General features: G+C 55.9%; 53 protein-coding genes, 1 tRNA gene, 2 pseudogenes and 2 riboswitches (1 of these 58 running past the window's edge). Of the genes and pseudogenes, 18 read left to right on the top strand and 38 right to left on the bottom strand.

Going from position 1 to position 57,671, the window contains the following annotated elements; all coding sequences use genetic code 11:
- From FHS19_RS24510 to FHS19_RS24495, 5 genes are all read right to left on the bottom strand, one after another.
- Positions 1-68, bottom strand: the 5' portion of a protein-coding gene (locus tag FHS19_RS24510) for a glycoside hydrolase family 31 protein (protein ID WP_312887323.1). Its footprint begins 1,852 nt before the window's first position; only the first 68 of its 1,920 coding nucleotides appear in the window; its start codon is at positions 66-68; its stop codon lies off the left edge, out of view.
- A 16-nt stretch (positions 69-84) separates the two neighbouring features.
- Positions 85-600: an alpha-glucosidase domain-containing protein gene (locus FHS19_RS35540; protein ID WP_312887322.1), complete on the bottom strand. Its 516-nt coding sequence runs from the start codon at positions 598-600 to the stop codon at positions 85-87.
- 85 nt (positions 601-685) lie between these two features.
- Complete coding sequence (locus FHS19_RS24505) at positions 686-1,963, bottom strand: ABC transporter substrate-binding protein (protein WP_183584391.1); 1,278 nt, start codon at positions 1,961-1,963, stop codon at positions 686-688.
- A gap of 172 nt (positions 1,964-2,135) precedes the next feature.
- Positions 2,136-2,972, bottom strand: a complete 837-nt coding sequence (locus FHS19_RS24500; RefSeq protein WP_183584390.1) for a carbohydrate ABC transporter permease — start codon at positions 2,970-2,972, stop codon at positions 2,136-2,138.
- Positions 2,972-3,853 (bottom strand): carbohydrate ABC transporter permease, encoded by an 882-nt coding sequence (locus FHS19_RS24495; protein WP_183584389.1) that lies wholly within the window; start codon positions 3,851-3,853, stop codon positions 2,972-2,974. The genes FHS19_RS24500 and FHS19_RS24495 overlap by 1 nt, the downstream gene beginning before the upstream one ends.
- A gap of 139 nt (positions 3,854-3,992) precedes the next feature.
- On the opposite strand from FHS19_RS24495, the gene FHS19_RS24490 reads away from it, so the two are divergent.
- Both FHS19_RS24490 and FHS19_RS24485 read left to right on the top strand, forming a co-directional pair.
- Positions 3,993-5,855, top strand: a complete 1,863-nt coding sequence (locus FHS19_RS24490) for a cache domain-containing sensor histidine kinase (protein ID WP_183584388.1) — start codon at positions 3,993-3,995, stop codon at positions 5,853-5,855.
- A gap of 5 nt (positions 5,856-5,860) precedes the next feature.
- Positions 5,861-7,489, top strand: a complete 1,629-nt coding sequence (locus tag FHS19_RS24485) for a response regulator (RefSeq protein WP_183584387.1) — start codon at positions 5,861-5,863, stop codon at positions 7,487-7,489.
- A 12-nt stretch (positions 7,490-7,501) separates the two neighbouring features.
- On the opposite strand, the gene FHS19_RS24480 is transcribed toward FHS19_RS24485, so the two are convergent.
- The 3 genes from FHS19_RS24480 to FHS19_RS24470 form a co-directional block, all read right to left on the bottom strand.
- The gene (locus tag FHS19_RS24480; RefSeq protein ID WP_183584386.1) at positions 7,502-8,773 is read right to left on the bottom strand and encodes an ABC transporter substrate-binding protein; all 1,272 of its coding nucleotides are present in this window, start codon (positions 8,771-8,773) and stop codon (positions 7,502-7,504) included.
- 52 nt (positions 8,774-8,825) lie between these two features.
- Positions 8,826-9,611, bottom strand: coding sequence for a carbohydrate ABC transporter permease (locus FHS19_RS24475; protein WP_246426816.1), 786 nt, complete (start codon positions 9,609-9,611; stop codon positions 8,826-8,828).
- 110 nt (positions 9,612-9,721) lie between these two features.
- Entirely contained in the window at positions 9,722-10,603 is an 882-nt protein-coding gene (locus tag FHS19_RS24470; protein WP_183584385.1) for a carbohydrate ABC transporter permease, read from the bottom strand.
- A 161-nt stretch (positions 10,604-10,764) separates the two neighbouring features.
- Between FHS19_RS24470 and FHS19_RS24465 the strand changes: the two genes are divergently transcribed.
- On the top strand, positions 10,765-11,526 hold the full coding sequence (locus FHS19_RS24465) for a TspO/MBR family protein (RefSeq protein WP_183584384.1): 762 nt from the start codon (positions 10,765-10,767) through the stop codon (positions 11,524-11,526).
- Positions 11,527-11,680: 154 nt separating this feature from the next.
- Here FHS19_RS24465 and FHS19_RS24460 read toward each other — a convergent pair whose 3' ends face one another.
- The 3 genes from FHS19_RS24460 to FHS19_RS24450 form a co-directional block, all read right to left on the bottom strand.
- Positions 11,681-12,061: a RidA family protein gene (locus tag FHS19_RS24460; protein ID WP_183584383.1), complete on the bottom strand. Its 381-nt coding sequence runs from the start codon at positions 12,059-12,061 to the stop codon at positions 11,681-11,683.
- Positions 12,062-12,242: 181 nt separating this feature from the next.
- On the bottom strand, positions 12,243-13,748 hold the full coding sequence (locus tag FHS19_RS24455; protein ID WP_183584382.1) for a sensor histidine kinase: 1,506 nt from the start codon (positions 13,746-13,748) through the stop codon (positions 12,243-12,245).
- Positions 13,749-14,042: 294 nt separating this feature from the next.
- Positions 14,043-14,246, bottom strand: coding sequence for a CsbD family protein (locus FHS19_RS24450; RefSeq protein WP_105445664.1), 204 nt, complete (start codon positions 14,244-14,246; stop codon positions 14,043-14,045).
- A gap of 300 nt (positions 14,247-14,546) precedes the next feature.
- On the opposite strand from FHS19_RS24450, the gene FHS19_RS24445 reads away from it, so the two are divergent.
- The 5 genes from FHS19_RS24445 (at position 14,547) to FHS19_RS24425 (ending at position 18,851) form a co-directional block, all read left to right on the top strand.
- Entirely contained in the window at positions 14,547-14,954 is a 408-nt protein-coding gene (locus FHS19_RS24445) for a GntR family transcriptional regulator (protein WP_183584381.1), read from the top strand.
- Positions 14,951-15,664 (top strand): ABC transporter ATP-binding protein, encoded by a 714-nt coding sequence (locus tag FHS19_RS24440; RefSeq protein WP_183584380.1) that lies wholly within the window; start codon positions 14,951-14,953, stop codon positions 15,662-15,664. Before FHS19_RS24445 ends, FHS19_RS24440 begins: the two co-directional genes overlap by 4 nt.
- Complete coding sequence (locus FHS19_RS24435) at positions 15,664-16,434, top strand: ABC transporter permease subunit (RefSeq protein WP_183584379.1); 771 nt, start codon at positions 15,664-15,666, stop codon at positions 16,432-16,434. Before FHS19_RS24440 ends, FHS19_RS24435 begins: the two co-directional genes overlap by 1 nt.
- Before the next feature lie 215 nt (positions 16,435-16,649).
- Positions 16,650-17,624 carry an ABC transporter ATP-binding protein gene (locus tag FHS19_RS24430; protein WP_246426787.1) on the top strand — a complete coding sequence of 325 codons (975 nt, stop codon included), beginning with the start codon at positions 16,650-16,652 and terminating at the stop codon, positions 17,622-17,624.
- Positions 17,625-17,705: 81 nt separating this feature from the next.
- Positions 17,706-18,851, top strand: a complete 1,146-nt coding sequence (locus FHS19_RS24425) for an ABC transporter permease (protein WP_183584378.1) — start codon at positions 17,706-17,708, stop codon at positions 18,849-18,851.
- A gap of 100 nt (positions 18,852-18,951) precedes the next feature.
- Here the strand turns inward: FHS19_RS24425 and FHS19_RS24420 are convergent, their stop codons facing one another.
- Positions 18,952-20,496 carry an HD domain-containing phosphohydrolase gene (locus tag FHS19_RS24420; RefSeq protein ID WP_183584377.1) on the bottom strand — a complete coding sequence of 515 codons (1,545 nt, stop codon included), beginning with the start codon at positions 20,494-20,496 and terminating at the stop codon, positions 18,952-18,954.
- A gap of 601 nt (positions 20,497-21,097) precedes the next feature.
- Positions 21,098-22,090, bottom strand: coding sequence for a polysaccharide deacetylase family protein (locus FHS19_RS24415; protein ID WP_183584376.1), 993 nt, complete (start codon positions 22,088-22,090; stop codon positions 21,098-21,100).
- A gap of 92 nt (positions 22,091-22,182) precedes the next feature.
- Here FHS19_RS24415 and FHS19_RS24410 point away from each other — a divergent pair, with 92 nt between their 5' ends.
- Positions 22,183-22,521 (top strand): L,D-transpeptidase, encoded by a 339-nt coding sequence (locus FHS19_RS24410; protein WP_183584375.1) that lies wholly within the window; start codon positions 22,183-22,185, stop codon positions 22,519-22,521.
- A gap of 14 nt (positions 22,522-22,535) precedes the next feature.
- Here FHS19_RS24410 and FHS19_RS24405 read toward each other — a convergent pair whose 3' ends face one another.
- Positions 22,536-23,252 carry a glycoside hydrolase family 73 protein gene (locus tag FHS19_RS24405; RefSeq protein ID WP_183584374.1) on the bottom strand — a complete coding sequence of 239 codons (717 nt, stop codon included), beginning with the start codon at positions 23,250-23,252 and terminating at the stop codon, positions 22,536-22,538.
- Positions 23,253-23,441: 189 nt separating this feature from the next.
- On the opposite strand from FHS19_RS24405, the gene FHS19_RS24400 reads away from it, so the two are divergent.
- Complete coding sequence (locus FHS19_RS24400) at positions 23,442-23,993, top strand: GNAT family N-acetyltransferase (protein WP_183584373.1); 552 nt, start codon at positions 23,442-23,444, stop codon at positions 23,991-23,993.
- 81 nt (positions 23,994-24,074) lie between these two features.
- On the opposite strand, the gene FHS19_RS24395 is transcribed toward FHS19_RS24400, so the two are convergent.
- Together FHS19_RS24395 and FHS19_RS24390 are read right to left on the bottom strand one after the other, a co-directional pair.
- A complete protein-coding gene (locus FHS19_RS24395) occupies positions 24,075-25,535 on the bottom strand; it encodes a SulP family inorganic anion transporter (protein WP_376771967.1) in 1,461 nt (486 codons plus the stop codon).
- 361 nt (positions 25,536-25,896) lie between these two features.
- Entirely contained in the window at positions 25,897-25,989 is a 93-nt protein-coding gene (locus FHS19_RS24390) for a sporulation protein YjcZ (RefSeq protein ID WP_084203986.1), read from the bottom strand.
- A gap of 273 nt (positions 25,990-26,262) precedes the next feature.
- Here FHS19_RS24390 and FHS19_RS24385 point away from each other — a divergent pair, with 273 nt between their 5' ends.
- A complete protein-coding gene (locus FHS19_RS24385) occupies positions 26,263-26,952 on the top strand; it encodes a class I SAM-dependent methyltransferase (protein WP_183584371.1) in 690 nt (229 codons plus the stop codon).
- A 35-nt stretch (positions 26,953-26,987) separates the two neighbouring features.
- Here FHS19_RS24385 and FHS19_RS35785 read toward each other — a convergent pair.
- Positions 26,988-27,098, bottom strand: a pseudogene (locus tag FHS19_RS35785) (TetR/AcrR family transcriptional regulator); the annotation flags it as partial.
- 94 nt (positions 27,099-27,192) lie between these two features.
- Positions 27,193-27,399, bottom strand: a pseudogene (locus tag FHS19_RS35780) (TetR/AcrR family transcriptional regulator C-terminal domain-containing protein); the annotation flags it as partial.
- A gap of 101 nt (positions 27,400-27,500) precedes the next feature.
- Here FHS19_RS35780 and FHS19_RS24375 point away from each other — a divergent pair.
- Positions 27,501-28,127 carry a DUF6022 family protein gene (locus tag FHS19_RS24375; protein ID WP_183584614.1) on the top strand — a complete coding sequence of 209 codons (627 nt, stop codon included), beginning with the start codon at positions 27,501-27,503 and terminating at the stop codon, positions 28,125-28,127.
- A 76-nt stretch (positions 28,128-28,203) separates the two neighbouring features.
- Here FHS19_RS24375 and FHS19_RS24370 read toward each other — a convergent pair whose 3' ends face one another.
- From FHS19_RS24370 to FHS19_RS24325, 10 genes are all read right to left on the bottom strand, one after another.
- Positions 28,204-28,851 (bottom strand): pyroglutamyl-peptidase I, encoded by a 648-nt coding sequence (locus FHS19_RS24370; RefSeq protein WP_183584369.1) that lies wholly within the window; start codon positions 28,849-28,851, stop codon positions 28,204-28,206.
- Between the two features lie 185 nt (positions 28,852-29,036).
- Complete coding sequence (locus FHS19_RS24365; RefSeq protein ID WP_094599702.1) at positions 29,037-29,264, bottom strand: phage holin; 228 nt, start codon at positions 29,262-29,264, stop codon at positions 29,037-29,039.
- An 87-nt stretch (positions 29,265-29,351) separates the two neighbouring features.
- Positions 29,352-29,822 (bottom strand): 2-thiouracil desulfurase family protein, encoded by a 471-nt coding sequence (locus FHS19_RS24360; protein ID WP_183584368.1) that lies wholly within the window; start codon positions 29,820-29,822, stop codon positions 29,352-29,354.
- Between the two features lie 218 nt (positions 29,823-30,040).
- Complete coding sequence (locus FHS19_RS24355; RefSeq protein ID WP_183584594.1) at positions 30,041-30,487, bottom strand: spore coat protein; 447 nt, start codon at positions 30,485-30,487, stop codon at positions 30,041-30,043.
- Between the two features lie 131 nt (positions 30,488-30,618).
- Positions 30,619-31,962 carry a voltage-gated chloride channel family protein gene (locus FHS19_RS24350; protein ID WP_204797581.1) on the bottom strand — a complete coding sequence of 448 codons (1,344 nt, stop codon included), beginning with the start codon at positions 31,960-31,962 and terminating at the stop codon, positions 30,619-30,621.
- Between the two features lie 123 nt (positions 31,963-32,085).
- A riboswitch (Fluoride riboswitch) is annotated at positions 32,086-32,146 on the bottom strand.
- A 137-nt stretch (positions 32,147-32,283) separates the two neighbouring features.
- A complete protein-coding gene (locus FHS19_RS24345) occupies positions 32,284-32,706 on the bottom strand; it encodes a CBS domain-containing protein (protein ID WP_183584367.1) in 423 nt (140 codons plus the stop codon).
- Between the two features lie 114 nt (positions 32,707-32,820).
- Positions 32,821-33,675, bottom strand: a complete 855-nt coding sequence (locus tag FHS19_RS24340) for a manganese catalase family protein (protein WP_183584366.1) — start codon at positions 33,673-33,675, stop codon at positions 32,821-32,823.
- Positions 33,676-33,859: 184 nt separating this feature from the next.
- Entirely contained in the window at positions 33,860-33,970 is a 111-nt protein-coding gene (locus FHS19_RS24335; protein ID WP_076172829.1) for a sporulation protein YjcZ, read from the bottom strand.
- A gap of 240 nt (positions 33,971-34,210) precedes the next feature.
- Positions 34,211-34,282: transfer RNA gene (locus FHS19_RS24330), tRNA-Thr, on the bottom strand.
- A gap of 82 nt (positions 34,283-34,364) precedes the next feature.
- A complete protein-coding gene (locus FHS19_RS24325; protein WP_076172827.1) occupies positions 34,365-34,667 on the bottom strand; it encodes an MTH1187 family thiamine-binding protein in 303 nt (100 codons plus the stop codon).
- A 288-nt stretch (positions 34,668-34,955) separates the two neighbouring features.
- A riboswitch (cobalamin riboswitch) is annotated at positions 34,956-35,178 on the top strand.
- A 234-nt stretch (positions 35,179-35,412) separates the two neighbouring features.
- Between FHS19_RS24325 and FHS19_RS24320 the strand changes: the two genes are divergently transcribed.
- The 3 genes from FHS19_RS24320 to FHS19_RS24310 all read left to right on the top strand — a co-directional run bounded on the left by FHS19_RS24320 (position 35,413) and on the right by FHS19_RS24310 (position 40,128).
- Positions 35,413-37,746 (top strand): ribonucleoside-diphosphate reductase subunit alpha, encoded by a 2,334-nt coding sequence (locus tag FHS19_RS24320; protein WP_183584365.1) that lies wholly within the window; start codon positions 35,413-35,415, stop codon positions 37,744-37,746.
- A 518-nt stretch (positions 37,747-38,264) separates the two neighbouring features.
- Positions 38,265-39,296, top strand: coding sequence for a ribonucleotide-diphosphate reductase subunit beta (locus tag FHS19_RS24315; RefSeq protein ID WP_183584364.1), 1,032 nt, complete (start codon positions 38,265-38,267; stop codon positions 39,294-39,296).
- A gap of 133 nt (positions 39,297-39,429) precedes the next feature.
- Positions 39,430-40,128, top strand: a complete 699-nt coding sequence (locus tag FHS19_RS24310; RefSeq protein WP_183584363.1) for a M50 family metallopeptidase — start codon at positions 39,430-39,432, stop codon at positions 40,126-40,128.
- 118 nt (positions 40,129-40,246) lie between these two features.
- Here FHS19_RS24310 and FHS19_RS24305 read toward each other — a convergent pair whose 3' ends face one another.
- Positions 40,247-40,411, bottom strand: coding sequence for a DUF1328 domain-containing protein (locus FHS19_RS24305; protein WP_076172824.1), 165 nt, complete (start codon positions 40,409-40,411; stop codon positions 40,247-40,249).
- A 154-nt stretch (positions 40,412-40,565) separates the two neighbouring features.
- Here FHS19_RS24305 and FHS19_RS24300 point away from each other — a divergent pair, with 154 nt between their 5' ends.
- The 3 genes from FHS19_RS24300 (at position 40,566) to FHS19_RS24290 (ending at position 43,351) form a co-directional block, all read left to right on the top strand.
- A complete protein-coding gene (locus tag FHS19_RS24300) occupies positions 40,566-41,036 on the top strand; it encodes a MarR family winged helix-turn-helix transcriptional regulator (protein ID WP_183584362.1) in 471 nt (156 codons plus the stop codon).
- A gap of 336 nt (positions 41,037-41,372) precedes the next feature.
- On the top strand, positions 41,373-42,677 hold the full coding sequence (serS, locus tag FHS19_RS24295; protein ID WP_183584361.1) for a serine--tRNA ligase: 1,305 nt from the start codon (positions 41,373-41,375) through the stop codon (positions 42,675-42,677).
- Between the two features lie 167 nt (positions 42,678-42,844).
- Complete coding sequence (locus FHS19_RS24290; protein ID WP_183584360.1) at positions 42,845-43,351, top strand: DUF1572 family protein; 507 nt, start codon at positions 42,845-42,847, stop codon at positions 43,349-43,351.
- Between the two features lie 114 nt (positions 43,352-43,465).
- Here FHS19_RS24290 and FHS19_RS24285 read toward each other — a convergent pair whose 3' ends face one another.
- The 9 genes from FHS19_RS24285 to FHS19_RS24245 form a co-directional block, all read right to left on the bottom strand.
- Positions 43,466-44,479, bottom strand: a complete 1,014-nt coding sequence (locus FHS19_RS24285) for a HoxN/HupN/NixA family nickel/cobalt transporter (protein WP_183584359.1) — start codon at positions 44,477-44,479, stop codon at positions 43,466-43,468.
- Between the two features lie 304 nt (positions 44,480-44,783).
- Entirely contained in the window at positions 44,784-47,324 is a 2,541-nt protein-coding gene (locus FHS19_RS24280; protein WP_183584358.1) for a LamG-like jellyroll fold domain-containing protein, read from the bottom strand.
- Positions 47,325-47,757: 433 nt separating this feature from the next.
- Positions 47,758-48,897, bottom strand: a complete 1,140-nt coding sequence (locus FHS19_RS24275) for a glycoside hydrolase family 88 protein (protein WP_376771966.1) — start codon at positions 48,895-48,897, stop codon at positions 47,758-47,760.
- A 2-nt stretch (positions 48,898-48,899) separates the two neighbouring features.
- Complete coding sequence (locus tag FHS19_RS24270; RefSeq protein ID WP_246426786.1) at positions 48,900-50,759, bottom strand: heparinase II/III family protein; 1,860 nt, start codon at positions 50,757-50,759, stop codon at positions 48,900-48,902.
- Between the two features lie 34 nt (positions 50,760-50,793).
- Entirely contained in the window at positions 50,794-52,437 is a 1,644-nt protein-coding gene (locus tag FHS19_RS24265; RefSeq protein ID WP_183584356.1) for a response regulator transcription factor, read from the bottom strand.
- On the bottom strand, positions 52,430-54,235 hold the full coding sequence (locus tag FHS19_RS24260) for a sensor histidine kinase (RefSeq protein WP_183584355.1): 1,806 nt from the start codon (positions 54,233-54,235) through the stop codon (positions 52,430-52,432). Before FHS19_RS24260 ends, FHS19_RS24265 begins: the two co-directional genes overlap by 8 nt.
- Before the next feature lie 71 nt (positions 54,236-54,306).
- On the bottom strand, positions 54,307-55,692 hold the full coding sequence (locus FHS19_RS24255; RefSeq protein WP_183584354.1) for an ABC transporter substrate-binding protein: 1,386 nt from the start codon (positions 55,690-55,692) through the stop codon (positions 54,307-54,309).
- Positions 55,693-55,794: 102 nt separating this feature from the next.
- Positions 55,795-56,634, bottom strand: a complete 840-nt coding sequence (locus FHS19_RS24250) for a carbohydrate ABC transporter permease (RefSeq protein WP_105445697.1) — start codon at positions 56,632-56,634, stop codon at positions 55,795-55,797.
- A 20-nt stretch (positions 56,635-56,654) separates the two neighbouring features.
- A complete protein-coding gene (locus FHS19_RS24245) occupies positions 56,655-57,590 on the bottom strand; it encodes a carbohydrate ABC transporter permease (RefSeq protein ID WP_183584591.1) in 936 nt (311 codons plus the stop codon).
- Positions 57,591-57,671: the final 81 nt, after the last annotated feature.

The raw sequence follows: 57,671 nt of genomic DNA, 5'->3' as shown, positions 1-57,671 counted from the left end.
CAGCTAACGCAGCCGTGCATATGAATCAGCAGCGGAATCGATTCGTACAGCGCCTCGATCTCCGGCATATGCGGAGCATAAACGTCAGTGTTCCAGTTGGTGTACCGCTCGCGCGCGTTTATCGAGGAAGCTCGATTTCTCCCCGAGTCCGTAGAAATGGGAATCCTGCGGCATGTCGTACACGCCGGTGGCCGATCCGTCCGGGCTGAAGGTGATGCTCTTCTGCTCGGCCAGTACGTTTCCTCCCCGGTCTCTTACGGTCAGGGACAATCCCAGCTTGTCCAGCGTCACTTCCAGCGACGCCGTGCGGAACCGGACGCCTCCTTCCGTCTCCTCCAGCTCCGCCTGAACTTCGCCCCCAGCCGCAGCGGCCGGGTCGATAGCGATGGTGGTCGACATCTCCGGCTCTGTCCCGCGGAAGTATTTGATGCGCAGCATGTCGTCCGTGACGAATTCCACGGCCGCTCCCCCGCGGTCCGTTCGTACCCAGTAGGTTTTTTCTCTTTTCTCAACGCCGGTATACATGCCCAGGTTCTCCCAAGCCTCCTGCACAATGACAGGTCCGTCTTTATCCGGCCGGATTGCTTCACTGCCCTCCATATTCGGCTTCCCTCCTCTAAGATGAAGAGGCTCCCTTTCATTGGTTCAAAAGGAAGCCTCCAGGTCGTTCGAATGCTGATTAATCTTATTTCTTCAAATTATCCCACGTATTTTGGAAGTCCTCGAGCAGCTTGGCCTTGTCGGTCTTGCCAGCGATGTACGCCTGCATGCTTGCGCCGAACTCGTTCCATGCTCCTTCCGGGAATCTCGCAAACTGCCAGCTCAGCAGCTTGTTCTCTTTGCTGTAATTCAGCACTTCCGCGCCGAGCGCGCCCAGATCCTCTTCGGTAGCGTTAATGCTCTTGAAGGCAGGAATGAATTTGAATTCTTTGGTGATGTAGTTTTTGCCCTCGTCGGATGTGACGAGCCAATTCAGGAATTCCTTCGCGTCATCCTTCACCTTGGAGTTTTTGTTGATAACCCAGTTGTTCGGCACGCCGACGAGCAGCTTGTCGTTCTCCGCCGCATTGTCGTTGATCGGCATTGGCAGGATACCAATGTTCATGTTCGGCGTGATGCCGTCGATCTGCACCTGCGTCCAGTTACCCTGCTGCGTCATAGCCGCCTGTCCGTTCGCAAACATCGTCATTTCCGTGTTGTAGTCGGTCGTCAGCGGATTTTTGTTGCTGTATTTCAGCGTCAGGTCAAACAGGTTCATGAACTGTTCCATTTGCTCGTTGCCGGCAAACTTGGCCGTTCCGTTGTTGAGGCCTTCAATGAAAGCGCCCGGATCCTTCTGATGCGCAAAAGCCACGTTCAGGGAGTGCTGGCCGAGAATCCAGCCTTCCTGGTATCCGTTGACGAAGGGGGTGATGCCCGCGTCTTGAAGCTTTTTGGCGGCGGCCTCAAGCTCGGTTAACGTCTTGGGAACGTCGGTAATGCCCGCCTTTTTGAATAAGTCTTTATTGTAGACAAAGCCGTAGCCTTCCAGATTCATCGGCATGCCGTACACTTTGCCGTCCTTGGAGATTTGGTCCTTGGCAACATCCACCATATCGCCGACCCATTTTTCGCCCGACAGGTCCTCCAGCTTGGCCTGCCACGTATCCAGATCGGTATAACCGCCTACGTTGAAAATATCCGGCTCCTCGCCCGAAGCGAATTTCGCCTTCAGCGCCGCTCCGTAATCCGAACCGCCGCCCACGGTCTGAATGTCGAGCTTGACGCCAGGATGGCTGGCTTCATAGTCGGCTTTCAGCTTGTTCAGCGCCTCGGCGATCTCTACCTTGAATTGGAAAATGTGAATCGTCTTGGTGCCGCCGCTCGCGCCTTCGGCGCTTTTATCTGTTTTGGAACCGCAGCCGGCCAGTACGACAGAAAGGGCCAGCACGGAAGCCAGCGCCATTTTGGTCCGTTTTTTCATGATTAAGAATCCTCCCTTTTCTTCTTGCGTATCAAGCGGAATGCTTCATTAAACTGTTCTCTTGTTGAAATCGCTTACTCCCTCATTATAGGAAACGGCCTGTCCCCCCGGCACTTACGATATTGATCAAACAGGGGGAAGGGATTGACCTGTTGTTCGCCGTTGCAGGGCTTTAGCCTTTCACCGCCCCCTGCGTAATACCTTCGACGATATATTTTTGCATGGCCAGGAAAAAGACGATGACCGGCAGAATGCCTAGAACAAGCGCCGGCAGGGCCAGGTCCCACTGCTTCGTGAACTGTCCGAAAAAGGCGAAGGTCGCGATCGGAATCGTCCGCAGATCCGGGCTTTGCAGCACCAGCGACGGCAGCAGGTAATCGTTCCAGATCCAGAGCGTGTTCAAAATGATGACGGTGACGAACATCGGCTTCATCAGCGGAACGACGATCCGGAAGAACGTCCCGTAAATATTCGTTCCGTCCACCGTGGCGGCTTCTTCGATTTCCAGCGGAATCGATTTGACGAAACCGTGGAACAGGAACACCGTCATCGGCACCCCGAAGCCGAGGTAGCAGGCGATGAGTCCGGGAATGCTGTTCATCAGGCCCAGCGTGCTGGTGACTTTGACCAGCGGAATCATGATGGATTGAAACGGAATGACCATCGCGGCCACGAAAATCATAAACAGGAAGCGGTTGAACCGCGAATTGTGCCGCACCATCCGGTACGAAGCCATGGCGCTGAACAGCGCCAGCAGCACGTTGCTGATCACAGTAATGACCAGCGAGTTCCACAGCGCCGACGGGAAGTTGGTCAGGTCCCAGGCCCGGCTGTAATTGTGCCACTCAAAGGTTTTCGGCCAGCTGGCGGAGTTCGTCAGCAGGTCGCCGAATGTTTTCACCGAGTTAACGAACAAAAAGTAGAACGGGACCAGGAAGAGCAGCGCAACCAGCACCATGATGATTTCGGTAACGAGCGTCCCCCAGCGGTATTGTTTGGATGCTTCCATCACGATTCGACCTCCTTGCTTTTCGTGATCTTAACCTGAAGGCTGGTTATGACGGCAACCACGACGAAGAAGATGATCGCTTTGGCGGTTCCGAGCCCGTAACGGTTGTTCTGGAATGCTTCATTATAAATGTTGAGCGCTACCGACTCCGTGGAGCGGAATGGTCCGCCCTTCGTCAGCGACAGGTTCAGGTCGAACATCTTGAACGACCAGGAAATGGCCAGGAACAGACAGACGGTAACGGCCGGCATCACCAGCGGCACAATGACCGATTTCAGGATTTGCAGCTTGCTGGCCCCGTCGATTTCAGCGGCCTCAAGGATATCTTTAGGGATATTATTGATCGAAGAAATATAAATGACCATCAGGTAGCCCGCAGTCTGCCAGACGAACACGATGACGATGCCCCAGAAGGCCGTCGTTTCGTCCCCCAGCCAAGGCAGGTTGAAGAAGTGCCAGCCGGTGGCGCTGCCGAGCGCCGAGAAACCCTTTACAAAGATAAACTGCCAAATAAATCCAAGCAACAGCCCGCCGATGACGTTCGGCATAAAGAATATCGTCCGCAGCACATTGCGCGACTTCAAAGGCTTGGTCAGAAAATAGGCCAGAAAAAATCCGAGCACATTGGTTACAATAATGCCGATGACGGTGAACCTTACCGTAAACCAGAAAGCCTTCCCAAAATCGGGATCATTGGTTATGATTTGTTTGAAATTGTCGAATCCGACCCAGGTGACGTCGCCGGATACCCCGTTCCAGTCGGTAAAGGAATAATATAAGCCCAGCAGGAACGGAACGACAATGATGATGAGAAAAAAAATCGTGGATGGCCCCACGAATATCAGCTGCTGGAGCAGCCCGGATGACTTTTGCCGATTCATCCTGATCTCCCCTTTTCATTCGTATATGACTACTTCAGTATGAGGGAAGCGGTTCTTCAATAACACGGAGGATCGTGAACCGTTAGGGGGAAAATATTGATATGACATACCTCACGCACCCCGAAAGAGTGGTGTTTCCATGAAGTTCCGCAGCATCCGTTCGCGGCTGATTCAGTTTATGCTGCTGGCGACGACCGTCCCGCTGCTGCTCTCCATTACGATTACTTATATCCACACCAAGGAGACGATCAAAGAGCAGGCACTCGAAGAAAACCGGAACCTGATCTACCAGGGCAAGGTCAATTTGACGAACTATCTGAACAGCATCAACCAGGCTTCGCTCACCCTGTACACGGACGCCAATTTCCTGCGCAACCTGCGGAAAATCCCGGACGACTACCGGGCGGTGGCCGAGGTGTATACGTCCTTGCAAAATATTTTAAACACGGTGCACGGCATCGAGCGGATTTACCTGCACGCCACCCAGTCCGGCCAATCCACCTTGGTTACCCCTGCGATCTACCCGAAGCGGGAGTACCGGACCGAGCCCTACATTTCGACCCAAGGGTATGAAAAATATACGACGGCGATCGAGCCGACCCATAAAAGCCATGACTATGGTTTTCCCCCGTCGCCGACCTCCTACTCGGACAAAATGGTCTTCACCTTCCACCGGTCCATCACCAACGTGCCGTCGGAGAAGGTGCTGGCCCTGCTGGCGATCGACGTCAGCCTGGATTCGGTGGCGGATATTGCCGAGCAGCTGTTCAACAAGGACAAGGAGCAGCTGCTGGTCGTCGACCAGGGCGGCACGGTCGTCTATTCCGGGCGGGACAGCCAGCTCGGCACCCAGGTCACGGACAAGGAACTGCTGGAGCGAATCAAGGGAACGCAGACCGAGGGCTTTTTCGAAAGCGGCGGCGCCATGAACGTATTCGAGAAGATGCAGACGCCTTATACCGAATGGACCATTATTAAAAGAATTCCGAACAGCACGCTGTACGAGCGCGCGAGACAATTGACCCAGATTAACGCTGCTATTGCGGTCATCGCTTTGGGGGTCATCATTTTCGGCACGCTGTTCATTTCCATCCGGATCACCGATCCGATCAAGAAGCTGACCAGCTACATGAATCGGATTCAATCCGGCCAGCTCGACGTCGACATTTCCTGGAACCGGCAGGACGAGACGGGCATTATGTTCACCCGCTTCAGGCAGATGATGGATACGATCAACAACCTGATCCTGCGGGAATACCGGCTGGAGCTGGCGAACAAGACCAACCAGCTCAAAGCGCTGCAGGCCCAGATCAACCCCCATTTTCTATACAACACCCTGCAGTCGATCGGAACACTGGCGCTGCAAAATAACGTTCCGCGGATTTACGCCCTGCTCTCTTCCCTGGCCAAAATCATGCGCTACAGCATGCGCAACAACGACGTGCTGGTGACGCTGAGGGACGAGGCCGATCACGTCCGGCTCTATCTGGACTTGCAGAAGGAACGCTTCGGGGACCAGCTCGTTTACACGCTGGATCTGGCGCCGGATACGCTGGATGTGCCCATGCCGAAAATGATCCTTCAGCCGCTGATCGAAAATTACTTTAAGCACGGCATGGATCACGAAGGCCGTCAGGGCAGGGTTCGCATCGAAAGCCGGATGAAGGAAGACGGCGTACTGCAGATCGTGATTGAAAATAACGGCACCCGGATCGAGCCGGGGAAGCTTGCCATGCTGCAGGAACAGCTGGCTGGCCGGGGAAACGGCGAACCGGAGGACGAATGGGCAGGCGAAAACGGAGAAATCGGGGTGCGCAACGTCCTGCTTCGTCTGCAGCTGTATACGCATCATGACGTCGGCATGCGGATCGAAAACCTCGAGCCGCAGGGAGTCCGTATTTCCTTGGAAATGGATACAGAAGATATACATGCCGATGAAAACAAAACGGCAGAAGCCCGCACAGAGGCTGGGCCGGGGGAAGTTCATACAGAGGAGAATTGACAGCCATGAAAGTGTTAATTGTAGACGATGAGATGCATGTCCGGGAAGCCATCAAGCTGCTCGGGGAATGGGAGCGCCATGGCATTACGGACATCCTGGAAGCGGCCGACGGGAAGTCGGCGGCGGAGATGATCGAGGAGCACGCTCCCCGGATCGTGATGACGGATATGCGCATGCCGCGTATGGACGGCACGCAGCTGATGGAATGGCTGAGCGGGAGCCATCCCGAGATGAAGACGATCGTCATCAGCGGTTATGACGATTTCGATCTGGTCCGCCATGCCATCCGCCACGGCGGGATGGACTACATCCTGAAACCGGTGGACCCCGCCGCCTTGAACGAGGCGCTGGAGAAAGCGGCCGAGGCCTGCCGGGAGGAGGAGTTGAAGCGGCAGCAGAGCAGCCGCCAGAGCATCGAGATGAACCGGATGCGGCCGCATTATGCCGACAAGCTGCTGTCCGATCTGATCGGCGGGCATGGGCACCGGGAGGAGATCCTCCAGCAGCTGCGGGAGGAATACGGCCTGCCGGAGCAAATCGACCGCTGCGCCGCGGCGGTCATCAGCACGGAGCAGCTGGACGAAGAGCTGCTGGAGAAGTTTGCCCGCATGAAGCAGCTGCTCTATTTTACGCTGACGAATATCGGCAACGAGCTGCTGTCGGCCAAACGAAAAGGGTTCGCCTTCCATCATCTGGCGAACCCTGAAGAAATCGTGCTGCTCCTATGGGATGACTCCATGCCTCTGTCCTCCCTGCTGGAGAACATCCACCGCGGCATTGACGCCACCCTGCACCGCAGCGTGCATATCGGCGCCGGGTCCTTCCAGCCGTTCCCGGAGGGCCTCGCCCGCTCCTATCAGGAGGCGCACCGGGCGCTCTGGCAGCGCAGCCTTCAGGGCCCCGCCGCCTGGCTCCATTCGCAGGGCGCCGCCGGCATGGCTGCTCCGCGGCCCCTGCGCCTGAGCGCGCACGAGGAGCAGTTCCGCCTGGCTGCGCTCAGCGGCAGCACCGAGCAGATTAGCGCCGCCGTGGACGGCTGGATGCAGGCCGTCCGGCAGCTCGATCGGGTGACGCCCGAGCAGCTGGTGCAGTGGAACGCGGAGTGGGACTGGATGCTGAAGCAGTGGATGGATCAGGGCGCCGAGGCAGCGGCGCCAAGTCCTGACAAGGACGCCCTGCTGGAGCTTCCCCGCTCCCTCCCGCTCGACAAGCATGGACGGCTGTCCTATGGCCTGTGGACTTCCCAATACGAGGGGCGGCTGACCGCAGCCAGCCGAATTTTGACGCAGAAGCATTCGCGGGAGAATCATATCATCCACGACATCGCCGCATACCTGGAAAGCCATTATGCCGAGGATATTTCCCTGCAGGAAATGGCCGCGCGCTTTTTTCTCAGCCGTGAATACATCTCCAGACGCTTCAAGCAGGAATTCCATGTGAACCTTTCCGACTTTCTCGCCCGGATCCGGATTCAGAAGGCCAAGCTGCTTCTGCACAATCCGCAGCTGCGCATCTCCCAGATTGCCGAAATGGTCGGTTATCAGGATGAGAAATACTTCAGCAAGGTGTTCAAGAAGCAGGAAGGCCGAACGCCGAACGAGTTTCGGAAGGACCTCGCGGCTCAGACGCACTGAGCCCGGCGGTCGTTAGCGGACGCTCAGGTTGTCCCAGTTCTGCTGGAACTGCTCGAACATCTCCTGCTTCGTGATTTTGCCGCCGATGTATCCCTGCATGGCCGCGGCGAATTCGGGCTGCATGCCGAACGGGAACCGGAACCAGTTCCAGGTCAGCGTTTTGCCCTCATCGGTGTATTTCTGCACTTCCATGCCCAGCTGTCCCAAGTCTTCATCCGTGCCTTTAATGGACTTGAAGGCCGGAATGAATTTGAACTCCTTCGTAATGTATTTCTTGCCGGTATCGGAGGTCACCAGCCAGTTCAGAAACTCCTTGGCCTCCTCCTTGACTGGCGAATCCTTATAGATGACCCAGTTGTTCGGCACGCCGACGTACAGCTTGTCCCCCAGCTGCGGATCGTCATTGATCGGCATCGGCAGGATGCCCAGGTTCAGCTTCGGATTGATGCCGTCAATCTGCACCTGAGTCCAGTTCCCCTGCTGCATCATGGCCGCTTCCCCGCTGGCGAACATCGTGACCTGGGTGTTGTAGTCCGTCGTAAGCGGGCCTGGATTACCATATTTCAACGTCAGGTCGAACAGGTTCGACCACTGCTTCACGACTTCGTTGTCCGCGAACGTTTCCGTCTTGTCATTCAGATGCTGGATAAAAGCGCCAGGATCCTTCTGGTCGGCAAAAGCCACGTTGATGTTATGGTTGCCGAGCACGAAGTTTTCCTGATACCCGTTGGCAAAGGGGGTAATGCCGGCCGCCTTCAGCTTCTTGCACGCCTCTTCAAGCTCGCTGAGCGTGGTGGGCCGCTTGGTGATGCCCGCTTTTTCAAATAAATCCTTATTGTAGATAAAACCGTACCCTTCCAGGTTCATCGGCTGCCCGTACAGCTTGCCATCCTTGGTCATCGGCTCTTTGGCGATGTCCTTCACGTCCTTGACCCAAGGCTGATCGGACAAGTCCTCCAAATATTCCTGCCACATGTCCATTTCGGCATAACCGCCGATGTTAAAGATGTCCGGCTCTTTCGAGGCCGCGAATTTGGCCCGGAGCGAGGCGCCGTAATCACTGCCCCCGCCGACGGTCTGTATATCCAGCTTGATCCCCGGGTGGGATTGCTCATACTCCGCTTTCAATTGATTTAATGCATCCGCAATTTCCACCTTGAACTGAAAAATATGAATGGTCTTGACCCCGCCGCTGCCACTTTCACTGCCGCATCCGACCAGCAGGGCGAACGAGGCCAGCAGCACACCAAGGCGGGCTCCAACGGCATAGGCCTTTTTCTTCATGCCGCATAACCTCCTTTATGGAATAGACTTGAGCTGCCGGGACAGGCGGGGTTCAGCCCTTCACCGATCCCTGGGCGATGCCTTCGATAATGTACTTCTGCATGGCCAGGAAGAAGATGACGATCGGCGTAATGCCGAGCACCAGCGCGGGCAGGGCCAGATCCCACTGCTTCGTAAACTGGCCGAAGAACGCATAGGTCGCAATCGGGATCGTCTGCCGTCCCGGGCTTTGCAGAATGAGCGACGGCATCAGGTAATCGTTCCAGATCCACAGCGCGTTCAGGATGATGACGGTGACGATGATCGGCTGCATCAAGGGCAGGACGATGCGGAAGAAAATGCCGTATGTGGAGCAGCCGTCCACCCGGCCCGCCTCCTCGATCTCCCGCGGCACCGATTTGACGAAGCCGTGGAACAAAAACACGGACAGCGGCGCGCCAAAGCCGAGGTAGCAGATGATCAGCCCGGTTCTCGTGTCCATCAGGCCGAGGGTGCTGACCACCTTCACGAGCGGGATCATGATCGATTGAAAAGGAATGACCATCGCCGCAACAAACGCGGCAAACAGCAGCCGGTTGAACATCGTATCCCTGCGCACCATCTGGTACGCCGCCATCGAGCTGATCAGCGCCAGCAGTACGTTGCTGATGACCGCGATCAGCAGGGAATTGCCGAACACTTTCGGGAAGGCGGTGATTGTCCACGCCTGTGCATAGTTATTCCACAGAAAGGCATGGGGCCAGCCCGCAGAATTGGTCAGAATGTCGCCAAAGGACTTGACCGAATTGACGAGCAGGAAGTAGAACGGCACCAGGAAGACCAGGGCCAGCAGGATCATCAGCAGCTCAAGGATCAGCCGTCTGGCGCGATACCCGCGGTTTGTGCTTGCGCTGGCGCCGGCTCTTGGGCTTGGGCCTCGGTTTGTACCTGTGTTTGCGCTTGTGTGCATCATACCTCCACCTCCTTGCGCTTCGTGGCGCGCACTTGAAGGATCGAAATCAGGGCCACGACGATAAAGAAGATGATCGCCTTCGCCGAACCCATGCCGAAGCGGCTGATGTTAAACGCCTCATTGTAAATGTTCAGCGCGACGGATTCGGTCGACTTGAAAGGACCGCCCTTGGTGAGCGACAGGTTCAGGTCAAAGAGCTTGAACGACCAGGAAATGGCGAGGAACAGACAGACCGTCACAGCCGGCATAACCAGCGGAACGGTGACCTTCCGGAGAACCTGCCCCCTCGAGGCACCGTCGATTTGAGCGGCCTCAATGAGGCTTTTCGGCACATTGTTCAGCGAGGAAATGTAAATGACCATCAAATAGCCGGCGTTCTGCCAGACAAAGACGATGACGACCGCCCAGAAGGCCGTCGCCTCGGTGCCGAGCCAGGGCAGCTTGAAGAAGGAGAGCCCGGTGGCCGCCCCGACGGAAGAAAACCCTTTCACGAAAATAAACTGCCAGATAAATCCGAGCAGCAGCCCCCCGATGACATGCGGGACAAAAAATACGGTCCGCAGCGCATTGCGTGTCAGCAGCGACCGCGTCAACACATAGGCGAGAATAAAACCGAGCACATTGGTTAGGATGACTCCAAGTACGGTAAATTTGACGGTAAACCAGAACGAATTCAGAAACGCCGGGTCTTCCGTGAAAATATGAATGTAATTGCGGAAGCCGACCCAGCCCGCATGCCTCGACACCCCGTTCCAGTCGGTAAACGAATAATATAGTCCTAAAAGAAAGGGAACGACAACAATGACGAGGAAGCACAGGGCCGACGGTCCGACAAAAATGAGCTGCTGCTGCAGCTGAGACGATTTTTTCGAGTTCATGCCCTCACTCCTTACACTTTCATGGTTTTTCATTTAATTACCTATATCGACAAGGATTGAATCTGCATCATTTTGTTCTTTTTGGGACAAATTCGGGTATATTTGTAGGGAACAGGCCGCTTTGCGGCAAGCCGTAGACATCACTTCAGGAGGCTGGTACGATGCTTAGAAGCAATCCGTATAAATGGTGGAACTGGCTCGCGTTCGTCGCCGCGATGGTGGTCAACGCGCTGGCCAATACCGCCGTGCTTGGGGGAAAAACGACAGGGGAAATATCGGACCAATATCCAACCATGATCACGCCCGCAGGGTATGCCTTTTCCATTTGGTCCTTAATTTATGTACTGCTGCTCGGTTTTCTTCTCTATCAAAGCGGACGGGTCACCGAAACCCGGGATTCGGTCCGGTCCATCGGTCCGTGGTTTATCATCTCCTGCGTGCTGAACATGGCGTGGCTAGTCTTGTGGCAGTACGAATATATCGAGCTGTCGCTCGTCGCCATGGTGCTGCTTCTGCTCTCGCTGTTTGTCATCTATCGGCGGACACGCAGGATCTATTATCCGACATCCGGAGAGATGTGGCTCATCAAGCTTCCCTTCAGCCTGTATTTCGGCTGGCTCAGCGTAGCCGTCCTTCTGAATATCGCGATTGTGCTGAAAAAGAACGATTGGACCGGCTTCGGACTGAGCGAGCTCGTATGGGCCGTGATCTTCCTGCTCGCCGGCGCGTTTATCGCCATCCTGGTCAGTTATCCCTACCGCGACAGCATTTATCCGCTGGTCTTCGTATGGGGCTATGTCGCCATTGCCCTGGAGCAGCAGGATCAAGTGGAGCGGGCATTCATGGCCGCGCTCATCCTGGCGGTCATTCTGTTCGTCTATGCGATCTACCTGTTTTTCGCCCGAAGCCGGGATCGGGACTAAACTTAACTCCACAAAGACAGCTTCCGCTCCGGCGTATATCAAGTAATAAGCGGGAGCCCCGAAAGCATAACAAAAAAGCCGGGCTTGGCGATGGGGCGTTCCCCCGCAAAGTCCGGCCTTTCTATATGATAAGAAATGATATGTAGCTTCGAATCTATTTCACGGCGGCAATCGTCTCGATTTCCACCAAGCCGTCCTTCGGCAAGCGTGCGACCTCAACGGCACTGCGTGCAGGGTAAGGCTGGGCGAAGAAGGAGCCATAAATCTCGTTGACCGCGGCAAAATCGTTCATGTCTTTCAGGAACACGGTCGTCTTGACCACTTGATCCAGGCTGCTCCCTGCGGCTTCGAGAATCGCCTTTACGTTGTTCAGAGCCAGGCGGGCCTGCTCCTGAACGCCGCTGCCGAACTCACCGGTCGCCGGGTCGAGCCCCAATTGTCCCGATGTGAAAATAAAGTCGCCGACCTGAATGGCCTGGCTGTAAGGTCCGATCGCTCCTGGCGCGGACTCGGTCGAAATCACCTTTTTACTCATGGAAGTCACCCTTTCGTCTTCGTACTATCCTTCTCATTGTAAACAGAGGCTGGCCAAGTTGCAATACGGCACCGCGTTGCTCCAGGCGAGCGGCTGCCCTGATGGCAAGCTGCCCTCCACTCCCCTTCTCCAACGCTGGCTCCAAGGACTGCTCGGCGTACATGATCGGCGGCTGGGACGGCTACTCCAGGCCCGGAACCGTACCGGCGCGTCCCGGAAGCAGCACCTTCTGCTCCACTTCGTCGGCGGACGGGCGGATTTCCAGAGTGGCGCATTCCTCCGATTCGTTGGCCAGCGGCAAATAGAGCGAAAAGCAGCTGCCCCTCCCCACTTTGCTCTCCAGCCGGATAAAGCCTCCCAACAGATGCGCCAGGTCCCGGCTGATCGAGAGCCCGAGGCCTGTCCCGCCGTATTTCCGGCTGATGGAGCCGTCCGCCTGGGCGAACGCTTCAAAGATCCGCCGCTGCTGCGGCGGGGAGATGCCGATACCGGTATCTTGAACGTCGAACACGATCCATGAGCCCGCATGCTTTCCCTCCGGGTTATGCTCCGCACGGATGACGAAGCTCACCCGACCCTGATGGGTAAACTTGAAAGCATTGGACAGCAAATTCCTCAAAATCTGCTGCACCCGGCTCGGATCCGTCCGGAACGTTTCCGGGAGCGAGGGATCCACCTTGATGGAGAAGCCGATGTTTTCTTTTTGGGCGACCAGTTCAAAATGCATTTGCAGCAGCTGTGGAATTTCGCTGATATTCATCTCTTCATGCATGATTTCCAGCCGTCCGGCCTCCACTTTCGACAAGTCCAGAATGTCGTTGATGATGCGCAGCAGCTCATGGCCCGACTGGTGGATAATCTCACCGTACTCGGCCATCTCCTCCTTGGTGCGGCTGTCGTCGTTGTCGCTGATCAGCTCGGCAAAATTGATGATGCTGTTCAAGGGAGTGCGCAGCTCATGGGACATGTTCGCCAGAAACTCCGTTTTGTAGCGCGAGGACCTCGCCAGCTCTTTGGCCCGTTCCTCCAGCACGCGCTTGGCCTGATGCAGCTTTTCGGCCTGGGCCGATAGCAAAACGTTGCTTTGTTTGAGCTGGATCGTGCGGGCTGCTTCTAGCTGAAAGTCACGGAGGATCAAAGAAAAGACCAGACTCAGCAAGAGGGTAAGCGGAAGCGTGGCCGGCATAATCGTTTCAAAGTAATGAGCGGCAGGAATCACCCCGAGAAATGCAATATCGATACAGTTCAGTACGTTCAGCACTAAAATGGCCAGGAATCCGCGGGCGACAAGTCCGTATCCCTTATGTTTCATCCAAATGTTGAGCAGGGCCGCCGCAGCGCCCAAAATGCACAGATTAAACAATCCGGCGACCGAGGCCTCGTTCACGCCGAACGTGAGGCGCGCGAGTCCGATGCCGATACCGATGATGACCAGCGTCAATGGCTCTGCGTAAGCAACCGTCGCAATGATGAGGGGTATAATCCGGAGATCGAAAATCACATTTCCGCTAAGCTTGTATCCGAAAACCATGCTCAGCCATCCGCAAAAGATGATCAGCAGCACCGAGCAGGTGTATTTTACATGTTTAGGGGCACGGGCAAATCCATATTTGTAGACCAGGTTGGCCAAGTAGGCAGCCGCTATGAGCAGGGCTGTGTTACCAAGAAATATTTTGCAAAAATCCATGTACTCACTCCTGAAGACGGATATTAGCCGTGCTCTCTTATCATATCATGGCAGATCCATATATCCAGAATTTATAAATGGGGCCCCTTCTTGCGGGGCAATCGGTCAGATCGTTGATGTCAGGCATGGAGGATGCTGTGCTTGAGGTCATCCAGGTGGGCAGCAGCACACGCTTGGGTTATGTAGGTGAGTGGCGGTAAAACTTTTACCCGAAAGAAGCGCAGCGTTCCCCGATAGCCGGAGATCCGCTGCGCCTTTTGGTATTCCCGCATGCCATCTGCAGGACGAAGAGTACTACAGCTGACGCGAACGCGTCCAGTCATGGTACTCTTTTTCCGCGGCATCCTTGGTATGGCCATAGCGTTCCTGAAGCTTGCCGATCAGCTTGTCCTTTTCGCCGTCGATTTTATCCAAATCGTCATCCGTCAGCTCGCCCCACTGCTTTTTGGCCTCGCCTTTCAGTTGATTCCATTTTCCTTTGAATACGTTATGATCCATGAGGATCAGCTCCTCTCGGTATAAGTTGTTGTCCGGCGGAACCTATCCGCTCCGCCTGTAGTTCACTATTACCCGCAGGAAGGCGGGCTGAATCCGGAAGCCGCCCGCAACGCTACCCCCAGTTTTCATAGCCAAAGACCGATGTGAAAAAGATTTGAACCAAAATGTTGATCTCCTATTGCACTAAGTGTATTAAGTGATATAATACACTTAAATCACATAAGTGACCTGAACGTTAGCGCTTATGCCGAGAAGGAAGGCTGTGCTTCCAGACCAGCAGAGCTTTTAGGAGGGAAGGCCATGGAAGACCAACAGGTTGGCCCGCTGCGGTTCCACATCGACTTCAGCCAACCTTTATATGAACAAATTCTGGATCAGGTGCGCAGCGCCATTGCCAAAGGAGAGATTGGATTGGGAGACAAGATGCCTTCTGTACGCGAGCTGGCTCAAGAGCTTCGGGTGAACCCAAACACCGTCATGCGGGCTTATCAGGAGCTTGAACGAGACGGACTTACCGAGAAACGGCGGGGTCAAGGAACCTTCGTCACCTCTTCCCCGGAGCATGTCCGGTCGTTCCGAACGGCGCTCGCTGCCAAGTATATAGACAGCTTTATGGACCAAATGGAAAGCCTCGGACTAACCTGGAACGATATCCAGTCCTATATTGAACAAAAATACGACGCGGAAGAAGGAGGAACAACGCGATGACGGCACCGATCCTGCGATGCGAACAAGTAAGCAAGGCTTATGGGAAGAAGCAGGCGCTAAACGGGCTGAACATCACCGTTCCCGAAGGACGGATCACCGGTGTTTTGGGCCCGAATGGCTGCGGCAAATCCACGTTATTCCGGATGCTTACCGGCCTCGTCCGGCCAGACCGGGGCACCGTGGAAGTGCTCCGCTCGAAGCCCGGCTGGGAAACCAACCGCCACATCGCCTACCTCCCCGACCGGGCCCGCTGGTATCCGAACCATACGGTGCGGCAGGCTTTCGAATGGGGCCAATCCTTCCTGTCCGGCTTTTCGATGGAACAGGCCATCCGGCTGGCGGACTACATGGATGTTGAACTGGATGCGAGAATCGGCGGAATGAGCAGGGGTCAGGAGGCCCGCGTCATGCTGATTCTGTGCCTTGCCCGGGAAGTCTCCCTCATTATTCTCGACGAGCCTTTTACCGGCATCGACGTCATGTCGCGGGAGGCGATCGTAGCCGGCATCATTGACTACCTCGAGGACAGCGGGCAGTCCATCCTGATCAGCACCCACGATATTCAGGAGGTTGAAGGGTTGTTCGATTATACAGTCATGATGAAGCAGGGTCAGGCAATCTGGTCCGGCGACACTGAAAGCTTGAGGGCGGAATACGGTTCACTGCGCGATGTATTCCGTAAAATGTACGCAAAGGAGTGGCAGCATTGATGTCATCAGGCACGTTTATGGATCTCGTCCAGCATGAGTTTATGGTGCGGGGCAGCTGGAGAAAATTGAACCGCGTCCGATTATCCAGAAGCTGGTGTACCGCTTATTTCCTGATTGTTGCCGCGGCGGTGGTCATCGTCACCACCTATCTGGCGGCGCGCAACGACCTGGAGCTGAGCAGCTTCTGGTATATGACGCTGGCGTTCCCTTATTGGATCTTCTTCCTGGGATACGGCGCCATTAAAAGGGAATGGTCCAACGATACGTACGGCTGGTGGCTGACGCTTCCGATCCCGAGATTCCGTCTCATTGCCGCCAAATGGCTCGGTAACTGCCTGAAGGTATGGGCCGCAATGATCGCCATTTATATCGCCTTCTCGGCGTACGTGCTCGTCCTGGCCGGGGCGATCGATCATTACACTTACGACATGGCCGTCTCCTTTATGATTACAGGCATTAACTGGCTGACCGTCGTCGCCGGCCTGACTCCATTCATTATAGCCGCAGGCATGCTGACCATTTGCGTCATGTACAGCACCGCCAAGCCGCTGACGCCGCTGCTCTGGATTCTATTTATGGGAGGATTCAGCATCGTATACTCCAATTTGAACGAGTATTTGCTGCCTGAAAGCCGGCTGGACACCGCAGGGCCAGCCACGTTTTTCCCCTATCCTTGGGAGCTTCCGGCAATTATCATCGGCAGCTGGGCGGTAGCCTATGCCCTGATCCGGGCGGTGACTTACGTCATGGATAAAAAGCTGGATCTGTAACGAGCTCAAACGTTCTCTTCTATAAACTTAACGGGATATTCAACGTGGGCCGCCGGAAGCCTTTCATTCATCCACGCGAGCCGGCACTGCCGGCGGCCCATCATTTTGCAACCATGCCGCTTCACAAAACTTAGGCTTATGCTTCCGATGCTAGTTTTGCTGCGACGATTTTACTTTGAAGGTTTGCTTCACAAAACTTTTAGGAGGTTGTCCCTATGATTCAAACGACGACTCACAACACCGCCGAATCTAATCAAACTTCTTATAACAACGAATATATGCTAGTAGTTTCCCAGCTCCGCAAATCCTATCCGAAAAAACAAGCGCTCCAGGACGTGAGCTTTTCTCTGAAAGCCGGCACCTCATTTGGCTTCCTCGGACCGAATGGTGCGGGAAAGTCCACCACGATGAAAATTTTGACCGGCATCGTCCAGGCCGACAGCGGCTCCGTCCGGCTGCTCGGCAAGGAGGCCACCAAAAATCCGGACGCCGTATCGAAATATATAGGCTACGTGCCGCAGGAAATAACGCTGTACGATAAGCTGTCCGCCTACGACAATCTGGAGTTTTTCGGTGAGGCTTACGGCGTTCGGGGCAAAATGCTGAAGCAGCGCATTCACGAGGTGCTGACCCAGACCGGTCTGCTGGACCGGGCCAAAGAAGAAGTCGGCACGTTCTCGGGGGGGATGAAGCGCCGAATTAACATCGCCGCCGCGCTCCTCCACCGCCCCAAACTGCTGATTCTCGACGAGCCGACGGTAGGGATCGATCCGCAGTCGCGGAACCACATCTTCGAAATGATTCGCGACCTGAACCGGGAAGGCGTGACGATCATCTACTCCACCCACTACATGGAGGAAGTCGAAGCGCTGTGCGATGAAGTGGCCATTATGGATCAGGGAACGATTAAGGCGATGGGTCCGCTCGGGGAGCTGCTGGAGAATTACGGACAGAAGGCCATTTACGTGGAAATCGCGGGGGTCCATCACCTGCCGGAAGACCCGGATGTAACCGCGGTCCGTAAAGAAGGCTCCGGATATGTGCTGGAAACGGAAAATCTGCACGGTGTGATGCAGCGCCTGCTTCGCCTCGCATCCCAACACAGCTGGGACGTGAAGCAGTTGGAAATCGTCCGTCCCTCGCTGGAGAACGTATTCCTGCGGGTAACCGGTACCGCACTTCGGGACTGATTCTTTCACGAGCGACCCTCTCACTTATTAAGCTGATAAATAGTTCTTCCTGTGAAATAAATACGCAAAGGAGCCAATACCATGAGAGCCATGATGATCAAAGAATTGCGGCTGATCCGCAAAGACCGCAAAAGCTTCTTCTTCCTGCTGCTAATGCCGATCCTGTTCATCGCTATGTTCGGTACGATCTTCAACAGCGCCGGAGGCGACAGTTCCTCCGTATCCATCCGCACGATCGACCAGGATCAATCCGCCGCGTCCCAGGCCTTTGTGAAGCAAATGCAGGGGATTATGGACGTGAAGCTGGAGTCGGCATCCAGCCTGAATGACCAGGTCGACAGAATGAAGCAGGGCCAGTTCTCGGCCATGCTCGTCATTCCCGCCGGATTCGAGAAGGCCATGAAGGAAGGCAGTCCTGCGGATATCCAGCTGTACCAGGACCCCACCGCACAGACTGAGCTTGCGCCGATTCAGGCGATTCTCAGCAGCATTTCCAGCCAATACCGCGAGCAGAAGCTGACCGATGTCCTGCTGGCTAAGGGAGATTCCAAGGAGCAGGCAGAGCAGGCGCTGGCCTCCCCGATCCGGATTAAAGATGTGGCGACGACGTCCGACCATATCAGCTATATGGACTCCATGGTCCCCAGCATGACGGTCATGTTCGTTTTCTACATTATGATTACGATGGCCCGCCGCTTCTTTGACGAAAAGAAGACCGGACTTCTGTCCCGCATTCGCAGCACGCGCGTGAAGCCGCTGCAGTACCTGGTCGGGATGTGGGTGCCCTTCATACTGACGGTTATCGCCCAATGCGTCGTCCTGTTCGCCTTCGGCCACTTCGTCTATGACGTGAAGCTCGGCGACGTCGCCGCCCTTACCTTGGTCGTGCTCAGCCTCAGCATCTGCGGAACCGGCATCGGGCTCGGGTTATCGTTCCTGGTGCCCGGCGAGGGAGCCGCCATGGTCATCACCCAGGTCATTGCCATGGGCGGTGCCATGCTGGGCGGCCTGTGGGTGCCGTCCTATCTGCTTCCGCAATCCGTACAGACCATAGGGCACTTTCTGCCGCAGTACTGGGCGCTGCACTCGCTGCAGAACATTATCGCCCATGGCGCCCACCTGGGCGACGTTGCCGGACCTGCCCTCATTCTCCTGACGTTCGGAGCCGCCGGCCTCCTGGTTGCGTTCTTCCGTCTGCCAGGGTTCCTGCGCTCGGCTGCAAACTGATTCTTTATCCACGTTCAAAACAACGGTAAAAAACCTCCCGGCCTGGAAGTCTTCCTTCTCGGCCGGGAGGTTTTCTTGCTCTCCGATCTCAGGTCATCGCTTATGTATCGTCGCCTGCCGCCTTTCCCATCCTCTGGTTTCGCATATAGTCGACAAAAATGCGGGCGTATTCCGGATCCCACTGCGTCCCTCTGCCCTCTTCGAGAATGGACAGCGCCTTGGTGACGTCCATTCCTTTACGGTAAGGACGATCCGAAGTCATCGCATCAAAGGCGTCGGCTACGGCGATAATTCTCCCGAGCAGCGGGATATCCTCTCCGGCCAGTCCGTCCGGATACCCTTTCCCGTCATATCGCTCATGATGGGACCGTACGCCGGGAAGGAGCGGCGCCATGGCGTCCTTAGGCTCGATCTGCTTCAGAATCGTCTCGCCAAGCACCGGATGGGCCTTGATTTGGTCAAACTCCTCCTCCGTCAGACGCCCTTCCTTCAACAGGACGGTGTCCCGGATGCCGATTTTCCCGATGTCATGCAGCAGCGCTGACTGGCGGATCACGTTGATGTCCTCCTCCGCCATTCGGCTGAGCCGCCCGATCAGCTCCGAATATTCGGCCACCCGCAAGGAATGCCCTGCCGTATAAGCATCTCTGGCATCCAGCGCAACTGCGAGGGTCACAAAATAGCTGTCCAGCATCGCCCTGCTCTGGGCTTCACGCGACTGGAGCGCCCGGACCATCATGTTAAAGCCGGTGGCCAACCGGGAAAACTCGTCCGAATACACATTTTGGACCGTCCGCAGCCGGCCGTCCTTGACATGATTCATGGCATCGTACAGATGGGAGATCGGCCGCTCCACCTCATGGGTCAACAGCCTGGCACCCGTATACGTAAAAATGATGTCGACCAGCAAAATCAGCCCCGCCCAGCCCCAGTATCCGGTCATCTTTTCCTCGTTTAAAGTGCCCATCCGAATCTGGGCGGCCAGGGTGAACAGTAGGAGCGGTGAGGTACCGATCAGCATGGCGCTGAGCAGAAACTTCGGACGGATCGACAAAACGACATGCCCCTCCGGATTCAGTTCAATGCGGTGCGTCTCCTGGGCGAGCCGCTGAAATTCCTCCACCAGGGGCCGGACCGTCGCCGTCGTCAGGAAAAATTCGATCATCGCATGCATGCTGGCTACGAGGAAGGCGCCGACTACCGCAGCCGCAACATAAATCGGCGGGAAATGAAGAAGGCCATGATGTATCTGCCACAGTGACAAGCCGGCCGCAGGTATGGCAAGACCGAGGAAATGCGGGACCAGAATCCGGAACACCGCCAGCTGGGGCAGCTTATGTGCCTGCCGGTAGGCTGTTTCAATGATCTGTACCGTACAGGTCCGGCAGAACAGCCCTTTCCGGATCGGCTGGACGTGCCGCGTGAATACCCAGGATTCCACCGCGATCATGACCGCCATGGACCAAGCAAAGATAAACACCAACCGTTTGATCTCCTGCGGAGGAATGCTGATCGTGGTCAGAACGAGCGCGCTGCCCACGACCCATACCGCGAACAGCGATCCGAAAATATAATTCCGTACCAATTTGTTCCGAAAAGCATAATACAGGGCACCCCCCTGCAAGCGGGTAGAATCGGTATCCATAAGCCAGCCTTCCTTTTTCATCAATATAGGCCGTTCGGCGCAGCACTATTAAGAATATCGGTTATTTCATCCCGAAATGTGACATAGACTTGCGACAAAAAGCAACTTTTATCACAAATTCCTTTATCATGAAACGTTGATTTTGCACATTTATACAAGGCTGGCATTTGATATATTTCCCTATTGCATTTATAAATATCATATGATATATTATTAAGAGTATAACTTCATTTAACCCTTTTCGTTCCCCGCAAGAAAGAATAAATCTTCAACCTCGAAGACTTAATTTCCTATTTTGAAATAACCCAATGCGAAGTATGAGATTTAAGATGTCATTTCTGATTCACGCTGGCGCGGTCATCGGAGCCGCAAGGACAAAAGAGAGGCAGGGCTTTTGTTGTTTTGGAAGTCATTATTCTGTTAACGAACTAGAACAAGGAACCAGACTGCAGCCTTGAACGGCTGTCAGGGGTTAAATATATGAGGCGGCCGCAGCGCCGCCAAAGCCAAACCCCCCGGGCGAATGCCCGGGGGGTTATCCATATTATCCAGTGTATTTACAGCCTTCAGCCTTCGGCCACTTACTTCCCCCGCCGGAGGCTCAGCCGGCTTTGCTGTATCCGCGGAGCGACTCCGCATGCTTCATCGATTCAATGAGCGCAATCGGGTTATTGTCCTTACCGCCCACGTTGACCCGGTATCCCATGTACTGCCCGGGACCATCGATTCCCGGTTTAACGGTAAAGACTACCTGAATGCCGAGATTCCGGCAGATACCCAGCACCCGTTGCGTATAGCCGCCGTAAGGAAAGGCGAGAATGTCGCGGCGGTTACCGATTTCATTCCGGAGGATGTGATCCGCCCGGGTTAAATCGCCCTTCACCCGCCGGATATACTCCTGCTCCGTCTCCACGTGCCCGGTGGTTTTATTGTGTTCGGGACCCATCAGCATCGGCTCCAGCCTGTCCTGGTTTTTTCCTTCGGGTCGAACATAAGCGTAAGCATGCGAATCAAACGTATGGCTGTAGAAGTCGATGCCGCTCCGGTGCATGAGCTTCACCTGGGCCCAGGTGAGTTTCGGCAGCCCGGGATGCTTCGGATTTCCCACCGTCGATACGATCAGAAAATTCGTTGCCGGCACGTGGTACTTCTTCAGGATCGGGAACACATTTTTATAAAACGTCTCGTAGCCGTCATCGAACGTCATCAGCACGGCGTTGTCCGGAACCGGCTGATGCCGGGTGACGAAGTCGGCGTAATGCTCCATCGTAATCCAATGGAATCCGTTCGCCTTCATGGCCTGAAGCTGCTCCTCGAATACAGCGGTATCCAGACTCTTATCATTGATCGGATGCGGGGAGACGTCATGGTACATCAGGGTGATGACTTTGTTTTTATAATACACCGCACCTGGCGTCGGCCTGGTGGAAATAAAGCTGTAAGCCGGAACCCCGCCCTCTTCCTTTTTGACGTGAGGCCTTCCGGGATAACGAACCAGATGATACACATAGGGACCCTGCCTCCAGACGAAAAATGCCGCGAACAGCACAAGCGCGGAAAAGGTGCAGTAGAGGACAATTTTTTTTCTCAGCATCACGTTCCAATCCCCTTCGTTCCATAAATTCACTTGCAGAGGGATGCATTCCCCGCACTATAAACATACTCTGGAAACAAGGAGTGATGCAAATGCCAAAATACCGGATCATCGTCGACCTGTCGGACCGCACTTTATACTTGCTGGACGGCGACCAGACGGTCAAATCCTATCCCGTAGGCATCGGAAAAATGTTGACGAAAACCCCGACCGGGGAGTTTACGATCGTCAATAAGCAGGAAAATCCGGGCGGACCGTTCGGCGTGCTGTGGATGGGCCTTTCCAAGCCCCATTACGGCATTCATGGAACCAACGATCCCGCCTCCATCGGACGGGAGGTCTCCCACGGCTGCATCCGGATGTACAATGAGGATGTGCTGGATTTGTCTTCCTACGTTCCCGTGAATACAAGGGTGACCATCCGGCCGTAATGGCTGTAAGTGCGTCAGCCTTGATCCGAAGCGACCTTGATTCCCTTCTCTTTGCGGTACTGGATCACCAGCTGCCGCCAGAAATCATAACTTCCTGTTTCATCTGCAATATAAGGCTTGTAATAGTGGTAAGCCACCTTTGCCCAATCCGGGCAGGGCATGCTTAACAACGCCTGCTGCTGCTTGATCCATTCCGCCTGCTTCGCAACCGTGTTCTGCAGCTCACTGAACGCCGCCTTTTCCTCAGGGGTCATACGCTCCCCCTCCTTCCAGGCATCGTATTGGTCCAGGTTATACTGGTCAATTATCCGGATCAGCTTATCCGCGTACTCCGGGTCCGTGGCATAACCGGCGGCACCGATGGCGGCGGCGGCCGATCGCCCGTCCGTGCGGAGTGCGCCCGCATATTTGTCACGGTCCCAGGACACGCCGTTCACCAGCAGCCTCGAGTGGTCGGCCACCGATTCGGTCCAGCTGTTATACGCGCGGAAGTCGGCGGTCACCTGGCCGGCTACGCCTCGAACGTACTCGGTAGTCTGCAGGCGCATGCTCCCTGCGGTGCCCTGTCCCTTAATGCCGAACAGATTGTTGGCCTTCACCGCCAGCTCGCTCGTACCCCAGGCGGACTCGAGGGCCGCCTGGGCGATCGTAAGCGATGCGGGCACGCCCGACTGCAGCTGGTCAAATTCAGCCATCGGCGCCATGATGGCGATAAAGTTTTGCTTTTTCATAGTCCTCTCTCCTAACCCTCTGGTACATACACTGCTGACCGTTTGTTAACGGCCTGGACGGCTCACGATCCCCGCTACAGAACACGTGCGTCACGTAAAAACCCCCGGACCGCTCCGATATGAACCATTTGCCTAATTCCTCACGGCTTCTTACAATAAGAACATATGTAACGCTTGGAGGGTGGATGTATGAAGCAGGCAAATGCAGATCATTTTATCATCAATCAGGAGTGGGTCACCCCGGAAATCCGTGCCGTCCAGGCCGGTCCGGAAGATGTCGAGGCCGCCAAAGGGCTGCTGCTGCGAACGGCGCAATGGCTTCAGAGCAAAGGCTCCAGGCAGTGGCATCAGCTGCTGGCCGGCGAGGACAGGCATCATATCGACGAGGCGGTCTTGCGCGGGGACGTCTTCCTGTTCAAAAAGGAGGAGCGCCTTGCGGCCATCGTCATTCTCCAGCAGCATGCGAGCGCATGGGACCACAACCTGTGGGGCGAGGAGGGGCATGATACTTCCGTCTATCTGCACCGGCTTGCCATTGACCGCGAATTCGGGGGGACGGGACTGGGCAGCGCCATTCTGCACTGGGCCTTGACCGGAATCAGGTTCCAAGGCAAAGACCGAATCCGTCTCGACTGCATCGCCGACAACCCCAGCTTGAACCGGTTGTACAGCGGAGCCGGTTTTGCGCTGAAGGGCCAGCATGAGAGCGGGTTTAATATTTATGAGAAAACGGTGCGGTGACATTCGCTTCTTATACGGACTTCTATGCAAAAAAAGCCTTCCGGCAAGCCGGAAGGCTTTTCTCATATCATAAGGCGAGGATTAATGGGACGATACCGTGGCGACGCCGATCTTGTCAATGATACGCTGGCTCTCCGGATTCAATCCCCGGACGGCAACCTTTTTGTCCAGCGCCTCATACTTGGCCAGCACCTTGGACACGGCGTTAACGCCCGACTGATCCCAAATGTGGGAGTGGGAAAAGTCAATCGCAATCTGCTCCGGGTCTTCCTGGTAATGGAAGAGATGCACAAAATGGTTCATCGTTCCGAAGAACATCTGCCCTTTGATTTCGTACACCCTTACCCCATGCTCATCGATATGGGTCTGTGCGTGAATACGCGCCATTTTCCAGCCAAAATTCAGGGCGCTCAAAATGACTCCGGTCACCACGCCAATCGCCAGATTGGACGTGGCTACCACGATCACGACGGTCACGACCATGACGATCGTGTCGCCCAGCGGCACCTTGTTCATCGTTCTTAAAGAATGCCAGTCGAACGTGCCCACGGACACCATGATCATGACGCCGACCAGCGCCGCCATCGGCACCTGTTTGACAACATCGCCGAGCACGAGAATCAGGAACAGCAGAAAGGCGCCCGCGATAAAGGTCGACAGCCGGGAGCGGCCTCCCGACTTCACATTGATGACCGTCTGGCCGATCATGGCACAGCCCGCCATCCCGCCAAAAAAGCCGGTGAGGACGTTGGCGATGCCCTGCCCCTTGATCTCGCGGTTTTTGTTGCTGCCCGTATCGGTCAGCTCATCAACCAGGTTGGCGGTCAATAGCGTCTCGGTCATGCCGACGACGGCGAGCGCAAGCGCATAAGGCAAAATCGTCAGGAACATATGAAACGACAAGGGAACTGACGGAACATGGAATGCGGGAAGCGACTGTGTAATGGTACCCATATCGCCTACCGTACGGACATCCGCATGCGTCAGCACCGAAATGATGGTCATAACGATAATGGCCACAAGCGCCGAAGGAACCGCTTTGGTGAGCAGCGGGAACAGGTATATGATCAGCAGCGTTCCGGCGACCATCAGGTACATGATCCAGGTAGCCCCCTCAAAATTCGGCAGCTGCGCCATAAAAATGACGATCGCCAGCGCGTTGACGAAGCCGACGATGACCGATTGCGGGATAAATGTGATGAAGCGCCCGAATTTCAGGGTCCCCATGATCCACTGCAAAATACCAGTCAGCACCGTGGTCGCAAACAAATACTCGATTCCGTACTTGGCGACAATCGGTCCCATCAAAGATGCCATAGCACCGGTGGCCGCCGAAATCATCCCCGGGCGTCCGCCGAAAAACGAAATGCTGACGGCAATCACAAAGGATGCGTAAAGACCGACCATCGGATCCACTCCGGCCATAATGGAGAACGCGATGGCTTCGGGAATAAGCGCGAAGGCAACGGTTAGACCGGATAAAATATCCTTTCTGACATTGCTAAAGAAGCCTTGTTTGATCCAATTCAAAAACAAAGAAATAATCCCTCCTGTGGTTATAAAGTTGTATCGATATAGATTGAACTTTAGTCCATTCTATATAGCTAATCCAATTGCTGTCCGTTCATGAAAAGTTGCTAGGTATTCAAGCAGGCTCCCCACTCTCAGGTTCGCCGGGTCCGATGATTCACTGTTTTTCATTATAGCGTTATAACCCCCTGAACCCAAAACCCCATGTATGCGCTATCTTCCCCTGTATTCTCCCCCGTTCTTCCATTTTCTCGCCTATAATTTCTTTTTCAAGTCATATGTATATACTGCAGTATCCGCCCTTCTTATGAAATAACGAAAGCCCCCGCCGGGGCAGGAGCTTCGTTCCCCAAGGACCGTTAGGGTCCATGGATTAGTAGATAAAGGATTTGGTAATGATGACGAGCAGAATAAACAGAACCAGGATGGCTCCCGTTGAGGTAAATGGGTTTCCTACACCACTCATGCCTTCTCCCCCTCTCTCCTGTTTATACTCTATCGTATGCCGTGTTAAGTGATCCCGTTTGGACAAATATCATTCAAGTCCATTTGCCCTATGAAATACGCGCGATGTTCTCTAGATTAAAGGGAGCTCGCCGCCATAACTCTATCGGGTTTAACCATGATATAGGGAATACCTATAACTATAATACGGTTTATATATTTCCATAATGAGCGGACTGCCGCTACAATGAAGTCAATTCCAACGATTCCAATTCACGGGTAAAGGAGAATGGTGATGGACAGATCTGTGATCAAGCTTTTTGACGCCAATGCAAAGGATTACGACCGGCAGCGGAGGGGACTGATTCCCTGCTTCGACGACTTTTACGGGATGGCCCTGTCTCTGGTGGAGTGCGGAAGTTCTTCTTCATGTATTTTGGATCTGGGGGCCGGAACAGGCCTGTTCTCCAGCATGGTACTGCTCAAATACCCTGAAGCCCGGCTTACGCTGATGGATTTAAGCGACAGCATGCTGCAGGAGGCCCGCCGGCGGTTCCACGAGGCACCGAACGTTGATTATATTACCGGGGATTACAGCAGCTATCCGTTTACGCAAACTTACGATGCCGTCGTCTCTTCCCTGTCCATTCATCACTTGTCCCATCCGGAAAAAAGGCAGCTGTTCACCACGATCCATCGGCTGCTGAATGAAGGCGGCATCTTCGTCAATGCCGATCAGGTAAAGGGCCATACCGATCAGGCGGACGTATATTACCGGAGACGCTGGCTGGAAGAAATCAGGGCAAGCGGTTTGCAGGAAGAAGCCATTCAGGCGTCGATTGAACGCAGAAGCCTGGATATTAACGCTACCGCCGCCGACCAGATCCAGTGGATGGAAGAGGCAGGCTTTGAAGATGTGGACTGTATGTACAAGTATTTGGACTTCGCGGTGTTTTACGGAAAAAAATCAGGGCGGACTTCCTAGTCCCCCTGATTTTTCTGTTTGCCGGAAGCACCGTATCATTCTGAGAGCTTCTGGCGGAAGCCGTCTATCAGGACGTCCAGCCCGAATTCAAATTCCTCCTGCCATCCGGTACCGGTCGTATGGGAAGCCAGCCGGATCATATTCGGAAACTGCTCCCTTGGTAAACTGCGAAAAAACCGGGCGTACTCCTCGCTGAACTGGGCCTGGGCTTCCTCGCCGGCCGGCCATCCCTTTCAGCCGCACCTCTTCGGCCACAAAGCCGAGCACATGGTTCTTCACCATGGACGCCATCCACGGGATGTGACCGTCTGCAAATCCGGCCGATGCAAAGATTTGGTACCGTCTTTCAATCTGCAGCAGCCGGTGGTACCCCATGGCGATGCCGCCATTGAACAGGTCGACCTCATCACGGTAGCGGTGCAGTACACGCCGGAACGCATGCCCCACTGCACCAGCTGTTCCTGCCAAGGCAGGTCCGGGTCCGGCCTGTCCATTTCTTCGCTTATTTTATCCCCAACGAGCTGAAGCAGCTGTTCTTTATCCTTCACATGATAATACAGGGAGGCGGTCTTCAAGAGTATGCGGCGGAACTCAGCGGCATGTTTGCAGAATTCGGCGACCGTGCATACGGCATCTACATTCAACAGCTGATGGGTCCGATCTGCGAGGAGATTCGGAAGTCGGGATACGAGGTCCCCGCCGGATTCCGCTTGTCGGAGTCGGTAGAGAACTGGGGCCCGCCCGAGGAGCGCGAGCAATGCGTATGGTTTTTGGTCAGAGACGACACCGGCAATCCGTGCGGCACGGCAGTGCTGCAAATTTTCCATTCTCACGCCAAGTTTCATCTCCCCCATCCGCCCCGCTTTTTGGGTTTGGAGGAAACGGAGCCGGAGGCTATTCTCCAAGCGCTGTGCACCACAGGCGTCCGCCTGAGCGGGCTGCCCCAGCGTTACCGTCATTCCGCCGGCGCTGAACCGCCGGAATGGGAATACGGGACGGACGCAGGGCTGCTTGAATACGTGCAATCATACCGCGGCCACACGGCGGTGGATTTTAATTATGCGCTGTCCTCGTGGGGGCGCCACGGCTGGGAGCTTGTACAGATCGTTCCGCATCAGGACCGCCTGACCGGATTTTTCAAGCGTCCGGTGGACCGCGCCGGCGAAGGGCAATAACAGCAAAAAACACCCCCGGCGCTTGTTGTGAACAAGCATCTGGAAGTGTTCGTTTAAGGGCGGTGTGGGATACGCGTTACACCGCGGGCTGCCGCTGCTGCTTTACCGCATCGATCGTCGCATGGATGATGACGCGCAGCGCCCGCAGCATCGTTTCCTGCGGCAGCGAAGGCAGGCCCGGCTTCTGCAGCGCCATTCCCGTAGAGGCCGGAAAATGGACAAAACCCGCCAGCGTGGGCAGTTTCTGCTCACGGATATAATCCAGCACGGCATACATCGTGTTGTTGCAAATAAACGTGCCGGCCGACTCGGACACGGCAGCCGGAATCCCCTCCGCATTCATCCGGTTCACCGCTTCACGGATCGGCAGCCGCGAGAACAATCCGTCCGGTCCTGCCGGATTAATGGGCAGATCCTGCGGTCTCTCCCCTTTGTTGTCGGCGTACGCCGCTTCCGGCGCAACGTCCTTGACGTTCACGGCGATCCGCTCCGGTGTTACCGCCGTCCGGCCAGCGGCCAGGCCGCAGCAGATCACGGCGTCCGGCTGAAATTCACGCACCGCCTCAAGGAGCTTTTCGGCGCATTCGTCATAGTGAACAGGAAGCAGAATCGTCCGGACCTCGGCCTCCGTAAACGTCTCCTCCCGGATCTCGCGCACGAGCTGCTCCGTCGGATTGACCGCATTTCCGCCAAAGGGCTCAAAACCTGATACCAGTATTTTCATGAAGCTTCTCCTTCCGGCAAGTCTTTCCTTCCATCATATCAAACGAAGTGGATCGATCCTATCCAAAATCGCGCCGCCAAATGGCGGAGCAGCTTTCACACGGATTCAGTTCCAATGCGGGACACCGGAGTTTGGCAAAAAAACACCCTGCCCGGCAGCTGACAGCCGCACAGCAGGGTTCCCGTCTACAAATTATACCCGCCGCTGTTCGGCTTGGTCGGGTTGGAGATAATCCCCAGCGTCGCCAAGATTCCGAGCACCAGGTCCGCGGCCGCCACGAGCTCCTGCCGCTTCATATCCGACAGTTCAAACGCGCCTGTGAGATGGCCGATCAGCTGCACAAGCAGAAGCACCTGTGAGACCATACTGATCCAGAGCGCATAATTGCGAAACCGTTTCTTCTTAAGCATCATATGACCTCCTTTAAGGTCATATATATTCATCCGCCCTGTCAAACTTGTCCGAAATTTTCCCGGGATGGACGAAGGATGCCGTCGATTTTAGAGGAGCCCTGAGTCCAGAGCCTCCAGAAACGTTTCTTCGGACATTACCCGGATGCCCTCCCGTTCCAGCAGGGCGGTCGTCACTCCGCTGCCGGCAGCCTTCTCATTGGCGAAGGAACCGTTATAAATCATGGCGCTTCCGCAGGAGGGGCTGTACTCCTTGAGCACCACCATGGACGCACCGACTTCACGGGCTTTCTCCAGCGTCCGGTGAGCCCCCTGAATATACATGCCGCTGACGTCCCGGCCCGATTTCTCAACAACCCTGGCCCGGCCCTCCAGCACGTCTCTCCCATCACCGCCTAAGATCTCCGCAGGCTCTCTCGGAGTGACAAATCCCCCCAGCAATTCAGGACAAACCGTCACCGCCAGGTTTTGCGCCACCATCTGCTGAATTACGTCATTCAGGCTGTCCGTTCCGTTATAGCGGACCTTCAGTCCGGCCAGACAAGAGCTGACCACAATCACACCGTTCACCTCCTGAACTGTTAATCCGGTTCACGTAAACTATTTATTTGTTCCACGTAAACTATTTATACCTTTAATGAAAGTATACTTCATATGCCAGCTGCCGGGGAGGCCCGGCTTCGCGGTATCCGTTTTGGCCGAAAAACGCGGAAAGCCCGGGACTAAGCTCCCGGACTTTCCGCGATATCTCTTTTTCCCCTTGCCAGGTATTGCAGATGTTACATGCTTAACGCCTTTTTCGCATTTTCCATATCATTGGCCAAGAGCCGCTCCAGGTCGTAAGCGGGATACATCGAACGCTCCTCCATAAAATCAAAAACCTTGGCATGGAGTTTGATCGCATTGTTCAGATGCTTAACGAAAACTTCCCTTAAGGCCGGCGTTGCCGTTTCCGTAATCGCAAGGGCGTAGTTGCGAACCCAACCTTTGGCCTTGCCCAGCAGATGACCGGCATAAAAGCCCGTCATGTCTGCGGCTTCGGCTTTGCCGCCTCTCGCTGCCGGGACGGGTGCTTGCGGGTAAAACTGCAGCAGGTCCTTTATGTTTTGCTCCAGGCCCATGATAGCCTCTTTATACAGGGCATGAAGCTGCGGATCAGTCACCTTGCCGATGTCCATTTTCAGGCAAATCAGGTCGTTGGACTGTCCTGCAACCAGCTCATGCATTTCCAATGTTTCGTGCCACGCTAAGTGTTTCACTTGGGCTTTCTTTCCAGAAGACAATGCAATCCCTCCAATCGATGATGGGATAGCATATGCCCAGGGCGCCCAGTGGGGAAGATGTCTTGCCAAAAAAATTAGGCGCGCTCCCTTTTCCCCTTCTGCCGTCCCTTCTTCCCTCGGACCGAAGCCAGCGTCGCCTGTTCCGGCAGGCGCAGCAGCCCGGACTTGGACACCCCGATCCGCTGCGACACGTAGATGCCGGTATGCCCGGAAAAATAATAGCTGACGACACAGGCGATGAACATGTACACCAGGTTCCCCGAGCCGAACAGCTCGATCCCCATGATAAAACAGGCAATCGGGGTATTGGTCGCGCCGCTGAACACCGCGATAAATCCGAGGGCTGCCATAAACGGCACCGCTAGATGCAGCAGGCCCGCCAGCGTGCTGCCCAGCGTTGCGCCGATGACGAACAGCGGAGTCACCTCACCGCCTTGGAATCCGGCCCCCAGCGTAATCGAGGTGAACACGGTTTTCCAGAGAAACGCCAGCTTTGGCGCCGTCCCTTCAAAAGCATCGCTGATGAGCGGAAGCCCAAGCCCGAGGTATTCCCTTGTGCCGAACGTGTAGACGATGACAATCAGGATGCAGCCCCCGGCAAAGCTCTTGACCGCCGGATTCCGGAACCATCCGGTGAACCGCGCCTTCAGCCAATGGGTCAGCTCGCTGAATAAAATGCTGGCCAGACCGAACACCATCGACGCGAGCACGACCTTCAGCACCGTGATCAGCGTAATCGCCGGGATCGCGTTCACAGAATAATGAATATGATGAATCCCCCACGCCTTCGTGGTCAGGTCACCGATAAAGCTCGCCACAAAACAGGCAAACAGCGCTTCGTAACGGATCATCCCCACTGCGAGCACCTCCAGCCCGAAGACGGTTCCAGCGAGCGGCGTCCCAAAGACCGAGCCAAAGCCGCTGCTGATGCCGCACATTAGAATAATGGGCCGGTCGGCGGGGCTCAGTCGAAGCCTCTTGCCAATCCATTCCGACAAGCTTCCGCCCATCTGCACCGCCGTACCTTCCCGTCCGGCCGAGCCGCCGAACCAATGGGTCAGGATCGTTCCGAACAGGACGAGCGGGGCCATGCGCAGCGGAATGGCTCCGCCGCCGTCATGAATCTGTTCCAGAATCAGGTTATTTCCCTTGGATGCGTCCTTTCCGTACTTCCAGTACAAATAGCTCACCAAAGCCCCTCCAAATGGAAGCAGCCACAGAAGCCACGGGTGCTGCAGCCTTTGCTCTGTAACCGCATCCAGCGCTGCCAGAAACAAGGCCGATCCGGAGCCTGTAAGGACCCCTACCAGACTTCCGATGACCGACCACTTCACGATATAGCCAAGCAGCGCGAAATGCATGAATTTGCCTGCATACACGTATAACCTGCGTTTTCCCCTCGTTATCCATTTTCCCATTACAGCGGTTTCCCCCCAGCTATGATGTACTTCCTATTATTCCTCATTCAGGGGCAAATTACCGCTCCCCTGCCTGTCCCGGTGCCGGAATGTCTGCAAAAAAATAGACTCCTACCAGTGTCTGCACTGGTAGGAGTCATTAGCTCACGGGCGGTTAAAGGCGAACTCCATCGCCTATGTTGTTACAAATCATTGTAATGAGGGAATGGCCTGAAGTCAACAGAAAATCTGAGCGCAGACATAGACGAAAAAGCACCCGTAACGCGCTTCCGCGTTACGGGTGCTGCTGCAGCGAACAAGTTTCCCTGCCGCGCCGTCCTCTTAATGAAGAGGTTCGGAAATTTGACTGAGTGCATCACCGGCTTCGTTGATGTGGATGTTCATCGTTGCCAGGTCGCCAATTGCACAAATCCCCACCATTTCTCCGTTCTCTACAACCGGAATGCGGCGGATTTGATGGTCGGCCATCAATTTCGCGCACTCATGGGCATCGGTGTCCGGCGAGCACGAGATGACATTGCTTGTCATGCAGTCATGGCAGTGTACGCTGCCCGGGTCTTTACCTGCGGCTACGCAGTTCAGCACGATATCGCGGTCGGTAATCATACCCACCACTTTTTTGCCTTCGCAGACCGGAACCGATCCACAGTTGACATCGCGCATGATTTGCGCCGCAGCCGTGACCGAATCATGGGGTGCGCATACCTTTACGTCTTTGGTCATTACGTCGCGAACCATCGTCATTACTGTTTACCTCCTCTAGGAATGATCCCCCGTATTTTACCCAGGGGTTCCGGGATTATTCAGGCTTGGAGCGCTGCGCTAAAAACTAAAGGAATCTGGGTCAGGCTGTCCGCCTTAACGATTCATATCCGTGATCCCGGGGCTGTGCTCGTTGGCCAGCTCAGGCATCATCGGTACCGGGAAGCCCTCCGGCGGCTGAATCACCTTCAGCTCCCCGCCGTTACGGCTAGGCGTCTGTCCGCTGAATATTTCGCCGATGCGGGTGGTGTCCAGCCGGAAGTTAAATTGTGCGTTATGGAAGCCCATATCGACGTATTTGCGGCATTCCGGATACTTGTTAATGTCATAGTTAGGAACCGGGAACAGCTTGGCCCAATTGACACCGAGCGTCTCCAGCGCCTTGGCGAAGGCGTTCTGATGCGCGTTGTCGCGCACGATCAGGAAGGCCAGCGTTTCGCGGAACGTCTGGTTGGTGCTCATTTCGTAAATCCGCGATTTTTGCAGCACCCCCGTCGATTCCAGAACGAGATTATCCAGGAGGTTGCTGATCAGGTTGCCATGGTCATACACGTAGTTGCCGTTCCACGGGTTGCCGGCGGCATCGACCGGAAGTGAGCTTTGGGCTCCCATAATAAAATGATGCGGGTTGGCGTGCTTGATCGCCTCGTCCAGCGGCGCGCCGTCCGACCCGGCATTGCCGGCACCTTCCGCGCCAGAACCGGTAAGAAGCTGGTTGATCGTGTGCTGCACCAGCTCGACGTGGCTGATTTCTTCCAAAAACACGCCGCGGATCAGGTCACGGAACTGGGTGTCCTTGCCACGGAAATTGTTGCTTTGGAAAAAGAATTGCATCATCGTGCGCATTTCGCCGAAGCGTCCGCCCAGCGTTTCCTGCAACACCTTAGCGGCGCTGGGATCGGGCTTGTCCGGGACGATCATGTTAATCAGGTCTTCTTTATAAAAATACATGGGGTGGAACCTCCTAAGCTCTCAGCAATAGTATCCTCCCCATTGTGGCTTTGGGGACGGGAAATTATGTACTGGATACGGTCTATATAAAAAAAGCGCAGGATCCATAACGGATCACTGCGCTTCGCTTTGTGCTGGTCTCATGCCTCCTTATCGATCAGGCGGGCTAAGGACCGTTCAGAAATTAATATCCCCAGGTTTTCGCAATGATGACAAGCAGAATAAAGAGGACGAGAATGATGCCAACGCTTGTAGACATGCCGCCACCATAACCAACTCCAGCAACTTCGCTCATCTGATATTCCCCTTTCTTGATAGGATCAGTTTATCCTATGAAAAAAACCTTCCAGCGTTGTGGACAGAGTCAGCGGTTCAAAAGACTATTTTACTCGGCAATCTCGATAGAGCCCGCGGCGGACCTGCGGATCCTCCTGTAGAAAATCGTTAGAAACATTGGAGAAACAGCGCCCGAATCAACAAAAAAGACGCGGTCTCCGAAATCCGGAAACCCGCGTCCTGTAAGGCTTATGAAAGATGCTGGTGAAGGGAATTGAACCCCCGGCCTACGCATTACGAGTGCGTTGCTCTACCCCTGAGCTACACCAGCGTGGAAAATGAAATTTTCCGAGAAACAAAAACTATTATACAACTTCTTCTACAAAATGCAATACTTCATTTGCAGCTGGAATTTATTTCAATTTGTCGCGGACCGATTGCAGCTTCTGGGCGCTGGATGAGGCTTTGTCCCGTCTGTCGTCGATTTTGACCGAAGTGGATACGCGCTGCGCGCCGGCCAGGAACGGGGCTTCGTGCAGGGCTGCAATCGCCTGCCATACATCCGGAAGAGCCCCCTCGATGATCGTGCTCATCGACGTCAGCTCGTAGCTGATCCCCTTCTGCTCCGCCAGCACCTGCTGCATCTGTGCCACATAGGAGCTCAGGCTGGTCGTGGCCGTTCCGATCGGAATGACCGTTACCTCTGCAATTGCCATGGTCGTGCGCCTCCTTTATCCTTTTGCAAGCGGATCGAACTTTATTCCTAATTTTATTGTACCCGACCATCTGAGGAATCGCAAAAGGATGGCCGCAAAATTTTTTTATTCGCGTTTTTCCTGCAAATTCCGCCCGATTTCTGCCTTTTCACCCCCCTCAAGAGACTAATCTCCAATGGTTCACAGTAGCGCCCAGGGGGTCCATCTGGTATAATTCTCATTGCTCGTCTTTTAAGAGGAACTAGGTTTACAAACACAATATATTGGGTTAAATTAGTATGAAAGCAACCAAATATAGTGGAAACAGGTGAACACGGCATGATTTGCCAGGCGTTCATAATAGGGAAGCACGGTGTGAATCCGTCACGGTCCCGCCACTGTAACCGGAAGGCCGAGAGCTCCGAGCTTTCGGCACGATGTCGGCTAAAGCCACTGTCCGTCACGAGGACGGGAAGGCGCCGAATATCGCATTTTCGGGAGTCAGGAGACCTGCCTGTTTTGTCTCACGAAAGGCCTACGAGGAATAGGTGCGTGATGCCAGTCGATATCTATACATAGGGTGATAGATATTTTTTCCCATGCTCGTAAATAGGGCGTACGGGATATAGCGGCATTTTCGTACCTGTGCTTCAGGTTCTTCGGAAATGCCTTTTGTATGGGCAAGCACAGCAAGAGCTCCCTCTTAACAGCATCGTCCTACTTTCCGTTATACCAAATATACAAACTTTGAAAGGAGATCTGCACCATGCCGCAGCTCGTTACCAAACCGAACAACCGCCAGCTGGCTTTTGATGAAATCCGTCTCTCCGTTTATGCCGACCGAATCCTGGAGGGGCTGGAGACCCTGGACAAGGAGCGCCTCCTCCGGGGCGTGCAGAGCAAACTTCGCCGCGAGGAAGTCACCGGAGACGAGATCAGCAGCGCGTTCACGATGTCGGCGCTTGAGCTGGTCACCAAGGAGGAGCCGAACTGGAAGTTTGCCGCAGCGCGCTCGCTGCTGACCTCCCTGTACAAGAAGGCCGCTTACAACCGCCGCTACAAAGCCTATCCTGACGAGCCATACGGTGCGTTCTATCCTCTCATTACCGAGCTGGTGCAAAAAGGAATCTACCGCGAGGAGCTCCTCACCTGCTATACAAAAGAGCAAATTGAAGAATTGGGCCGCTGCATCGATTACCAATGCGACCTGCTGTTCGACTATATCGGGCTGCTAACCCTGTCCGATCGCTATCTGGCGCATGATTTTGACGGACGCGTCATGGAGCTCCCGCAGGAGCGCTACATGGTCATCGCCATGTACCTGATGCACACCGAGCCGGAGGACAAGCGCCTTGAGCTCGTGAAGGAAGCCTATTGGGCGATGAGCAATCTGTACATGACCGCCGCCACACCAACGATGTCCAACGCCGGCAAGAAGGTCGCCGGACAGCTGTCCAGCTGCTTTATCGACACGGTGGACGACTCTTTGGAAGGGATCTTCGACTCCAACACCGACGTGGCCCGTCTCAGCAAAATGGGCGGCGGCATCGGCGTCTACCTCGGCAAAGTCCGGGCGCGCGGCTCCGACATCCGCGGTCACAAGAACACCAGCTCCGGCGTCATCCCTTGGATCCGCCAGCTGAACAACACAGCGGTCAGCGTTGACCAGCTCGGCACCCGCAAAGGTGCGGTTGCCGTTTACCTGGACGTCTTCCACAAGGACATCCTGGCCTTCCTGGACCTGAAGCTGAACAACGGTGACGAGCGCATGAGAGCGCATGACGTGTTCCATGGCGTATGCCTGCCCGATCTATTCATGGAGGCGGTAGAAGCCCGCAGCGAGTGGAGCCTGTTCTGCCCGCACGAAGTGAAGAAAATCATGGGCTGGAAGGATGGCAACGGCCGTCCGGCGGGTCTTGAGGATTATTATGACGAGACAGTCGGTCAAGGATCGTTCCGCGAGAAGTACGCCGAAGCGGTTGCCCACCCGCTGCTTCCAAGAATTACGGTGCCTGCGATCGACATCATGAAGCGCATCATGAAATCGCAGCTCGAGACCGGCACGCCGTACATGTTCTACCGGGATACCGTCAACCGGGCGAACCCGAACCGTGCACACGGCATGATCTACTCGTCCAACCTGTGCACCGAAATTATGCAGAACCAGTCCGCCACCGTGGTGGAAAAAGAGGAACTCGTGACCAAAGACGGCCAAACCCGGATCGTCATTTCCAAGGTTCCCGGCGACTTTGTCGTCTGCAACCTGAACTCGATTCACCTGGCCCGTGCCGTTCCGGACGATGTGCTGGACCGCCTGGTGCCGATCCAGGTACGCATGCTGGACAACGTCATCGACATCAACAACATTGAAGTGCTGCAAGCCCAGTATACGAACAGCCAATACCGCGCGGTTGGACTCGGCACCTTCGGCCTGCATCACCTGCTCGCCCTCGAAGGCATCCGCTGGGAGTCCGACGAAGCGGTTGAATATAACGACAATCTGTACGAAAAAATCAACTACCTGCTCGTCAGATCCAGCATGGAGCTGGCCAAGGAGAAGGGCCACTATCCGAAGTTCAAAGGCTCCGACTGGGAGAACGGCGCTTACTTCACCAGCCGCGGTTATGTCGACGGCGAGCATGAAGGCAAGTTCGTTACTACCGAGCAGTGGAAAGAACTCCAGCAGGAAGTGCAGCAGAACGGCGTCCGCAACGCCTGGCTGTTCGCCATCGCGCCGAACGGCTCGACTTCGATCATTGCTGGCTCCACCGCCAGCATCGATCCGCTGTACGACCTTCTGTCTTACGAGGAAAAAACGACCTACAAGATCGCCAACCCGGCTCCGGACCTGTCCGAGAAGACGATCTGGTATTACAAAACGGCATTCCTGATCGACCAGCATTGGTCCATCAAGATGGCCGCGGCGCGTCAGCGCCACATCGACCAGGCGCAAAGCTTCAACCTGTACGTTCGTCCGGATATCCGGGCGACGGAATTCCTGGAGCTTCACCTTCACGCTTGGAAAGCCGGCATCAAAACAACGTACTACGTCCGGAGCCGTGCGCTGACGATTGAAGAGTGCGAGTCGTGCGCGTCGTAAACGTTATAATAGCCTAAAACCTTTTTCGATCCCTCCCAAACCCTCCCTTCCAAGCTTATGCTTTCGAAGTGAGCTTCCCTTCGGGAAGCTTTTAGGAGGGCCCCGAGGGCGCTGCCCTCTGGACACCCGGAATGTTGGCGGATGACCGGCGGGTGGCGGATTGTGATGTGAATATGTGCTGTGAGTCGCTTTCGTCCCCCTCTGCTCCGCAGGTTATGGGGGACACGCTTTTACGTTTGAGCGGTGCGTGTGATGGTCTCCTCGATTCTCGGAGACCACGCTCGTCGCGCGGCTTTGCTCCCTGTTTTGGCTTTGCCAAAATACGGGAGGCTCGCCACGCGTCCGACTAAAACTGCCAACTAAAACTGGAAATCACTACTGCATCAAGTGTGGCTGACTATCTGAAACCTTACGTTAAAGATCACTGGTATAGATCAACTGATATGGATTACAGCATTCTGCGGTGGATGTTGATATATATGAGCAAGTCAAAACAGAAGTACGAGGAGGAATCGAGTATGCAAATGCAAAAGATTTTTAACACCGAAGCGCCGAACCGCTCGACCCGCATCATCGAGGGAGAATGCTCAGGCATTCTGAACTGGAACGATATCCGCATGCCCCATATGTATAAATTGTATAAGGTTCTGCTGCTGAACCACTGGATCGCCGACGAAATCCCAATGGCCAAAGACGCGCAGCAGTTCGTGAACCTCGATCCGGAAGAGCAGCGCACCTTCAAGATCAACATTTCTTTGCTCGCCGTGCTGGACTCGATGCAAACGATGTTCATCGGCGACGTAAAGCGTTATTTTACCGACTCCTCGCTGGAGGCCATCTCGGCCATCATCGGTCAGCAGGAAGTCGTACACAACCAATCTTACTCCTACGTGCTGTCTTCCATCGTTTCGGAGCAGGAGCAGAAAGAAATTTTCGAATACTGGAAGCATGATCCGGTGCTGCTCGACCGCAACCGTTTCATCTCGGAAATCTACCAGGAATTCCGCGACGAGCAGAATCCGCAAACCTTCTTCAGAGCGCTCGTGGCCGACCTGATCCTGGAAGGCGTTTTCTTCTACAGCACGTTCGCCTTCTTCTACAACCTGGCCCGCGACCAGAAGATGATGGCGACCAGCCAAATGATCTCCTACATCCAGCGCGACGAGAACCAGCACTGCTACTTCTTCGGCGAAGTGTTCAAGCAGCTGCTTAAGGATTTCCCTGAGCTGAACACGAAGGAGAACATGGACTACGTCTACCGCACGATCGACCGGGCGGTAGAGCTGGAGACCAATTGGGCACACTACACGCTCAGCGAGGTCAAGGGCATCGACCTGAATGAGCTGTCCGACTACATCAAATACATCGCCAACAAACGCCTCAAAATGATGGGAATGGAAAAGGGCTACGAAGGCGTGGACTCCAACTGCATGCCGTGGATCCGTCCTTTCTCCGACGAAGCGCTTAACGCCACCAAAACGGACTTCTTCGAAGCCAAGTCCCGCAACTACGGTAAGGTCGGCGACGACAACGGATTCGACGATCTGTAAGCCGTTCGCCTATAACGTTATAGATTCGCAACAACCGGGAAGCGCAGCCGCTGCGCTTCCCTTTTTAATGGGATCGTGTATGATGGAACAAAAGATACTGATCCGCATGTTACCGTTTGGAAAGGAGCTGCCCGTGAATAAATCCTTAAAGGCTGTATTGTTTCTTGTCGTATCCGCGATTCTAACCCGGCTGATCCCGTTCTCCTCCTGGTTCCGCACCCTGGATACGATGATTCATGAGTTCGGCCATGCGGTCGTCACCCTGCTGCTCTCCGGAAGGGTTCTGCGCATCGAACTCAATGCCGATCACAGCGGGACCACCTACTCCTATTTATCCACCGGCTGGAGCTCCGTGCTCGTCTCGCTGTCGGGGTATACGATCGCTTCCATCTTCGCAGTGCTTCTGTTCTACGGGTACGCCAAACGCAGGCAGGCCGCCGGGCTGATCCTGATCACGATGCTGGCTGCCGTCAACCTGCTCTTTTTTGTCCGGAACAGCTACGGCGTTTGGTGGCTTGTCATCTTTATGGCGCTGAACATCGTGTTTTATTTGCTGGGCAGCACCGTGCGCAATCTCTATTACCTTCTGCTCGCCTTCCTTTGCTTGGAGGAATCCGTCGTCGGGCCGCTCACCCTGGCGATCACTTCCCTGACCAACCCGCGGCAGGCCGGTGACGCGGCCAACCTGGCTCATATGACCGTGCTCCCCGCCATCGCCTGGTCGGTGCTGTTTCTGCTGTTTGCGCTTTGGTGCACCACTCAAAGCCTTACCCTGTTTTGGCGGAAGCCCGCGCGAAAGCCTACTGCAAATACCAGCGTGCGGACCGGATAAAACTTACGCAGTTTCGAATTCGCTCAACCCAAAAAGGCTTGTCCCACACGTATGTGGGCGCAAGCCTTTTCTGCGTTTATAGAGCCTTCGTATGAATTGGATCAGCGGCGCCGTGGCGTCAGCTGCTCCGTCTTCTGCCAAAAATCAGCGACAGGATAAACAGGATCAGGAAGACGAAGAACAGCACCTTTGCGACGCCAACCAGCGCAGAGACGATGCCGAAGAAGCCGAAAATCGCAGCTACGATGGCAATGATCAAAAACAATATCGCGAGTCCGATCATCGTGATCACCTTTCTTTCGTTAGAATGTGGTACTTGTTTTTAACCCTGAATCGGAGATTTGAACCTTGAAAAATGCCCCAGATCCGCATATAATTTGTCCGTACTTGAACTGTTCAATATTGAACAAATTAATAGACGAAAGGTTGCCTGAACCATGGATCATCAAGAGCGCCAAGATCCGCAAATCAAGCTGGCCGCCGAAGTCGTTCAATCCTTTACCGGTATTCAGCAGCGCCTCCTGGAGTTTACGCGCAGCAACGCGGAGAGCCTGGGACTAACCGTGCTGCAGCTCGCCATCCTGAACACACTGTATACCGCGCCCGGCATGACGCTAAAGGAATTAACCGAACGCCTCTCTTCTCCCAAAAGCACCATCAGCGTTCAAGTGGAGGGCCTCGTCCAATCGGGACTGGTAGACCGCGTCATCTCCGAGACGGACCGCAGGGAGGTCAAACTGAGCCTTTCCGCAGATGGACGGGAGCGTTCCCTTCAGTCTGCGGTTAAGCCACGCTCCTACCAGGCCATGGGACATGCCCTCGAGCAGATTCCTGCTTCCGATGTTGAGAGCCTGCTCCGTATTCACCAAGAAATACAGAAGTTTCTGGAGGAGTACGCATCCAGGTAAGGGATGTACGTATATTGTGCTTTTCATCGGTTTACGCTATACTAAACCGCAAAGAACTGAACAGTGACATTACGCCGATGAACAGCATCCAACTGTGAGGCGTTTTCGACCGGAGCGGATGGCGTTTCCCGTGTGTGCACAGCATGACGGCAGCGGCTGCACCATCCCTCTCTAAGTTAACCGGCATCCGTCCGTTATCGCGGAACCAAGCGGATCGGCACTGTCTTCGGCAGGCCGGTCAAATTGGGTGGCACCGCGAGCAAGCGCTCCTCGTCCCAAGGGATGAGGGCGCTTTTTGCTTTTTTACAGGACAAAGGGACAAAGGAGACGGTAACGATGCTAAACATTCAATTCATCCGTGACCATCAGGAGCAGGTACAGCAAGTCGCGGAGCAAAAAAACATTCCCTTTCAGGTGGACGATCTGCTGGAATGGGACGAGAAGCGAAGAAGGCTGCTGCAGGAGACGGAATCGCTCAGGGCGCAGCGCAATGAGCTGACCAAGAGCATCGCGGGATGGCTGAAGCAGGGCCAGGACGAAGCTGCGGAGCAGGTTAAGGGCCAAGTTAAGGAAATTAATCGCAGCCTGGACGGCTGCGAAGCCGGTCTGCGCGAGGCAACCGGTAAATTTGAGGAACTGATGCTCCTCGCCCCCAACGTTGTCTCGGAGGATACGCCGATTGGCAGGGACGACAGCGACAATGTGGAAGTCCGCCGGATCGGGACGCCGCGGGAATTCGATTTTGAGATGAAGGACCACGTCACACTCGGCGAGCTGCACGATCTGTTCGATATTCCGCGCGGGGTCAAGACGGCGGGCAGCCGCAGCTATTATTTGAAGGGGGCCGGCCTGTTCCTTCATCTGGCCGTGCAGAAGCTGGCGATTGACCTTCTGGCCTCGCGCGGATTTACGCCGATGGACGTGCCGGTCATGGTCCGTCCCGAGGCGCTGGCGAGGTCGGGATTCTTCCCAACCGGGAAGGATCAGACCTATGAGCTGGCCGGTGAGGACAAGTGGCTCGTCGGCACTTCGGAAGTGTCGCTGGTATCGTACTACAGCGACGAAGTGATCGACGCCGCCCTCCCGATCCGGCTGGCGGGCGTGTCGAGCTGCTTCCGCCGGGAAATCGGCTCGGCGGGCCGGGACGTACGCGGCTTGTACCGCGTCCACCAATTTGCCAAGGTTGAGCAGGTCGTCCTCTGCGAAAACGATCCCGCGGCGTCGGAGGCGATGCTTCAGGAAATCACCGGGCATGCCGAAGAGATCCTGCAGCTGCTGGAGCTTCCTTACCGGGTGATGGCCGTCTGCACCGGAGACATGTCGCAGAAGACGTATAAGCAGTACGACATCGAAACCTGGATGCCGAGCCGCGGAGCTTATGGCGAAACCCATTCGTCGTCGAATCTGCTGGATTTCCAGGCCCGGCGCTCGAACATCCGCTACCGCGATGCGGAAGGCAGGCTGCAGTACTGCCACACGCTGAACAATACGGCCGTGGCTTCGCCCCGCATTCTGATCCCGCTGCTCGAAAACCATCAGCAGGAAGACGGCTCGATTTACATCCCGAGCGCCCTTCGGCCGTATATGGGCGGTATCGATAAGCTGGTGCCCCCGGCCCCGGAGCTGAGTAACCGTGGGTGAATCATTTTGATATGAGAACCGGGACTGGGGCTGGCAAAAGCGGTGAGAAACCCGGAAAACCCGAAATGCAGAGGATCATCCGCTAGGGGGATCCGCCTGCTTGCCGGGAAAGAAGAACGGCACCTATACTGGTGTAAAGAAATCATTTTCAAGCGGAGGTGGTTGGAATGAGCGCCCACGATATCGGAACCGAATATTTCCGGGTGATCAATGATAAATTCGCCGAGCTGAAGCTTTCCGCCGAAAAGGCGATCGCGCAGGTTCCGGACGATAAGCTGAATTGGTCGTTAAACGAAGACTCCAACAGCATCGCGGTTATCGTCCATCATTTAAGCGGGAACATGATTTCCCGATGGACGGACTTCCTTGAGTCCGACGGGGAAAAAGATGGCCGCGACCGGGACCGCGAGTTCGAGGGCAACGTCGCCTCGAGAGAAGAGCTGCTGGATATCTGGAACCGCGGCTGGGACGTCTTTCTGCAGGCGCTCGGCTCCCTCGGCAGCGAGGACCTGCTCCGGACCGTCTACATCCGGGAAAAGCCGCATTCGGTGCTGGAAGCGATCGAACGGCAGGTATCGCACTATTCCAGCCATATCGGCCAGATCATATACGCCGCCAAGCAGATCCAATCGGACGCTTGGGAGACGCTGACGATTCCGCGCCGAAAGAAATAGCGGAGGAACGACAGCTTCTATCGGCGAATTTTCCCCACAAAAATTGACCTGCAAAAAAAAAAAAACGGGACCAACCGGCATAATAACGCCGGGTGGATCCCGTTTTTTTATCATTTACAAGCTTTTCCCCTTCACCGCATGCCGCTCTTCGATACGGTATACCTTCCATATGATCACGGCTACGCCCCAGATGGCCAGAAACGCTACCACCAGGAAAATACCAAGGTTGCCGAAGTCGATGCCAGCGATCACATCCCAAATGCCGCCGGACAAATGGAGCTTCTCCATCGTAATCTGCACCAGCTCTACTGCACCGACCGCAAGGGCGGCCACCACCGAAATGGCCGTGACGATCAGGTTGTAGTAGACCTTCCGGACCGGGCGGTCGCCGGCCCAGGCATAGCTCTTGGTCATCATGAGGCCGTCCAGCGTATCGAACAGGCTCATGCCGGCCGCAAACAACAACGGCAGCGCAATAATGCCGAGAACTGGAACCTGCTGGTTCGCCGCCCCCGCCGACATCGTCAGCAGCGAGATCTCGGTGGCCGTGTCAAAACCGAGGCCGAACAGGAAGCCGATCGGGTAAATATGCCAGCTTTTTGTGACCAGCTTGAACCATCTGCCCAAATAACGCGTAAAGAAGCCTTTCGCTTCGAACATTTCCTCCAGCTCCGCTTCCCCGAGCCGGTCTTCCCGAATTCGACGGAACGTGCGCCAGAGCTGGGCAAACAGCATGATATTGAGCACGGCAAGGAACAGCAGGAATACCCCTGACACGGTCACCCCGATAATGCCGCCGATTTCCTGCATGCCGGACATATGTTTGGCGACAAAGCGTGCGGAGATGGCCGTCAGCACCGCCAACAGGAAGACGACCGTCGAGTGCCCCAGAGAGAAGAAGAAACCTACGCCCCGGGAGTCCCTTTTCTGCGCTACCAATTTGCGTATCGTGTTATCGACCGCGGCGATATGGTCGATATCAAAAGCATGGCGGACGCCAAAGACGTATGCCGCAATTCCCATGCCGACAAAAGCCGGATGGTCGGGCGCCACCGTAAATAAGGCGAGCAGCCCCAGGACATGGATCATGGCCACGCCCAGCATGTAACGGTTCCAAATAAACTTCATGTTTCCATCTTTCACCCTTCATTCATAGGTATGTATCCTGAGCTTGCCGTTTCCATCCTGCTGTCTAGTCCTAGTTTATCCTCAAACCTCCTAAAATGGTATCTTCCATTTGCAAAGGCTTACAAACATAAGAGGAGACTGCGAATCTCCCTTCTTCCCTGAATAGAACAGCATCCAAATGAAATAGCTTCCTAGTGTCCAGTTTGTGTTCCATTCAGGTAAATCAAAAGGGACGAAGGGAAAGAGTTTTCCTCTTTTCACTTCGTCCCTTATTATTACTGCCTATCTTGGGGCATGCTCATGCTTAAGACGGGTTCTTGGCCAAATCCGCCGCCTGCGCAGGAGTCAGTGCGCCATCGTACACGCGCAGCTCGTCGATCAGCCCTTTAAACGGCGGATCCCACCAGTTGACGCCCAGGCTAAAGCTTGCCTTCGTGCCGGTAAACCAGTCCGGGAAGTTCGCTCCCTTGAACTTCTGCACTCCGTTCACGTACACAGTCAGCGTGCCGTTTTCCACGGAAAAGGCCAGATGCGACCATTCGCCGGTCGGAATGGTCAGTCCGGTCGCCCCGTCATACCAGCTCGTGCTGCCCGACCAGACCATCGTATTGTTGGCGACGGCTCCCCGGGGTACGAGGCTCACCCAATGGTCGCTGTCCTTCGCGCCGAAGAAAGCCGTCGTATACGTCGTCAGCTCCTCCGGTTTGATCCACAGCGCAACCGAATAGGCGTTGCTTGAGATCAGTCCGTCCGGCAGCCGGATCCCGGAGGCTCCGTCGAACTTGGCGGCCTGGCCTTGTCTGCCCTCAGCGAAGGTGATGCTGCCGCCGGACTTGTCAATCCGGTCGCCGGTCACCGTACCTGCGGCAAACCGCCCCTGACCGTCCGCAAAGTTGCCCTCAAGGCCGTAATAAGCGGACAGCTTGGCGTCCTGGTACGGCAGAACGCTCACCGTAAAGGACTTCGTCAGCGTCGTGCCGCCTTTGGTGATCGTCGCAGTCAGCACCGCTTGGGCCGGCGCGCCGCCCGCCGGGCGGTGCACCTCGCCTGCGGCCGATACGACGGCTTCGTCCGAGCTCTTCCAGGTAATCGTGGTGTGCCGGGTTCCTTCCGCCGGAAGGGCCAGGTCTGACACGATCTTCGCCGTATCCCCCAGACTCAGATCGTTGTATACGTCTTTAACCAACGCCTGATCGGCTTTGTCTTCAAGCCGGCTGCCCCAGACCGCCACGCCCTCCCGCGAAGAAGCCGTGAAGGTCATAACGTAACGCTCCGACACCGGATCCCAGCCGCTGGCGAAGACGCCCTTGTACACGGAACCGGCAATGACAAGCTCCGCCTCGTTGTGCCCGGTCTTCTTCCAAGTGCCGGTCACGTCGCCCGAGATCGTGTTGTCCTTGTTCAGCCGGATATATACGGAGGACTGGATCTCCGCCGTTGTCCCTTTTCCGTGGTTGATGAACTTATATTCCCCGATCAGGTCCTGACGGTCCACCTTACCCAGCGTTTCCCCTGCATACCGGTATGGAGCGACCACCGGCCAGCCGTCGGCGTTCATGTACATTTGATGCACCCGCACCTCATGCGCTTCGCCCATCTGCGGGAAACGGGTATGGAAGACGAGGAACCGCTTGCCGGTCGCGTCATCCAGCAGCACGGAGTTATGCCCCGGGGACACATAGCCGACGCCGATGCCGGTGCCCGGATCGCCCACGTCTCTGGCAAACAGGTAGTTCCCCATCAGCTTGTTGCCGTACGGCGCGTTATCCGTGTCTCCGGGCAGAACGGCGTTCTGGCCCTGGGCATCCACATACGGTCCGTCCGGGTTCTTCGCGCGGAACACCCGCATGTTGTAACCGCCGTCGGCTCCGAGCCAGCCGTAGGTCATGTACAGGTAGTAGTAGCCGGTGGTTTTATCGTATACCACGTACGGACCTTCACCCGATTTGCCGTAGCCTCCGGCCACCTTCGTGCCGAAATACCGGTCCACCAGGCGTCCGTCGGCGGTCGTGCTGTCTTTGCCGGGATATTTCACCTTGCCGGTCTTCGGGTCCACGGGCAGGACGAAGATACCGCCGGACCAGGAGCCGTATGACATCCAGAGCTGCCCGTTTTTGTCGTGGTACAAGTTCGGATCGATCGCATTCGGATACGTGCCGTTGGCATACGACCCGCCAGCGTTGAACCAGGCGCCGCTTGCCCCGCTAAGCTGTCCGGCGTCGATCAGCTTCGGAATGTTCGTGTTCGTCCACTTTTTATTGATCACACTGTCCTTATCCTTGGCATCGCCCTCCGTAAAGCCGGAGTATACCAGGGTATCGACATATTGATAAGGCCCTTCGATCTTTGGCGACACGGCAAACCCGATGGCCGACCGGATATACGTCGAGGACGTGCAGTAGTACAGCATATAGGCACCCTTGGTGCCGTCCGCATTCACATATTCGGGATTCCAGAACACGTCGGGAGCCCACACAGAAAAGCCGCCCTTGCTGTCCGAATCATTCTGACCGGCCCAGGCGAACGACCCGGCCAAATTTTGCGCCAGATCGCCGTACAGCACGTTGCCCGGCGTCGTATACCCGTTCGTAAAACGGGACCAGCTCTGCAGGTCCTTCGATTGGGCCGCCTCAATATGCGAACCGAATACGTAATACGTATCCCCGTCCTTCACGATGGATGGATCGTGTACGGATACATTTTGATATACCGGCGGCTGTCCCTGCTGCTCCTGCGTCTTGCCGCCTTTCTGGGCCGTACGGTCCGGCCCGGTGCCGAACACCTGGCCCGGAACCGTGACGAACAGCATCACCATCAACAATGCCGAAACCCACCTTCTGTTCATGTTTGCTCCCTCCAAAAAATAAAGTCTTCAAAAATAAGATCATTCAGCCTTTGACGAAAACGCATTCATTGATCCGCTCAGCGCTTCTTCATGGTGGCGCCTGCCGCGGCCCAGCGACCGATCCCTCCTTATCTACCGCTTCATTAACCTGTAAACCGCTTTCATTTTTTATTTAAATAAAACTAAAATGTTTTAATTAATCATATAGTGACGGGCAGTAAATTTCAATTGATTTTGGAAAATATTTAACTTAACGTTGCTGAAATGACTGTTATCCTCTTCATTTATTTTATAAAAATATAAAATAAAAAGGAATGAGACTCCAAAGCCCCATTCCTTTCGCCCGTTCAAGTATTCAGCTGTAAACCACGGCTTCAGCCGCTCCACCCTGCACGTTTTTCAAATCGCTCCTACGCCGCAGTACAACGCCTGCTTATTCCCAATAAAACGGTCCCTTCCCCTGCAGCCGGGCAAGGCCTTCCACGAAGAAAAAGTCGCCGTAAATCAGCGGCACATCCACGTTCGTTTGGTTCGGATAATGGCTCGTCCCATGCAAAATGAGGCCTTCCTGCGCATGATCGTCAAAAGCGCCGTAGTTCACGTACAGCGACTCCAGCATGCGCACAGCCGGCTCACGGTAGACGGCCGCTTCCAGCTCACCCACCTGCTCCGACAGCAGGAGCAGCCCGCTGGCCGCGCACGCACCGGCCGAGGAGTCGCGGTACTGCCTTTCTTCCAGCGGCGCCCGGAAATCCCAGTGTGGCACGTGGTCCTCCGGCAGATTGGCAAGGAAGAAGTGGGCGACGCGCTTGGCCGTGTCCAAATAGGCTTGCTTGCCGGTATGATGATAGGCCAGCGTCAGGCCGTATATGGCCCAGGCCGTGCCGCGGGACCAGGCTGACTCCGGCGCATAGCCCTGGCCGCCGAGGCCGCCGATGCGCTCGCCCGTGTCCGGGTCGTAGCGCATGATATGATACACGGAGCCGTCCGGCCGGACAAAGTCGGCGGCCACCGTGTCCATATGCGCCTCAGCGATGTGGCGGTACCTCGGATCGCCGGTCATGGCGGATGCCTGGAACAGCAGCGGCACGTTCATGGCGCAGTCGATGATGGCGACGCCGGCGTTATCCTCGCCTGCGGACCACGGATTCCAGGCGCGGATGAACCGGCCTTTCAAATTAAAGCGGGCAGCCAGGTAATTGGCCGCCTTGAGCGCCCTCCGCTTCGACTCCTCGCTTCCCGTCAGCTTGTAGGTAGCCAGGCTCGTCAGCGTCCACATAAATCCCAGGTCATGGTCGAGACGGGTGTAGCCGTCCAGTACTTCATCGAGCCGCGCCTCGCATTCCTCGGCGATCCCCCGCAGGCGCTCGTCCCCGCTGCCGTTATACAGCAGCCAAAGCAGCCCCGGCCAGAAGCCCGCTGTCCACCAGTGCGGGGGTTCCAGCACATACTCGCCGTTTTGGCTGGCATGGGGAAATCCCGCCCCGATGCGCTGGCTCGTGCGCCGGACTTTATCCAGCGCCTTGCCCCAAGCTTCATTTACCCATACCGTTTGCGCGGCCTGTTCCGTCATATTCATTTCCGATCCCCGCTTTCCTCGTCATTTGGCTCAAACTCGAAGGTGACAACGGCCCGGATGGAGGGCTCCGGCTTCCGGACCGTCAAATCGATCGTGTACCATTCGGCCTCGCATCCGTCATGGTCCATAAACACCCGCCGGGTGATCTCCGGCGAGAGCACCCCGCCGTCATAACGCATGATCAGCTTCAGGCCCTGCTCTCCTGATCCTTGAAGCTCGATCCGGTCCCCCGCAAGCCGCGGCCGGACGCGGGTGACAAACCGCTCCACCACCGAGCTTGGCGCTCCCGCAAACCGGTACTCGTCCGTGAGCGCCAGACTCGGCAGCCCGTCCCGCATCTCCCAGCGGAGCGCGCGTCTTAGACTTTCCAGCCCCGCGTATCGGTAAGCTTGCGTGAGGTCCACGTTAAACACAGCTCCAGCCTCATCCGCAAAAGCCTCCTCGACCACCGCGCGGCTGTCCTCTCCTTCGGCCTGATACTGGCCGCCGACGATCGGCACGCTGTGTCCCTGCGAGCCGTTGCAGTCGTAAGTGTAGCGCTCCGGTCCGAAATACGACTTCGTGTATTCCCCGCTGCCGAGGTCGGCGAGGAAAAACTCGCCGTCCCCGTACAGAATAAACTGCCCGAGGTCGTTATGGTTGTGGGGCTCGGCGTTATGTCCGCCTTTGGCCGCAAAGCCGAACGCGCAGCCAGGGCCGGCATGCCGCCAAGTCAGCCACTGGGCGTCGGGCAGATAGCCGAAGTACGACCCCCACTCGCCCTGCGCCGGCTCCCCGCTCCGCCACAGCAGATTCCGGATGGCCGGCGCCCAGCGGCTGCAGTGATCCTCGGTATACCCAGCCCGGAGGCGGGCCGGCGGCCGCTGGAACTCTGGATACAAGCCGGCCAGATAATCCGACAGCCCCGGCTGAATGCTGCCGCTTGGCCTGGAGTCGGAGAAGTTCGCCACCGCGCTTCCGCCGAGAAAGCATTTTTGCTGAAACAGCGCGATGCGGCGGACCTTGCCGCTGGCGAACCAGTCCAGCCGTTCACGGGACCGCTTCCGGAGCAGATCGGCGTAGTACGTAAAATAACCGAATCCGTAATTCCAGTACCCCAGCCCTTCCTGACAGGCGCCGTCTTCACCGAACCCCGTCAGGTAGCTGTTCATGCTTCTCTCGGCCTTCGCCAGGACGGCCGCCAAACGATCCGCATCCTCCATCAGCAGCAGCGCCGCCGCGCCGATCGAGCCGGCGCACACGGCGGACCAGTTATGCACGGCCGACTCCCAGTGAAACGACTGGGCCAAATACGGCTCGAACAGGCGTCGATGCACTTCGTCCCGAATCCGGCTCCGGATCAATGGCGGCAGGCCGTCGCCCGTCAGGCACAGCAGCTCGCTCAGCGCAAAGCCGGTTTCGGCGCTGAACAAATCGATCTCGCCCCCGGCGTCCCCTTCTCCCAGGTGCGCGGGCAGACACCAGGTATACTCCTCCAAGATGAGCCACAGCGTATCGCACAGAGCCTCGCGGTATTCATCCCGCTCCGGCTCAAGCATCATCAGAATCGCAAAGGTATTCAGCCGGCGGCGCCGCTCGAAATACACCCGCTCATAGCCGAGCCGGCGCCCGGTGCGGGCAAAGTCGGCATACAGCGAGTACGTTAATACCGGCAGCGGCAGTCCCAGCAGCCGCTGTCCTTCGGCCTGGATTTCGCCCCGGTCCGCTTCATACAGGTCCGAAGTCCGGACCTTCTGCCAGAAACGGGCCGCGTCCCCGTCCGGGTAATACAGGTCCAATCCGGCGGGAGCCATGTCACGGACCACTTCCTCCAGAGACGGACTTCCTTGCTCATGACAGGATGATGATTCCAGCAATTGTCGCTTCCTCCTCTCTCATGCGGCCACAGCCTCACCGCAGCCGGCTCCGGTACTCCACCGGGGTCACGCCGGCGTAAGATTTGAATGTCTTAATGAAATAGCTTTGATTGTCATAGCCCAGCTGCTCACAAATTTCCCCGACGGTCGCTCCCGTCCGGTCCAGCAGTTCCTGGGCCCGCATCATTTTGAGCCGGGTCACGTATTCGATGAAGGTGCTCCCCGTCTCCTTCTTGAACAGCCGGCAGAAGTAGCTCGTGTTCATGTGGAGGTGCTCCGCCACCTCGTCCAGCGAAATCCGGCTGTGCAGCCGCCGCGTAACGTACACGCAGGCTTCTGTAATTTCGGGTCTTCTGCCGGACTTATGGCCGCCAAAACCGGTCGCCGCCCACGACTCCAAGTGCCCGTTCAGCCAGGCATGAAGATCCGCAAGCGAATCGATGTCCGCGATTTCCTTGTGGAGCGTATCCGCGGACGATGCCGTCGAAACGGAAGGGATGGCTTGAAGCTTCAGCTTCAAATCCAGCAGCAGCTTGAGGACCCAATCCTTCACCGTCTCCGGCGGATACCGCTCCTTGCGGATCCTCGCGGTCCAAGCGGCCGTCGCCGACCGGATCGCCTGCGGCTCCCGGTCCAGCAAAGCCCCGCGCAGCTCGCCGAGCGCGTCATCGTAGAAGCTGAACAGTTCCCGCGGCGGCAGGTCATCCCCTCCCGGCTCCGGCTCCAGCTTCGGTCTGGAGGCGCGCAGCTTCACGGTTTCCCCGGGCTCCAGATAGAAACGCAGCCCGCCCGAGGCCAGCAGCCCGCCAAGCGTCTGCTTCAAGCTCTCCGGCGAGGCGCAGGGCTCGCCGATGCACAGCGACATGTCAACCTTAAGTACTTTTCGCAGCGCGGACTGGATTTCCTTCAGCATCTGCGCCGTTTCTTCATAAAAATTCCGATGGAGTCCCGGCTTGCCGGAGAAAAACAGCAGCCAGGTTTTGGCATCATAGCCCGCGTGTACCCCGCATGGTGCAAAGTTCTCCAGCACTTCCTTCATGACGTTGCCGACGGCAAAGCGCAGTGTTTGGTCTGAGAAGAAGCGGTATTTCACCAGCCGGTAATTCTCCAGAAATCCAGCGACCGGCAGGGTGTACTCGCCTTCCCGTAGCAGGCCGTACTCCGCTGCCTCCTTCCTCCAGTTCTCCGGGGACAGCAGGGGCAGATCGATGAGGTTTTTCAGGCTCTGTTCCTTCCGCAGCTCCTTCGCCTCATCATACATGCGCTTCATCCGGCTGTGCTCCCAGCCTGCCTGCTTCTCCTCATCCATCGCCTGCTTGAACCGGGTAAGCCGCTGTACCAGATCCTCCGGGTCAAGCGTGTCCTTCAGCAGATAGTCCTGTACGTTCAGCCGGACGGCCTGCTGGGCATACTGAAATTCGCTATGGCAGGACAAAATGGCGATCTGCACGGCGGGATTCAGCTCCCGGATGCGTCCCGACAGCTCCAAGCCGTCCATCTTGGGCATCCCGATATCCGTAATGAGGATATCCGGGGTCTGGCGCTGGGCCTGCTCCCAGGCGCTCCATCCGTTCTCATGGGTGGACATCAGCCGCAGCCCGAGCTCCTCCCAGCGGATCGTCTCCGACAGCAGCTCAATCACGGGGTAATCATCGTCAGCCAGCATGACATTATACATCCCGCAGCCCCTCCTTCCGTGGAATATGCATCTCAATCACGGTTCCGGCTCCCGGCTCGCTGTTCACGCAAGCCTTGAAGCCACCGCCGAACATCATGTTCATCCGCTCCGCCACATTGGGCAGGCCAATGCCTGAAAAGGAGCCGCTAGACGGGGAAACCTTCGCTGCATAGGAGGCTCCGTTCAGAATCCGCATCAGCTCCTGCCGCCGCTCCTCTTCCATCCCTGCACCATCATCGGCGACCGTAAGAATGATCCGTTCCACCTCCGTCGCCGCCCGAATCGATATCGTGCCTGCCTGGCGGCTCAGCCCATGGATCATCGCATTCTCGACCAGGGGCTGCAGGAAGAAGCGCGGAACCTTGATCAGAAAAGCCTCCGGATCAATATCCAGCTGCAGCACGGCCTCCTCCTTCTGCCGCAGGTTCATCAGGGCGACGTAATGGGAAATCAAATCGATCTCCTCATGCAGCAAAATTTCATCATTCTCGCGGCTGATCGTCATGCGGAGCAGGACCGACAGCGAGCCAATCATCTTGGCGCTCTCCGGATCGCCGCGCTTCATCACCTTCATGCGGATGGAATTTAACACGTTGAACAAAAAATGGGGATGAATCTGCGCCTGCAGCATTTTAAGCTCGGCCCTTCGCTTGCGGGCCTGGTGGTCCGATACCTCGGCGATCATTTCTTTGACCCGATCCAGCATCTGGTCAAACAACAGTCCGAGCCGCCCGATCTCATCATTGCCGGCCACGCCCGAACGAACGTCCAGGTTGCCGCGCTGCACCGCGTTCGTCACTTTGCCAAGCCGGACGAGCGGCGTCGTGAACCTGCGGACCAGCACGATCAGCAGCAGAAGGAACACGAAGAAAGAGATCATTTCGAACAGGAACACCTTGCTGAAGATGGCATTCAGGTCCACGATCGCGTCCTGGTACGGCTGCATCAGCACGAGATGCCAGCCGTTCATCGGGATCTCCTGCTCCACCACCAGGAATTTCTCCCCGTCGATCCGTTCAATCGAATACGGCTTGGTCCTCTCATTCAGTTCGGCATAAGCAAACTTCCTGCCGATTTGGCCGGCCGGCCCCGATACGATCGTACCCGAGCCGTCTACCATCAGCACCCGGTTCCCCTTGGAGAGCCGGTCAAAGATGCCGCTGACCTGATCCTCCACCCAAGACACCACCACATAGCCGTAAATTTCCGAATTGGCCAGCCGCAGCGACCGGGCAATGGACAGCTGATAGGGGTGATCGGCTTGATCCTGCACGTAGACGGTTCGCTCGGGTCCGGTCCAATAAGACTCCAGCCCTCTCAGCTCCTTAATCTGCCTGAACCAGGGCTGCCGGGTCAGGTCCGGCGGATTGTAATCGCTTACGGAATAATTCATGTAATACGCCCCGTTTGTCAGCAGAACGGTCACATACGTCTGCTCGCCAACCACCGTCAGGCTGTCGAGCTGCTCCAGCACCCGGTTCGCCTCGGTAAACCGGCGGTACGGATCCTTCTCCTCATTGCCTGAGGCGACCTGCTTGAAGTAGGTGTTCAAACCGGAATTGACCTGAATGTAGTTGGCAATGTTCAGCTTGCTGGACAGCAGGTTCGTGACGGATCCGGCCACCAGCTGCAGCGAATCCCTCGCGTTAGACACGGCCTGCCGCTTCACCGCCTCCCGCGATAAGCCGTTGTACACGACCAGGCTGATGACCGCGGGAACGACGATGCAGACAATCGACGCGAAGATAAGCTTATGACGGATCGAGCGAAGCGCCAAGTGCCGCAACCGGTTGATCATGATGGTCCCTCCAGGGTACAAAAAAGGGACGAAATAACCGTCCCCCGTTTTTGGATCATATTATACCAAAATTATTTTTGGTTGGATTCGATGATTTTGTTCACACGCTCCTGCGAGTTTTTCACTGTCTCATCGATATCCTGGTTGCCGAGAATCAGCTTCTCGTATTCCTCGTTGACCGCTTTGAACACTTCGGCCTGGTAGGAGGCCGGCGGCACGATCGCTGATGCTTTCGAGGCGACCAGCGTGTCGACCAATGACTTCTTGTCGACCTTCTCCGGGCTTTTCGTGCCGGCGAGGATCGTATCGATGATCTGCTCCACCTGGTCGCTCTTCACCTGGCTCCAGGCCGGAATATTTTTACCCTGAACCGTCTGCCCTTCGGTCGTGTACCAGCGCACGAACTTGTAGGCTTCTTCCTTGTGCTTGGACTTGGCGGCGACGGCGACATAATCGGTCGTGACCGGGGTTATGCCTGTGGGATCGCCTTCTTTGTTTTTCGGGAACGGCGCGACGGCGACATTAAACTCCAGCGGCACCTTATCGGTCCCGCCGATCTCGGTATTCATCCAGCTGCCGATCACGATCATGCTCGCCGATTGGTTAAAAAACTGCGTCCGGTAATTGAGCTTCTGCGAAATCATGTCGGTATACGGAACAGAGGACTGGTCTTCTTTTTCCATTTTCAGCCGCAGCTCCAGCGTCGCCCGGAAATTGGGATCATCCAGATTCGAGGAGCCGTCGGCCTTGAGAAAGTCGGAGTTTTCCGGCTGATTCTCCATCTTCAGCTTCAGGAACTCCAGCCAGCCCCCGCCCTGCGGGCCGTGGAAGTACGTGCCGTAGCGCTTGCTTGCGCCCTCGCCCTTGGTGAGCTTTTTCGCATAATCAGCAAACTGGTCCCATGTCCAATCGGTCGGCACGCTCAGGCCCGCTTCATCCAAATGGTCCTTGTTCAATAGCACGTACCATGGGTTGAACTTGCCCGGCAGCGCGTACACCTTGCCGTTCAGGCGGGTATCGACTTTATAATCCGTCTCTTCCTTATAACCGTCCTTGGCAATGTAGTCGTCCAGAGGCTCCGCCATGCCCAGTGCCACACGCTGTGCGTATCCAGCCGGATCGCTGAACATCAGGATGTCCATCTGCGCGGAGGACGCCGCCTCCAGGTCCAGCTTTTTGGAAGCCTCCTGCGTATCGCCTTTTTCGCTGAGCTGCACCAGCTCGATCGTGACGCCGGGGTTGGCGTCTTCGTAGGCCTTGAGCGTCTTGCTCCAATTGTAAGCTTCCTCGGTTCCATAGGTGTATAATCTCAGGTTGACCTTGTCCTGGCCGCCGCTGGATCCGCCGGAGCCGGAAGCCCCTTCGCTATCCCCGCCGCCGCTTCCCCCGCAGCCCGACAGCAAACTGATCAGCAGCATGCCGGCTGCCGCGCCGGTAAGCCATCTTTTTCTCTTCATCCCTCAATAACCTCCCTTGGATTATACGCTTTGATTATACCGGGGCCATTCCCCCGGCCCATGACGCTAAATTGACCGTTGATCCTGCTATTTTGACGGATGCTAACCCTTGACGCCTCCGAGGGCGATGCCCGCGATGACGTTTTTTTGCCCAATGATAAAAATCAGCAGCAGCGGGAAAATGGCGGATACCGCCGCGGCCATGATCAGCGAGTAGAACTCCCCGCTTAAAGACGTAAACTTCTGCATTGCCAGCGGAATCGTAAACAGCCGGTCGCTCCGCAGGAAGATCAGCGGATTCTGGTAATCGTTCCATGTCCAGATAAAACGCAGAATGGCGTAGGTCGCCACCGCCGGCTTCACGAGCGGCAGCGCGATCGAGGAGAAGATGCGGGGATGGCCCGCGCCGTCGATTTTCGCCGACTCGATGAATTCCTGATGAATGCCCATAAAGAATTGGCGGAGCATGAACGTGCCCAGCACGCTGAAGCTGCCTAGAATAATGAGGCCGAAATGGCTGTCGAACAAGCCGATGTTGCGGTACAAAATAAACTGCGGAATCAGGATCGCCTGCCCCGGAATCATGTAGGTGACCAGCACGATCATGAACAGCCAGCGCCCGGCGGCAAACTGGATTTTGGAGAAGCCGTAGGCGGCCAGGGCCGACGCCGTGCAGGAGATCAGCGTCGTCAGCACGCTGACCTTGATCGAGTTCCAGTAATAGAGATAAAAAGGGTAATCGCCGAACCACACCTCTTTATAATTCGCCACCGCGTTCCATTTCCTTGGAATCCACTGGATCGGGTAGACGAAGACGTCCTTTTCAATCTTGAAGGAAGTGACCAGCATCCAGATGAACGGCATCAGAAACAGGATGCTGACCGCCAGCATGACCACGGTGATGACCAGCCTGCGCCAGTCGGGCCCGGTACGTGTCGTCATTTTCTGTCAGCTCCTTTCGCTTAGTAATTGACCCATTTCTTCTGGGCGGACCACTGTCCGAGTGTTATCAGCATGACAAAGGCAAAGAGAACCGCGGCGATCGCCGAAGCGTAGCCCACCTTCAAATTGACGAATGCCGTGTCGTACAGGTACCAGACCATCATCGTCGTGGAGCCCACCGGGCCGCCCTGCGTCATCACCGCAATGATATCGAACACCTTGAACGTTGAAATAATGCCCGTCACCATCAGGAAAAAGGACGTCGGCGACAGCAGCGGCACCGTAATCCGGGTGAATTTCGTCCATCCGTTAGCGCCGTCGATGTCAGCCGCCTCGTACAGGTCGCGCGGGATCGACTGCAGCCCGGCGATATAAATGATCATGTTGAAGCCGATGGAGATCCAGACCGAGATCATCATGATCGACAGCAGCGCAAAATGCGGATCGGCAATCCATTTTGGCGGATGATGCACCCCAATCGATTTGAGCAGTTCGTTGATCGGGCCGTAGGAGGGCTGGAACAGCACCTGCCAAACGACGGCGACCGCGACGACGCTTGAAATATAAGGCATGAAGTAAGCGACCTTGAAGTAGCTCTTCATGTACACGAACCGGTCGATCAGGATGGCGAGCACCATTGAAATGAGCATGTACACCGGCACGGTCAGCAGAAAGATGACATTATTGCGGACCGATTTAATAAACATGTCATCATGAAGCAAATTTCGAAAATTTTCAAACCCGACCCAGCGGATGCCGTTCCACCCCTGCACAAAGTTCCAGTCGGCGAACCCGAGCACCATGGTTGCGACGATCGGCACCAGCACGAGGATGAGCACCCCGAGCAGCATCGGGCTGATGAACAGCATTCCCCACAGCGTTTCGCCCCGCTGGAGGGATCCGGTTTTCCGGGTGCGTTTTCCTATGCCCGGCGGCGCTGCCGCAGCCGTTTCCATTCGTTGTTCCAAGTTCCACACCTCGTTTCATCTGCGTTCCTTAAAGCCTGATTTGATTATAAGAAAAACGTCGATCGACGT

The sequence above is a fragment of the Paenibacillus rhizosphaerae genome, from assembly GCF_014192015.1.
Taxonomy (GTDB): domain Bacteria; phylum Bacillota; class Bacilli; order Paenibacillales; family Paenibacillaceae; genus Paenibacillus_AQ; species Paenibacillus_AQ rhizosphaerae.
Note: the sequence above shows the minus strand (reverse complement) of the source record. Positions and strands in the feature narration are given on the sequence as shown.

Coding starts and splice junctions, on each gene's coding strand:
- FHS19_RS35540 (WP_312887322.1), bottom strand. CDS start 600: ATGGAGGGCAGTGAAGCAATCCGGCCGGATAAAGACGGACCTGTCATT.
- FHS19_RS24505 (WP_183584391.1), bottom strand. CDS start 1,963: ATGAAAAAACGGACCAAAATGGCGCTGGCTTCCGTGCTGGCCCTTTCT.
- FHS19_RS24500 (WP_183584390.1), bottom strand. CDS start 2,972: ATGGAAGCATCCAAACAATACCGCTGGGGGACGCTCGTTACCGAAATC.
- FHS19_RS24495 (WP_183584389.1), bottom strand. CDS start 3,853: ATGAATCGGCAAAAGTCATCCGGGCTGCTCCAGCAGCTGATATTCGTG.
- FHS19_RS24490 (WP_183584388.1), top strand. CDS start 3,993: ATGAAGTTCCGCAGCATCCGTTCGCGGCTGATTCAGTTTATGCTGCTG.
- FHS19_RS24485 (WP_183584387.1), top strand. CDS start 5,861: ATGAAAGTGTTAATTGTAGACGATGAGATGCATGTCCGGGAAGCCATC.
- FHS19_RS24480 (WP_183584386.1), bottom strand. CDS start 8,773: ATGAAGAAAAAGGCCTATGCCGTTGGAGCCCGCCTTGGTGTGCTGCTG.
- FHS19_RS24475 (WP_246426816.1), bottom strand. CDS start 9,611: ATGATCCTGCTGGCCCTGGTCTTCCTGGTGCCGTTCTACTTCCTGCTC.
- FHS19_RS24470 (WP_183584385.1), bottom strand. CDS start 10,603: ATGAACTCGAAAAAATCGTCTCAGCTGCAGCAGCAGCTCATTTTTGTC.
- FHS19_RS24465 (WP_183584384.1), top strand. CDS start 10,765: ATGCTTAGAAGCAATCCGTATAAATGGTGGAACTGGCTCGCGTTCGTC.
- FHS19_RS24460 (WP_183584383.1), bottom strand. CDS start 12,061: ATGAGTAAAAAGGTGATTTCGACCGAGTCCGCGCCAGGAGCGATCGGA.
- FHS19_RS24455 (WP_183584382.1), bottom strand. CDS start 13,748: ATGGATTTTTGCAAAATATTTCTTGGTAACACAGCCCTGCTCATAGCG.
- FHS19_RS24450 (WP_105445664.1), bottom strand. CDS start 14,246: ATGGATCATAACGTATTCAAAGGAAAATGGAATCAACTGAAAGGCGAG.
- FHS19_RS24445 (WP_183584381.1), top strand. CDS start 14,547: ATGGAAGACCAACAGGTTGGCCCGCTGCGGTTCCACATCGACTTCAGC.
- FHS19_RS24440 (WP_183584380.1), top strand. CDS start 14,951: ATGACGGCACCGATCCTGCGATGCGAACAAGTAAGCAAGGCTTATGGG.
- FHS19_RS24435 (WP_183584379.1), top strand. CDS start 15,664: ATGTCATCAGGCACGTTTATGGATCTCGTCCAGCATGAGTTTATGGTG.
- FHS19_RS24430 (WP_246426787.1), top strand. CDS start 16,650: ATGATTCAAACGACGACTCACAACACCGCCGAATCTAATCAAACTTCT.
- FHS19_RS24425 (WP_183584378.1), top strand. CDS start 17,706: ATGAGAGCCATGATGATCAAAGAATTGCGGCTGATCCGCAAAGACCGC.
- FHS19_RS24420 (WP_183584377.1), bottom strand. CDS start 20,496: ATGGATACCGATTCTACCCGCTTGCAGGGGGGTGCCCTGTATTATGCT.
- FHS19_RS24415 (WP_183584376.1), bottom strand. CDS start 22,090: ATGCTGAGAAAAAAAATTGTCCTCTACTGCACCTTTTCCGCGCTTGTG.
- FHS19_RS24410 (WP_183584375.1), top strand. CDS start 22,183: ATGCCAAAATACCGGATCATCGTCGACCTGTCGGACCGCACTTTATAC.
- FHS19_RS24405 (WP_183584374.1), bottom strand. CDS start 23,252: ATGAAAAAGCAAAACTTTATCGCCATCATGGCGCCGATGGCTGAATTT.
- FHS19_RS24400 (WP_183584373.1), top strand. CDS start 23,442: ATGAAGCAGGCAAATGCAGATCATTTTATCATCAATCAGGAGTGGGTC.
- FHS19_RS24390 (WP_084203986.1), bottom strand. CDS start 25,989: ATGAGTGGTGTAGGAAACCCATTTACCTCAACGGGAGCCATCCTGGTT.
- FHS19_RS24385 (WP_183584371.1), top strand. CDS start 26,263: ATGGACAGATCTGTGATCAAGCTTTTTGACGCCAATGCAAAGGATTAC.
- FHS19_RS24375 (WP_183584614.1), top strand. CDS start 27,501: ATGATAATACAGGGAGGCGGTCTTCAAGAGTATGCGGCGGAACTCAGC.
- FHS19_RS24370 (WP_183584369.1), bottom strand. CDS start 28,851: ATGAAAATACTGGTATCAGGTTTTGAGCCCTTTGGCGGAAATGCGGTC.
- FHS19_RS24365 (WP_094599702.1), bottom strand. CDS start 29,264: ATGATGCTTAAGAAGAAACGGTTTCGCAATTATGCGCTCTGGATCAGT.
- FHS19_RS24355 (WP_183584594.1), bottom strand. CDS start 30,487: ATGCATGAGCTGGTTGCAGGACAGTCCAACGACCTGATTTGCCTGAAA.
- FHS19_RS24350 (WP_204797581.1), bottom strand. CDS start 31,962: ATGGGAAAATGGATAACGAGGGGAAAACGCAGGTTATACGTGTATGCA.
- FHS19_RS24345 (WP_183584367.1), bottom strand. CDS start 32,706: ATGACGATGGTTCGCGACGTAATGACCAAAGACGTAAAGGTATGCGCA.
- FHS19_RS24340 (WP_183584366.1), bottom strand. CDS start 33,675: ATGTATTTTTATAAAGAAGACCTGATTAACATGATCGTCCCGGACAAG.
- FHS19_RS24335 (WP_076172829.1), bottom strand. CDS start 33,970: ATGAGCGAAGTTGCTGGAGTTGGTTATGGTGGCGGCATGTCTACAAGC.
- FHS19_RS24325 (WP_076172827.1), bottom strand. CDS start 34,667: ATGGCAATTGCAGAGGTAACGGTCATTCCGATCGGAACGGCCACGACC.
- FHS19_RS24320 (WP_183584365.1), top strand. CDS start 35,413: ATGCCGCAGCTCGTTACCAAACCGAACAACCGCCAGCTGGCTTTTGAT.
- FHS19_RS24315 (WP_183584364.1), top strand. CDS start 38,265: ATGCAAATGCAAAAGATTTTTAACACCGAAGCGCCGAACCGCTCGACC.
- FHS19_RS24305 (WP_076172824.1), bottom strand. CDS start 40,411: ATGATCGGACTCGCGATATTGTTTTTGATCATTGCCATCGTAGCTGCG.
- FHS19_RS24300 (WP_183584362.1), top strand. CDS start 40,566: ATGGATCATCAAGAGCGCCAAGATCCGCAAATCAAGCTGGCCGCCGAA.
- serS (WP_183584361.1), top strand. CDS start 41,373: ATGCTAAACATTCAATTCATCCGTGACCATCAGGAGCAGGTACAGCAA.
- FHS19_RS24290 (WP_183584360.1), top strand. CDS start 42,845: ATGAGCGCCCACGATATCGGAACCGAATATTTCCGGGTGATCAATGAT.
- FHS19_RS24285 (WP_183584359.1), bottom strand. CDS start 44,479: ATGAAGTTTATTTGGAACCGTTACATGCTGGGCGTGGCCATGATCCAT.
- FHS19_RS24280 (WP_183584358.1), bottom strand. CDS start 47,324: ATGAACAGAAGGTGGGTTTCGGCATTGTTGATGGTGATGCTGTTCGTC.
- FHS19_RS24275 (WP_376771966.1), bottom strand. CDS start 48,897: ATGACGGAACAGGCCGCGCAAACGGTATGGGTAAATGAAGCTTGGGGC.
- FHS19_RS24265 (WP_183584356.1), bottom strand. CDS start 52,437: ATGTATAATGTCATGCTGGCTGACGATGATTACCCCGTGATTGAGCTG.
- FHS19_RS24260 (WP_183584355.1), bottom strand. CDS start 54,235: ATGATCAACCGGTTGCGGCACTTGGCGCTTCGCTCGATCCGTCATAAG.
- FHS19_RS24255 (WP_183584354.1), bottom strand. CDS start 55,692: ATGAAGAGAAAAAGATGGCTTACCGGCGCGGCAGCCGGCATGCTGCTG.
- FHS19_RS24250 (WP_105445697.1), bottom strand. CDS start 56,634: ATGACGACACGTACCGGGCCCGACTGGCGCAGGCTGGTCATCACCGTG.
- FHS19_RS24245 (WP_183584591.1), bottom strand. CDS start 57,590: ATGGAAACGGCTGCGGCAGCGCCGCCGGGCATAGGAAAACGCACCCGG.